Source organism: Pseudonocardia petroleophila, from assembly GCF_014235185.1.
Classification (GTDB): Bacteria; Actinomycetota; Actinomycetes; order Mycobacteriales; family Pseudonocardiaceae; genus Pseudonocardia; species Pseudonocardia petroleophila.
On sequence record NZ_CP060131.1, the window covers coordinates 683,901 to 738,213 of the forward strand.

General features: G+C 74.9%; 62 protein-coding genes and 1 pseudogene (2 of these 63 only partly in view). 21 read left to right on the forward strand and 42 right to left on the reverse strand.

From position 1 onward, the window contains the following. On the reverse strand, positions 1-137 hold the start of the coding sequence (locus tag H6H00_RS03320; protein WP_185719902.1) for a ferritin-like fold-containing protein. The gene continues 526 nt to the left of window position 1, outside the view; 137 of the gene's 663 nt are visible here — the first part of the coding sequence; its start codon is at positions 135-137; its stop codon lies off the left edge, out of view. 252 nt (positions 138-389) lie between these two features. Between H6H00_RS03320 and H6H00_RS03325 the strand changes: the two genes are divergently transcribed. The 3 genes from H6H00_RS03325 (at position 390) to H6H00_RS03335 (ending at position 4,374) form a co-directional block, all read left to right on the forward strand. Further along, the gene (locus H6H00_RS03325) at positions 390-2,192 is read left to right on the forward strand and encodes a DEAD/DEAH box helicase (protein WP_185719903.1); all 1,803 of its coding nucleotides are present in this window, start codon (positions 390-392) and stop codon (positions 2,190-2,192) included. A gap of 103 nt (positions 2,193-2,295) precedes the next feature. Beyond that, on the forward strand, positions 2,296-3,555 hold the full coding sequence (locus tag H6H00_RS03330) for an Rv3212 family protein (protein WP_185719904.1): 1,260 nt from the start codon (positions 2,296-2,298) through the stop codon (positions 3,553-3,555). A 9-nt stretch (positions 3,556-3,564) separates the two neighbouring features. Continuing rightward, positions 3,565-4,374, forward strand: a complete 810-nt coding sequence (locus H6H00_RS03335; RefSeq protein ID WP_185719905.1) for an oxygenase MpaB family protein — start codon at positions 3,565-3,567, stop codon at positions 4,372-4,374. On the opposite strand, the gene H6H00_RS03340 is transcribed toward H6H00_RS03335, so the two are convergent. The 5 genes from H6H00_RS03340 to H6H00_RS03360 are packed head-to-tail and all read right to left on the reverse strand — an operon-like array spanning position 4,337 to position 7,078. Next, on the reverse strand, positions 4,337-4,603 hold the full coding sequence (locus H6H00_RS03340; protein WP_185719906.1) for a hypothetical protein: 267 nt from the start codon (positions 4,601-4,603) through the stop codon (positions 4,337-4,339). The genes H6H00_RS03335 and H6H00_RS03340 overlap by 38 nt on opposite strands. Then, positions 4,600-5,436 (reverse strand): RecB family exonuclease, encoded by an 837-nt coding sequence (locus tag H6H00_RS03345; protein WP_185719907.1) that lies wholly within the window; start codon positions 5,434-5,436, stop codon positions 4,600-4,602. Before H6H00_RS03345 ends, H6H00_RS03340 begins: the two co-directional genes overlap by 4 nt. A gap of 17 nt (positions 5,437-5,453) precedes the next feature. Further along, positions 5,454-6,332, reverse strand: a complete 879-nt coding sequence (locus tag H6H00_RS03350) for a PHP domain-containing protein (protein WP_185719908.1) — start codon at positions 6,330-6,332, stop codon at positions 5,454-5,456. A gap of 14 nt (positions 6,333-6,346) precedes the next feature. Next, complete coding sequence (locus H6H00_RS03355) at positions 6,347-6,916, reverse strand: PH domain-containing protein (protein ID WP_185719909.1); 570 nt, start codon at positions 6,914-6,916, stop codon at positions 6,347-6,349. 3 nt (positions 6,917-6,919) lie between these two features. Then, a complete protein-coding gene (locus tag H6H00_RS03360) occupies positions 6,920-7,078 on the reverse strand; it encodes a hypothetical protein (RefSeq protein ID WP_185719910.1) in 159 nt (52 codons plus the stop codon). 105 nt (positions 7,079-7,183) lie between these two features. Here H6H00_RS03360 and H6H00_RS03365 point away from each other — a divergent pair, with 105 nt between their 5' ends. After that, on the forward strand, positions 7,184-7,579 hold the full coding sequence (locus H6H00_RS03365; RefSeq protein WP_185719911.1) for an NUDIX hydrolase: 396 nt from the start codon (positions 7,184-7,186) through the stop codon (positions 7,577-7,579). Positions 7,580-7,583: 4 nt separating this feature from the next. Here H6H00_RS03365 and H6H00_RS03370 read toward each other — a convergent pair whose 3' ends face one another. Further along, positions 7,584-8,087: a MaoC family dehydratase gene (locus tag H6H00_RS03370; protein ID WP_185722128.1), complete on the reverse strand. Its 504-nt coding sequence runs from the start codon at positions 8,085-8,087 to the stop codon at positions 7,584-7,586. 264 nt (positions 8,088-8,351) lie between these two features. Here H6H00_RS03370 and corA point away from each other — a divergent pair, with 264 nt between their 5' ends. Next, positions 8,352-9,419 carry a magnesium/cobalt transporter CorA gene (gene corA / locus H6H00_RS03375; RefSeq protein ID WP_379540075.1) on the forward strand — a complete coding sequence of 356 codons (1,068 nt, stop codon included), beginning with the start codon at positions 8,352-8,354 and terminating at the stop codon, positions 9,417-9,419. Between the two features lie 51 nt (positions 9,420-9,470). Further along, positions 9,471-10,466, forward strand: a complete 996-nt coding sequence (locus H6H00_RS03380) for a DUF5914 domain-containing protein (RefSeq protein WP_185719913.1) — start codon at positions 9,471-9,473, stop codon at positions 10,464-10,466. Between the two features lie 9 nt (positions 10,467-10,475). Here H6H00_RS03380 and H6H00_RS03385 read toward each other — a convergent pair whose 3' ends face one another. The 3 genes from H6H00_RS03385 to H6H00_RS03395 form a co-directional block, all read right to left on the reverse strand. After that, a complete protein-coding gene (locus tag H6H00_RS03385; RefSeq protein ID WP_255425553.1) occupies positions 10,476-11,267 on the reverse strand; it encodes a class I SAM-dependent methyltransferase in 792 nt (263 codons plus the stop codon). Between the two features lie 106 nt (positions 11,268-11,373). Further along, the gene (locus H6H00_RS03390) at positions 11,374-11,898 is read right to left on the reverse strand and encodes a YflT domain-containing protein (protein WP_185719914.1); all 525 of its coding nucleotides are present in this window, start codon (positions 11,896-11,898) and stop codon (positions 11,374-11,376) included. 92 nt (positions 11,899-11,990) lie between these two features. Continuing rightward, positions 11,991-13,184, reverse strand: coding sequence for an acyl-CoA dehydrogenase family protein (locus H6H00_RS03395; protein WP_185719915.1), 1,194 nt, complete (start codon positions 13,182-13,184; stop codon positions 11,991-11,993). Positions 13,185-13,319: 135 nt separating this feature from the next. Between H6H00_RS03395 and H6H00_RS03400 the strand changes: the two genes are divergently transcribed. After that, a complete protein-coding gene (locus H6H00_RS03400; protein WP_185719916.1) occupies positions 13,320-13,730 on the forward strand; it encodes an SAM-dependent methyltransferase in 411 nt (136 codons plus the stop codon). Positions 13,731-13,732: 2 nt separating this feature from the next. Here H6H00_RS03400 and H6H00_RS03405 read toward each other — a convergent pair whose 3' ends face one another. The 3 genes from H6H00_RS03405 to H6H00_RS03415 form a co-directional block, all read right to left on the reverse strand. Continuing rightward, positions 13,733-14,692 (reverse strand): HpcH/HpaI aldolase/citrate lyase family protein, encoded by a 960-nt coding sequence (locus H6H00_RS03405; RefSeq protein WP_185719917.1) that lies wholly within the window; start codon positions 14,690-14,692, stop codon positions 13,733-13,735. Between the two features lie 88 nt (positions 14,693-14,780). Then, positions 14,781-15,350 (reverse strand): TetR/AcrR family transcriptional regulator, encoded by a 570-nt coding sequence (locus tag H6H00_RS03410; protein ID WP_185719918.1) that lies wholly within the window; start codon positions 15,348-15,350, stop codon positions 14,781-14,783. Between the two features lie 68 nt (positions 15,351-15,418). Then, positions 15,419-16,279: a PhzF family phenazine biosynthesis protein gene (locus tag H6H00_RS03415; protein ID WP_185719919.1), complete on the reverse strand. Its 861-nt coding sequence runs from the start codon at positions 16,277-16,279 to the stop codon at positions 15,419-15,421. Between the two features lie 39 nt (positions 16,280-16,318). Here H6H00_RS03415 and H6H00_RS03420 point away from each other — a divergent pair, with 39 nt between their 5' ends. Then, positions 16,319-17,584, forward strand: a complete 1,266-nt coding sequence (locus H6H00_RS03420; protein ID WP_185719920.1) for a magnesium transporter MgtE N-terminal domain-containing protein — start codon at positions 16,319-16,321, stop codon at positions 17,582-17,584. Continuing rightward, a complete protein-coding gene (locus tag H6H00_RS03425; RefSeq protein ID WP_185719921.1) occupies positions 17,577-18,074 on the forward strand; it encodes a DUF1003 domain-containing protein in 498 nt (165 codons plus the stop codon). Before H6H00_RS03420 ends, H6H00_RS03425 begins: the two co-directional genes overlap by 8 nt. 46 nt (positions 18,075-18,120) lie before the next feature. Here H6H00_RS03425 and H6H00_RS03430 read toward each other — a convergent pair whose 3' ends face one another. The 4 genes and pseudogenes from H6H00_RS03430 to H6H00_RS03445 form a co-directional block, all read right to left on the reverse strand. Continuing rightward, a complete protein-coding gene (locus H6H00_RS03430; protein WP_185719922.1) occupies positions 18,121-19,257 on the reverse strand; it encodes a hypothetical protein in 1,137 nt (378 codons plus the stop codon). A 671-nt stretch (positions 19,258-19,928) separates the two neighbouring features. Continuing rightward, a pseudogene (locus tag H6H00_RS32115) lies at positions 19,929-20,309 on the reverse strand (C40 family peptidase); the annotation flags it as partial. Positions 20,310-20,584: 275 nt separating this feature from the next. After that, complete coding sequence (locus H6H00_RS03440; protein WP_185719923.1) at positions 20,585-21,526, reverse strand: glycoside hydrolase 5 family protein; 942 nt, start codon at positions 21,524-21,526, stop codon at positions 20,585-20,587. A gap of 580 nt (positions 21,527-22,106) precedes the next feature. Further along, positions 22,107-22,535: a MarR family winged helix-turn-helix transcriptional regulator gene (locus H6H00_RS03445; RefSeq protein WP_185722130.1), complete on the reverse strand. Its 429-nt coding sequence runs from the start codon at positions 22,533-22,535 to the stop codon at positions 22,107-22,109. A 99-nt stretch (positions 22,536-22,634) separates the two neighbouring features. Between H6H00_RS03445 and H6H00_RS03450 the strand changes: the two genes are divergently transcribed. After that, positions 22,635-23,783, forward strand: coding sequence for an Mrp/NBP35 family ATP-binding protein (locus tag H6H00_RS03450; RefSeq protein ID WP_185719924.1), 1,149 nt, complete (start codon positions 22,635-22,637; stop codon positions 23,781-23,783). A gap of 49 nt (positions 23,784-23,832) precedes the next feature. Here H6H00_RS03450 and H6H00_RS03455 read toward each other — a convergent pair whose 3' ends face one another. Beyond that, positions 23,833-25,080: an aspartate aminotransferase family protein gene (locus H6H00_RS03455; protein WP_185719925.1), complete on the reverse strand. Its 1,248-nt coding sequence runs from the start codon at positions 25,078-25,080 to the stop codon at positions 23,833-23,835. Between the two features lie 71 nt (positions 25,081-25,151). Further along, on the reverse strand, positions 25,152-25,361 hold the full coding sequence (locus tag H6H00_RS03460) for a hypothetical protein (RefSeq protein WP_185719926.1): 210 nt from the start codon (positions 25,359-25,361) through the stop codon (positions 25,152-25,154). 35 nt (positions 25,362-25,396) lie between these two features. Here H6H00_RS03460 and H6H00_RS03465 point away from each other — a divergent pair, with 35 nt between their 5' ends. Continuing rightward, positions 25,397-26,008 (forward strand): hypothetical protein, encoded by a 612-nt coding sequence (locus tag H6H00_RS03465; protein ID WP_185719927.1) that lies wholly within the window; start codon positions 25,397-25,399, stop codon positions 26,006-26,008. Here H6H00_RS03465 and H6H00_RS03470 read toward each other — a convergent pair. From H6H00_RS03470 to H6H00_RS03480, 3 genes are read right to left on the reverse strand one after another with little or no spacing between them, the layout of a single operon-like run. Continuing rightward, complete coding sequence (locus tag H6H00_RS03470; protein WP_185719928.1) at positions 25,971-26,669, reverse strand: GntR family transcriptional regulator; 699 nt, start codon at positions 26,667-26,669, stop codon at positions 25,971-25,973. The two genes, H6H00_RS03465 and H6H00_RS03470, sit on opposite strands and share 38 nt — an antisense overlap. Before the next feature lie 2 nt (positions 26,670-26,671). Beyond that, positions 26,672-27,379: a maleate cis-trans isomerase family protein gene (locus tag H6H00_RS03475; RefSeq protein WP_185719929.1), complete on the reverse strand. Its 708-nt coding sequence runs from the start codon at positions 27,377-27,379 to the stop codon at positions 26,672-26,674. After that, positions 27,376-27,870 (reverse strand): DUF3830 family protein, encoded by a 495-nt coding sequence (locus H6H00_RS03480; RefSeq protein WP_221775778.1) that lies wholly within the window; start codon positions 27,868-27,870, stop codon positions 27,376-27,378. Before H6H00_RS03480 ends, H6H00_RS03475 begins: the two co-directional genes overlap by 4 nt. Positions 27,871-28,115: 245 nt before the next feature. On the opposite strand from H6H00_RS03480, the gene H6H00_RS03485 reads away from it, so the two are divergent. After that, positions 28,116-28,934, forward strand: coding sequence for a D-2-hydroxyacid dehydrogenase (locus H6H00_RS03485; protein WP_379540076.1), 819 nt, complete (start codon positions 28,116-28,118; stop codon positions 28,932-28,934). After that, positions 28,931-30,334 (forward strand): amidase, encoded by a 1,404-nt coding sequence (locus H6H00_RS03490; protein WP_185719930.1) that lies wholly within the window; start codon positions 28,931-28,933, stop codon positions 30,332-30,334. The genes H6H00_RS03485 and H6H00_RS03490 overlap by 4 nt, the downstream gene beginning before the upstream one ends. Positions 30,335-30,341: 7 nt before the next feature. On the opposite strand, the gene tatB is transcribed toward H6H00_RS03490, so the two are convergent. The 4 genes from tatB to sigE all read right to left on the reverse strand — a co-directional run bounded on the left by tatB (position 30,342) and on the right by sigE (position 33,745). Beyond that, on the reverse strand, positions 30,342-30,782 hold the full coding sequence (tatB, locus tag H6H00_RS03495; RefSeq protein WP_185719931.1) for a Sec-independent protein translocase protein TatB: 441 nt from the start codon (positions 30,780-30,782) through the stop codon (positions 30,342-30,344). 27 nt (positions 30,783-30,809) lie between these two features. Next, the gene (locus H6H00_RS03500) at positions 30,810-32,351 is read right to left on the reverse strand and encodes a S1C family serine protease (protein WP_185719932.1); all 1,542 of its coding nucleotides are present in this window, start codon (positions 32,349-32,351) and stop codon (positions 30,810-30,812) included. Between the two features lie 105 nt (positions 32,352-32,456). After that, positions 32,457-33,113, reverse strand: coding sequence for an anti-sigma factor (locus H6H00_RS03505; RefSeq protein WP_185719933.1), 657 nt, complete (start codon positions 33,111-33,113; stop codon positions 32,457-32,459). Next, a complete protein-coding gene (gene sigE, locus H6H00_RS03510) occupies positions 33,110-33,745 on the reverse strand; it encodes an RNA polymerase sigma factor SigE (RefSeq protein WP_185719934.1) in 636 nt (211 codons plus the stop codon). The genes H6H00_RS03505 and sigE overlap by 4 nt, the downstream gene beginning before the upstream one ends. Before the next feature lie 217 nt (positions 33,746-33,962). Between sigE and H6H00_RS03515 the strand changes: the two genes are divergently transcribed. Together H6H00_RS03515 and H6H00_RS03520 are read left to right on the forward strand one after the other, a co-directional pair. Further along, on the forward strand, positions 33,963-34,610 hold the full coding sequence (locus tag H6H00_RS03515; RefSeq protein WP_185719935.1) for an O-methyltransferase: 648 nt from the start codon (positions 33,963-33,965) through the stop codon (positions 34,608-34,610). A 96-nt stretch (positions 34,611-34,706) separates the two neighbouring features. Beyond that, positions 34,707-35,162 (forward strand): DUF6918 family protein, encoded by a 456-nt coding sequence (locus tag H6H00_RS03520; protein WP_185719936.1) that lies wholly within the window; start codon positions 34,707-34,709, stop codon positions 35,160-35,162. Between the two features lie 54 nt (positions 35,163-35,216). Here the strand turns inward: H6H00_RS03520 and glgC are convergent, their stop codons facing one another. Continuing rightward, positions 35,217-36,476, reverse strand: coding sequence for a glucose-1-phosphate adenylyltransferase (gene glgC / locus H6H00_RS03525; RefSeq protein WP_185719937.1), 1,260 nt, complete (start codon positions 36,474-36,476; stop codon positions 35,217-35,219). Positions 36,477-36,589: 113 nt separating this feature from the next. Between glgC and glgA the strand changes: the two genes are divergently transcribed. After that, positions 36,590-37,750 carry a glycogen synthase gene (gene glgA / locus H6H00_RS03530; protein WP_185719938.1) on the forward strand — a complete coding sequence of 387 codons (1,161 nt, stop codon included), beginning with the start codon at positions 36,590-36,592 and terminating at the stop codon, positions 37,748-37,750. 78 nt (positions 37,751-37,828) lie between these two features. On the opposite strand, the gene H6H00_RS03535 is transcribed toward glgA, so the two are convergent. The 9 genes from H6H00_RS03535 to dapE form a co-directional block, all read right to left on the reverse strand. Then, the gene (locus H6H00_RS03535; RefSeq protein WP_084211001.1) at positions 37,829-37,996 is read right to left on the reverse strand and encodes a DUF3117 domain-containing protein; all 168 of its coding nucleotides are present in this window, start codon (positions 37,994-37,996) and stop codon (positions 37,829-37,831) included. Positions 37,997-38,111: 115 nt separating this feature from the next. Further along, positions 38,112-38,699, reverse strand: a complete 588-nt coding sequence (locus H6H00_RS03540; protein WP_185719939.1) for a DNA-3-methyladenine glycosylase I — start codon at positions 38,697-38,699, stop codon at positions 38,112-38,114. Next, the gene (locus H6H00_RS03545) at positions 38,692-39,177 is read right to left on the reverse strand and encodes an SRPBCC family protein (RefSeq protein ID WP_185719940.1); all 486 of its coding nucleotides are present in this window, start codon (positions 39,175-39,177) and stop codon (positions 38,692-38,694) included. Before H6H00_RS03545 ends, H6H00_RS03540 begins: the two co-directional genes overlap by 8 nt. Then, on the reverse strand, positions 39,174-39,539 hold the full coding sequence (locus tag H6H00_RS03550) for a DivIVA domain-containing protein (RefSeq protein ID WP_185719941.1): 366 nt from the start codon (positions 39,537-39,539) through the stop codon (positions 39,174-39,176). Before H6H00_RS03550 ends, H6H00_RS03545 begins: the two co-directional genes overlap by 4 nt. Continuing rightward, a complete protein-coding gene (locus H6H00_RS03555) occupies positions 39,524-40,483 on the reverse strand; it encodes a glucosyl-3-phosphoglycerate synthase (protein ID WP_185719942.1) in 960 nt (319 codons plus the stop codon). Before H6H00_RS03555 ends, H6H00_RS03550 begins: the two co-directional genes overlap by 16 nt. A 7-nt stretch (positions 40,484-40,490) precedes the next feature. Continuing rightward, entirely contained in the window at positions 40,491-41,303 is an 813-nt protein-coding gene (gene folP, locus H6H00_RS03560) for a dihydropteroate synthase (RefSeq protein WP_185722133.1), read from the reverse strand. Positions 41,304-41,347: 44 nt separating this feature from the next. Further along, positions 41,348-41,908 carry an LOG family protein gene (locus H6H00_RS03565; protein WP_185719943.1) on the reverse strand — a complete coding sequence of 187 codons (561 nt, stop codon included), beginning with the start codon at positions 41,906-41,908 and terminating at the stop codon, positions 41,348-41,350. Continuing rightward, positions 41,908-42,672: an LOG family protein gene (locus tag H6H00_RS03570; RefSeq protein ID WP_185719944.1), complete on the reverse strand. Its 765-nt coding sequence runs from the start codon at positions 42,670-42,672 to the stop codon at positions 41,908-41,910. Before H6H00_RS03570 ends, H6H00_RS03565 begins: the two co-directional genes overlap by 1 nt. 37 nt (positions 42,673-42,709) lie before the next feature. Beyond that, the gene (gene dapE, locus H6H00_RS03575; RefSeq protein ID WP_255425555.1) at positions 42,710-43,771 is read right to left on the reverse strand and encodes a succinyl-diaminopimelate desuccinylase; all 1,062 of its coding nucleotides are present in this window, start codon (positions 43,769-43,771) and stop codon (positions 42,710-42,712) included. A gap of 905 nt (positions 43,772-44,676) precedes the next feature. On the opposite strand from dapE, the gene H6H00_RS03580 reads away from it, so the two are divergent. From H6H00_RS03580 to H6H00_RS03590, 3 genes are read left to right on the forward strand one after another with little or no spacing between them, the layout of a single operon-like run. Next, positions 44,677-45,174, forward strand: coding sequence for a helix-turn-helix domain-containing protein (locus tag H6H00_RS03580; protein ID WP_185719946.1), 498 nt, complete (start codon positions 44,677-44,679; stop codon positions 45,172-45,174). A 25-nt stretch (positions 45,175-45,199) separates the two neighbouring features. Then, entirely contained in the window at positions 45,200-46,141 is a 942-nt protein-coding gene (gene dapD / locus H6H00_RS03585; RefSeq protein WP_185719947.1) for a 2,3,4,5-tetrahydropyridine-2,6-dicarboxylate N-succinyltransferase, read from the forward strand. An 11-nt stretch (positions 46,142-46,152) separates the two neighbouring features. Further along, positions 46,153-47,106: a CHAD domain-containing protein gene (locus H6H00_RS03590; RefSeq protein ID WP_255425556.1), complete on the forward strand. Its 954-nt coding sequence runs from the start codon at positions 46,153-46,155 to the stop codon at positions 47,104-47,106. Here H6H00_RS03590 and H6H00_RS03595 read toward each other — a convergent pair. Genes H6H00_RS03595 through fdxA form a run of 3 tightly spaced genes read right to left on the reverse strand, consistent with a single transcriptional unit; the run spans position 47,103 to position 49,712 of the window. Further along, on the reverse strand, positions 47,103-48,293 hold the full coding sequence (locus H6H00_RS03595; protein ID WP_185719948.1) for an MFS transporter: 1,191 nt from the start codon (positions 48,291-48,293) through the stop codon (positions 47,103-47,105). The two genes, H6H00_RS03590 and H6H00_RS03595, sit on opposite strands and share 4 nt — an antisense overlap. A gap of 13 nt (positions 48,294-48,306) precedes the next feature. Next, positions 48,307-49,389, reverse strand: coding sequence for a succinyldiaminopimelate transaminase (gene dapC, locus H6H00_RS03600; protein ID WP_304633051.1), 1,083 nt, complete (start codon positions 49,387-49,389; stop codon positions 48,307-48,309). Then, complete coding sequence (gene fdxA / locus H6H00_RS03605) at positions 49,386-49,712, reverse strand: ferredoxin (protein WP_185719949.1); 327 nt, start codon at positions 49,710-49,712, stop codon at positions 49,386-49,388. The genes dapC and fdxA overlap by 4 nt, the downstream gene beginning before the upstream one ends. 104 nt (positions 49,713-49,816) lie before the next feature. Between fdxA and H6H00_RS03610 the strand changes: the two genes are divergently transcribed. Further along, entirely contained in the window at positions 49,817-50,779 is a 963-nt protein-coding gene (locus H6H00_RS03610) for a GNAT family N-acetyltransferase (protein WP_255425557.1), read from the forward strand. Between the two features lie 3 nt (positions 50,780-50,782). On the opposite strand, the gene H6H00_RS03615 is transcribed toward H6H00_RS03610, so the two are convergent. From H6H00_RS03615 to mshB, 3 genes are read right to left on the reverse strand one after another with little or no spacing between them, the layout of a single operon-like run. Beyond that, positions 50,783-51,556, reverse strand: a complete 774-nt coding sequence (locus H6H00_RS03615) for a hypothetical protein (RefSeq protein WP_255425558.1) — start codon at positions 51,554-51,556, stop codon at positions 50,783-50,785. Next, positions 51,549-51,962, reverse strand: a complete 414-nt coding sequence (locus tag H6H00_RS03620; protein ID WP_255425559.1) for a hypothetical protein — start codon at positions 51,960-51,962, stop codon at positions 51,549-51,551. Before H6H00_RS03620 ends, H6H00_RS03615 begins: the two co-directional genes overlap by 8 nt. Continuing rightward, positions 51,959-52,819: an N-acetyl-1-D-myo-inositol-2-amino-2-deoxy-alpha-D-glucopyranoside deacetylase gene (mshB, locus tag H6H00_RS03625; RefSeq protein WP_255425560.1), complete on the reverse strand. Its 861-nt coding sequence runs from the start codon at positions 52,817-52,819 to the stop codon at positions 51,959-51,961. Before mshB ends, H6H00_RS03620 begins: the two co-directional genes overlap by 4 nt. Before the next feature lie 174 nt (positions 52,820-52,993). On the opposite strand from mshB, the gene H6H00_RS03630 reads away from it, so the two are divergent. Further along, positions 52,994-54,313, forward strand: partial view of a peptide ABC transporter substrate-binding protein gene (locus H6H00_RS03630; protein ID WP_185719950.1) — the 5' portion only. 330 nt of this gene lie beyond the right edge of the window; the window shows 1,320 of its 1,650 coding nt (coding positions 1-1,320); the start codon lies at positions 52,994-52,996; its stop codon lies off the right edge, out of view.

Here is a 54,313-nt window from a genome sequence, read left to right on the forward strand (position 1 = left end):
GCGCGCCCGCTCAGCGTCGGCGCGTGCCGGGCGTCCTCGGCGAGCCGGTCGAACGCGGACAGCTCGCCGTACGCGAGCACCCCCAGCAGGTCGATCGTGGCCCGACCGGCGGCGGTGCCGCCGTCGACCGCCGTCACCACGGGAGGAGGCCTGGTCTGCGCATGCGGGAAAGCCTAGAGGGCGGCCGGGCCGGTCGGGGCGGCACACGTCACGGTGGCACCGGCACGCCGGACTGCCGCGTCCGGCGACCCACGGGGTAGGATGCGACCCAGCGCAGCACCCGTACGGGGTGCGCGCCTACCCGCGGCCCGCATCCGACGACGGTCAGGCCGCAACGACCTGGTGCGTGCAGCGCCTCGTCGGCTCTCCCACGGACGGTCCACGCGCCGGTGGTCGACGAGCCGGCCCCGGGCTCCTGTGCGCGGAGAGAGGCGATCACCCTGTCCGTCGAGACCGATAACTCCACCCCCGCGATCATCCCCGACCCCGAGGACGCCGCGCAGGCGAAGCCGCTCACCGGCGACGCCCCCGTCCGACCCGAGTCCCCCACCTTCGCCGCGCTCGGCGTGCGCCCCGAGATCGTGCAGGCGCTGGCCGAGGCCGGCATCGTGCACACCTTCGCCATCCAGGAGCTGACGCTGCCGCTGGCGCTGGCCGGCGAGGACGTCATCGGCCAGGCCCGTACCGGCATGGGCAAGACGCTCGGCTTCGGCGTGCCGCTGCTGCAGCGCGTCACCCCGCCGTCGGAGCAGCCCGCCGGCACGCTCGACGGCGAGGCGGCCGACCGCACCCGCGACGTCCCGCAGGCCCTCGTCGTCGTCCCCACCCGCGAGCTGTGCGTGCAGGTGGCGGCCGACCTGGCCGACGCCGGCAAGCACCTCGGCATCCGCGTCACCGCGATCTACGGCGGGCGCGCCTACGAGCCGCAGCTCGCCGCCCTGCGCAAGGGCGTCGACGTCGTCGTCGGCACCCCGGGCCGCCTGCTCGACCTCGCCGAGCAGCGCCACCTCGTGCTCGGCCGCGTCAAGGCCCTCGTCCTCGACGAGGCCGACGAGATGCTCGACCTGGGCTTCCTGCCCGACGTCGAGCGCATCCTGCGGATGCTCCCCGAGGAGCGCCACACGATGCTGTTCTCGGCCACGATGCCCGGCCCGATCATCGCGCTGAGCCGCGCGTTCCTGAACCGGCCCACGCACATCCGCGCGGAGGAGGCCGACCAGGGCTCCACGCACGAGAACACCACGCAGCTGGTCTACCGCGCGCACGCGATGGACAAGGTCGAGCTGCTCACCCGCGTGCTGCAGGCCGAGGGCCGCGGGCTCACGATGATCTTCGCCCGCACGAAGCGCACGGTGCAGCGCGTGGCCGACGACCTCGCCGACCGCGGGTTCGCCGCCGCGGCGGTGCACGGCGACCTGGGCCAGGGCGCCCGCGAGCAGGCGCTGCGCGCGTTCCGCTCCGGCAAGGTCGACGTGCTGGTCGCCACCGACGTCGCCGCCCGCGGCATCGACGTCTCCGACGTCACGCACGTCATCAACTACCAGTGCCCCGAGGACTCCAAGACCTACGTCCACCGGATCGGCCGCACCGGCCGCGCCGGCAAGACGGGTGTCGCGGTCACGCTGGTGGACTGGGACGAGCTGCACAAGTGGAAGACGATCAGCGACGACCTGGGCCTCGACAAGCCCGAGGCGCCGGAGACGTACTCCACCTCGCCGCACCTGTTCACCGACCTCTCGATCCCCACCACCGCGAAGGGCCGCCTGCCGCACTCGCAGCGCACCCGGGCCGGGCTGGAGGCCGAGTACGTCGACACCGAGGGCGACCAGGGCGGCGGCCGCCGTCGCGACCGCGACCGCGGCCCCAAGCGCACCGAGGACGTCGTGCTGCCCGAGCGCAGGCCGCGCCGGTCGCGGTCGCGCACCCGCAGCCGCGGGGGCGTCACGCTGGAGGGCGGCGAGCAGTCCCCCGCCGCCGAGGCCCCGACGACCGGGTCCGCCCCGGCCGCCGAGCCCACCGCCGCACCCGCCACCGGGCCCGAGACCACCGGTCCGCGCGCCGAGGGCGAGGACGGCCGTCCGCGCCGCCGTCGCCGCCGGGGCGGCCGGGGCCGCAGCGCCGGCTCGGACGGGCCGCGGTCCGACGACTCCCGGTCCGACGACTCCCCGTCCGAGAACGCCGCCGCCAGCTGATCCCGCCCCGCGCCGGATCGACGCCCCGCGCAGCCGTGCGGGGCGTCGACCGGGCGCCGCGGGCAGGGCGGTGAACGGTCCCGCACCGAGAGGACGCCGCTCGATGTTCCGCGCGCCGCCGCCCGAACGACGCAGCCGCCGCGACCTCGTCGCGGCGGCCGTCGTCGTGGTGGCCGTGCTCGCGCTGGTCGTCGCCGTCTCGGCCACCAGCGACATCGCCGGCACCACCGACCGCACCGCCGCCGTCCCGATCGGGGCGCCGCCGCCGGCGTCCGGGGCTCCGGTGGCGTTCGCGCAGGCCTGGGAGGCCGCCAGCCCCGGCACGCCCGTCCCCGTCGTGGCCGGCCCGGCCGTCGTCACCGCCGACGGGTCGACGGTCTCCGGCCGCGACGCCCGCACCGGCGGGGAGCGCTGGAGCTACGCCCGCGACCTGCCGCTGTGCACCGTCGGCGCCGGCTTCCCGGGCGTCGCCGAGGGGCGGGTGCTGGCCGTCTACGCCAACGAGGCGCCCGCCGACGCCGGTGCCGGCGCCTACTGCTCCGAGCTGACGATGCTGCAGGGCGACACCGGCGCGCGCGCCGGCGCCCGCAACCCCGACGCCCGGCCGGGCACGCGGCTGCTCGCGGACCAGACCTACGTGCTCGCGACCGGAACCGACCACCTCGAGGTGTGGCGCTCCGACCTGGTCCGGACCCTGGAGTACGGGGTCGTGCCGGCGCAGGAGCAGGTCGGCCGCCAGCCCCGGGCCGGCTGCACCCACGGCTCCACCGCTCTGGGCGGGCGCCGGGTCGCGGTGCTCGAGCGCTGCCCGGACGAGGCCACCGACCGGCTCACCGTGCTCGCCGCCGACGGCGCGGACGGCGCCGAGAAGCCGGAGGAGCGGTTCTCGGTGCTGCTCCCCGGCTCCGGGGCCGCGGTCGTCGCCGTGTCCGAGGAGCAGGTGGCGGTGGCGCTCCCCGATCCCGCCCGGCTCGTCGTCTACGACGGCGCGGGCGTGCAGCTGTCGGTGAGCGAGGTCGACGCGACGGTCACCGACCCGCCCGGCGGCGTCGTCCCCACCTCCGTCGACGACACGCACCGCTACTGGTTCACCGGCTCCTCGGTCGCCGCGCTCGACGCCGAGCAGCTCGCGCTGCTGTGGACGTTCCCGGACGCGCTCGGCGCGCCCGTCCGCTACGGGATCGAGCTGCTCGTCCCCGTCGAGGGCGGGCTCCGGGTGCTCGACGCCGACCGGGGCACCCCCGGGCGGTTCCTGCCCGTCGACCGGCCCGACCCCCGCGCCCCGGTCACCCTCGCCGTCGTCGGTGACGTGCTGCTGGAGCAGCGCGGCGACCGAGTGGCCGCACTGGTGCCGACTCCTTAACCTCGGAGGGTGAGCACCGGCTACTTCCCGCCCGGCAGCGCGACCCGCCGGGTGATCGGCGACCCGGCCGCCCTGATCGGCGGGTTCAGCGCACTGTTCCTGCAGGCCCTGCACCCGCGGGCGATGGCGGGGATCGACCAGCACTCGTCGTTCCCCGACGACTTCTGGCCCCGCCTGGAGCGCACCGCCGAGTACGTCACGACGCTCGCGTTCGCCGACACCGCGACGGCCGACCGCGCCGCGGCCCGGGTCCGCGGGATCCACCGCCGCGTCCGCGGCACCGACCCGGTCACCGGGCGGGAGTACTCCGCCGACGACCCCGACCTGCTGCGCTGGGTGCACGTCACCGAGGTCAGCTCGTTCTCCGCGGCGGTGCGCAGGCTCGGTCTGATCGACGCGGCCGAGGAGGACCGGTTCCTGGCCGAGCAGGTGCGGGCGGGAGCGCTGCTGGGGGCGGTCGACCTGCCGGCGAGCCGCGCCGAGGTCGACGCCTACTTCGCCGCGGTGCGCCCCGAGCTGGTGGCCAGCCCGATCGCGCGGCGGGCCGCGCGGCGGCTCGCGCTGGCCCCGATCCCGCGGCGGATCCCGGTCGGGCTGCCCGTCGGGCCCCTCGGCGAGATGGCGGCGTCCCTGGCGCTGGCCCGGCCCGCGTGGAGCGCGGTCGCGGCCGTCGCGATCGGGCTGCTGCCGGCGTGGGCGAAGCGGCTCTACGGCATCCCGCGCGTCCCGGAGATCGCCACCACGGCCGGGCTGGGCGCCCTGCGCGGGGCCTTCCTGGGCGTCAGGCGAGCCACAGGGCGGCCAGCACCGCCGCGCTGATCAGCAGCACGACGAGCGCGGCCCCGACACCGCGGCCGTCGCGGGCGCGGTCGGCGCGCACCTGCGCCACGACGGCGGCCACCGCCGCGACGCCGTGCCAGGCCAGGAAGTCCCCCGCCGGGCCGGGCGACCCGGTCCGCGTCGACACCACCCAGGCGACGCCCAGGGCCACCGCGAGCACGACCAGCCCGCCCGCGAACACCCCGGAGACCCTCCGCAGGGCGCTCACGGCGCCAGCCCGTCCCACGACGCCGGCTCCGGGGCCGCCGCCCGCCCCTCGGGGCAGTGCCGGCGCACCCCGCAGGTGGCGCAGCCGGGCGAGGTCCGGGGCGGGAACAGCGCCTCGGGATCGCCCCCGTCGGCCAGCGCGTCGGTGGCGTCGGCCAGCTCCGCCGCGGTCCCCTCGGCGCGGCGGACCGCGGCCCGCAGCGTCGCGGCGTCGTGCTCGAACGCGTGCACCTCGCCGGTCGGCAGGTGGTGCAGCTCCACGCGGGTGCACGGCCGGCGCAGCGTCCGGGAGGTGGCGACCGCGTAGAGCGCGAGCGCCTCGGAGTCGCGCGCGTCCTCGGCGGACAGGCGGCGGCGCCCGGTCTTGTAGTCGACGACGACGGCCTCGCCGCCGCGGGCGTCGATGCGGTCGACCCGGCCCTCGGCGACGATCCGCTCCGTCGACACCGACACCCACTGCTCGACGGCCAGCGGCTCGGTCCCGTCGGACAGCCCCGCCGGGTCGGCGACGTAGGCGGCCACCCAGCCCCGGGCCCGCTCGCGGTACCGGTCCTGCTGGGCGAGGTCGCGGAAGCCCTCGCCGCTCCAGTTCCGGTCGACCAGCGCCGCCGCGGCGTCGGGGGTGCGGCGGTCGGGCGACAGCGCGTAGTACGCCCGCAGCGCGAGGTGCACGACCGCCCCGAGCGTGCTGGTGGCCCGGCCCCCGCCGCGCGGGGCGCGGTCGAGGTAGCCCAGGCGGTAGCGGCGCGGGCAGTCGCGCCAGGTGCCCAGCCGCGCGGGCGTGACCTTCACCAGCCGGGGGGCGACGAAGTCGAAGCCCAGCTGTCCGTCCACCGCGCCCACGGTAGCGGTCAGCCGGTGACGACCTCGATGCCGCCCGCGGCCCGCTCCACGAGCGCGTCGAGCGCGTCGGCCGAGGTGGTCTCGGCCGCGATCGGGGTGGTCTTGTTGGTGCCGTGGTAGTCGCTCGACCCCGTGGTGACCAGGCCGTGCTCGGCGGCGAGGTCGCGCAGCAGCGCCCGGTCCTCCGGGCTGTGGTCGGGGTGGTCGACCTCGACGCCGCCCAGACCCGCCGCCGCCAGCTCGACCAGCACCGACGGCTCGATCACCCGGCCCCGCTTGCGCGCCAGCGGGTGCGCGAACACCGCCACACCCCCGGCCTCCCGCACCATCTCGACCGCCGTGCGGACGGGCGTGTCGCGCTTGGGCACGTAGAACGGGCTGCCCGTGTAGAGCAGCTCCGCGAACGCCTCGTTCACGCTCCCGACGACACCCGCGGCGACCAGTGCCCTGGCCAGGTGCGGGCGGCCCGCGCTGGCCCCGTCGGGCAGGTAGGCGAAGACGGTCTCGACGTCGACCGGGTAGCCGGCGTCGGCCATCTTCCCGATCATCCCGACGAGCCGGTGGTGGCGCGCCTCGCGCAGCCGCTCCTGCTCGTCCACGATCGCCCGGTGCGTGGGGTCGAACAGGTAGCCGAGCAGGTGGACCGACACCTCGTCGTCGTCGCGGCCCGTCTCGCTGACGCAGGAGAACTCCGCGCCCCGCACCAGGCGCATCCCGGCCGGGAGCGCCGCGACGGCCTCGTCCCAGCCGCCCGTCGTGTCGTGGTCGGTGATCGCGAGGACGTCGACGCCCGCGGCGGCGGCCGTGGCCACCAGCTCCGCGGGTGCGTCGGTGCCGTCGGAGGCGGTGGTGTGGGCGTGCAGGTCGATGCGCGGAGAGCGGGGCACGTCCCCAGTGAACCTCAGCGGCGCCAGCGCGGCCGCGCCAGCATCCCCGTGGCGCGGGTCTTGCCCTTCTCCCCGAACACCAGCTCGGAGAGCGCCTCGTAGATCTCCTCGGGGCGCGGCATGTAGTCGATCCGGTTGAGCGCCTGGATCTGCCCCGCCGACTCGACGATCATCGTGCCGTAGCCGAACATGCGGCCGCCCAGCGTGCGCTGGAACGTGAGGTCGGTGACCTTGCTCAGCGGCATCATCTTGACGTTGTGGACGATGATCCCCTCGGCGAGCATCACGCGCTTGTCGGTGATCACGATGCGCTCGATCCACCACAGGATCGTCAGCACGGTGAACCGCAGCACGGCGACGAGGCCGAGGTAGAACGTGACGTTGTCGGCGACGACCGCCCCGAACGACGGCTCGCCGGAGGCGGGGGTGTTCGGCTCGATCCACAGCTGGACGATCACCAGCAGGAGCAGGAACAGCGCCGTCTCGGCGAGGTGCCTCATCATCACGGCCCAGTGCTGGCGCACACGGATGACCCGCCGCTCCGTCGGGAGCAGGTACTCGTCGATCTCGCGGGGGGCGAGCACGGCCTACACGAGCTCGGTGAAGAACGTGACGAGCGAGTTCGCGGCGTTGGTGAGGATGTTGCCGATGTTCTGCACCGACTGGGCCGCACTGCCCGGCTGAGTGACCACGAAGAAGATCAGCAACGCGAGCGCGAGCAGTCCGACGATCTTCCTGACGTTCACCCGTACCACCGTTCCGAGCCGAAGTGGGGACTGTCCCTGTCCTGATTTCTACAGCACCCGCGCAAGTCAGGGTATCCGGCACGCGGGCCAGTACGGTGCTCGTTCGTGACCGAACGTAACGATCTGATTGCCTGTGTGGGGGGTCTGGCCTACGACGACGCGGGGCGGCTGCTGCTGATCCGCCGCGGAAACGAGCCGGGTCGCGGGCTGTGGTCGGTGCCCGGCGGGCGCGTCGAGGCCGGTGAGGACGACGCGGCCGCCCTGGTGCGCGAGATGCGCGAGGAGACCGGCCTCGACGTGGCCCCCGGTCGCCTGATCGGCCGAGTGACCCGCGGGCCGTACCGGATCTCCGACTACGCCTGCACGGTGCTCGGCGGCGCCGTGGCGGCCGGCGACGACGCGCTCGACGCCCGGTGGTGCTCCGCCGCCGACCTCGCCGCGCTCCCCCTCGTCGACGAGCTCGTGGAGACGCTCGCGACGTGGGGGGCGCTGCCCCGCTGAACGATCAGACCTGCGGGGTGGGTCGACCGGCCTGCTCGCCGCCGCGGGCGTCGCCGTAGGACCGCTTCGGGATCATCACCTTGCGCCGGAACGTGCACACGACGGTGCCGTCCTGCTTGTACCCGCGCGTCTCGACGTAGACGACGCCGCGGTCGTCCTTCGACTTCGACGGCGTCTTCTCCAGCACCTCGGTCTCTCCGTAGATGGTGTCGCCGTGGAACGTCGGCTTCGTGTGCTTGAGCGACTCCACCTCCAGGTTGGCGATCGCCTTGCCCGACACGTCCGGCACCGACATCCCCAGCAGCAGCGAGTAGATGTAGTTGCCCACCACCACGTTCTTGCCGAACTCGGTGGTCTCCTCCGCGAAGTGCGCGTCCAGGTGCAGCGGGTGGTGGTTCATCGTGATCAGACAGAAGAGGTGGTCGTCGTACTCGGTGACCGTCTTCCCGGGCCAGTGCTTGTAGACCGCACCGACCTCGAACTCCTCGTAGTACCGCCCGAACTGCAACGTCAACGCCTCCTCAGCCGATGGACTGCCCGAAGGAGTAATCTAGTCAACGGCCCGCCGCCGGGCGGAGTCGTGATCGACACAGGACCTGTGACATTGGTTTGGGAGGTGAGCGCGGTGCCGACGGCACCCGGTTGTAGTAGTCGCCGCGCCTCCGACCGAGCCCGCCGCTAGCGGGTTCCTCCGGGTCCGGGGCGCGTGTTCCGTGCGTTCCGAGCTTCCTGGAGGTACCCCGTGCCGCCGTTGTCCTCGATCCGCCCCGCCATCCGGGCGGCGTCGCGCATCACCACCCGTGTCTCCGAGCCGCTGCTGCCCAAGCTGCGGGTCCCCGTCTCCGCCTACGTCGTCGACTGCGCCGTGTACGTCGACGGCGAGCGCCTGCCCGGCCGCTGGACCCACGACGGCGCCCTCGCCGAGGTGCGCCGCCGCGAGGAGGGGTTCGTCTGGATCGGGCTGCACGAGCCCGACGAGGAGCAGATCACCAGCATCGCCGACGTGTTCGGGCTGCACGAGCTCGCCGTCGAGGACGCCGTGCACGCCCACCAGCGCCCCAAGCTGGAGCGCTACGAGGACATGCTGTTCATGGTCCTCAAGACCGTCTGCTACATCGGCAACGGGCAGCCCACCGCCGAGCACGAGATCGTCGAGACCGGCGAGGTCATGGTGTTCGTCGGTCCCGACTTCGCGATCACCGTCCGGCACGGCAAGCACTCCTCCCTGCGCGACGTCCGGTCCCGGCTCGAGGCCGACCCCGAGCAGCTGGCCCTGGGCCCGGCGGCCGTGCTGCACGCCATCGCCGACCGCGTCGTCGACACCTACCTCGAGGTCACCGAGGCCATCGAGGACGACATCGACGAGCTGGAGGCGCAGGTCTTCACCCCGCGCTCGACGATGGACGCCGAGCAGATCTACGTCATGAAGCGCGAGGTGCTGGAGCTGCGGCGCGCGGTCGTCCCGCTGTCGACGCCGCTGCGCAAGCTCACCGAGGGCTACAGCGCGCTGATCCCGCACGACGTGCGCTCCTACTTCCGCGACGTCGACGACCACCTCGTCACCGTCGTGGAGCGCGTCGCGGGCTTCAACGAGCTCCTGACCACGCTCGTCGACGCCTCGCTGGCGAAGATCACGATGCAGCAGAACAACGACATGCGGAAGATCACCGCGTACGCCGCCCTGATCACGGTGCCCACGATGATCGCGGGGATCTACGGCATGAACTTCGAGTACATGCCGGAGCTGTCGCAGCCGCTCGGCTATCCGGCCGTGCTGCTGTCGATCGTCCTGATCTGCGGTTTCCTGTTCCGCCAGTTCCGGCGCAACCACTGGTTGTGACGCTCGTGGGTCGACGCGCCGCGTCCCGACCACGGCCCTAGCCTGGGGCGCGTGAACGAGCACCGTTCCGATCGCCCCGTCAACCCGCTGCGCCTGCTCCGCCGCCCGGCGTGGGCCGACCAGTCCCCGACCTGGGCCGACGCCAAGCCGGGGATCATCCGGGCCGCGCTGGCCCGGGCGCGGGCCCGGCCGTCGGGGGGCTGGTTCGTGGTGGCCGGGAGCCGGGAGGTCCGGGCCGGGACGACGTTCGGCCGGGTCGTGGCCGGGCGCGAGGTGATCCTGTGGCGCTCCGCCGACGGGACCCTGCACGCGGGCCCCGGCGCCTGCCCGCACCTGGGCGCGGCGCTGTGCGACACCCCCGTGCACGACGGGCGGGTCGTCTGCCGCTGGCACGGGCTCGCGCTGGGCCCCGAGGGGCGCCCGGGCTGGCGCACCTTCCCCGCCCACGACGACGGGGTGCTCGCCTGGGTCCGGCTGGAGGCGGCGGGCGAGGCCGTCACCGAGGCCCCCGTGCTCGGCCCGCGGCCCGACCCGGCCCGCAGCCTGCCGGCGGTCGCCACGGTGATCGGGCGCTGCGAGCCGGAGGACGTGCTGGCCAACCGCCTCGACCCGTGGCACGGCGCGTGGTTCCACCCGTACTCGTTCGCGAACCTGCGGGTGCTCTCGGCGCCCCCGGTCGACTGCCCGCCCGCCGAGGACCGCTTCCTCGTCGAGGTCACCTTCACCCTCGGGCGCCGCCTCGGCGTGCCGGTGAAGGCCGAGTTCACCTGCCCGGACCCCCGCACGATCACCATGGAGATCGTCGACGGCGAGGGCAGCGGGTCGGTCGTCGAGACCCACGCGACGCCGCTGCGCCCCGGCCCCGACGGCCGCCCCCGCACCGCGGTGATCGAGGCCGTCGTGGCCCACTCCGACCGGCCCGGGTTCGAGCACTCGCGCCGGGTGGCGGCCGTGGTCCGCCCGCTGGTCGCGGCCGCCGCGAGGCGGCTGTGGCGCGACGACCTCGACTACGCCGAGCGCCGCTACGACCTGCGTTCCCGCCGCTGACCGGCCCGCCTACTTCGTGAGGTCGAGCCCCTCGGGCGGGGTGGGGGCGTCCGGGTCGGTGCCGGCCGGGACGCCCGGGCTGCGGCCGAGGAAGGTGTGCACGATGTGCTGCTGCCAGCCGGGCATCGTCTGCACGCGGACGTCCTCGAACCCCACCGCCGTCATGCGGCCGGTGAAGGCCTCGACGCCGTCGAAGTCGAGGACGCTGCGCCACAGGTAGCGGTAGAGGTCGGCCGAGCCGGTGCGCATCCGGCCCATCGGGATGATCACGCCCCAGCAGACCGCCGTCCAGACGGCGCGGCTGCGGGCGGAGTCGCGCACCGAGTACTCGTGCACGGCCAGCGGCGCGCCGGGCCGCAGCAGCTCGCGGTAGCGGCGCAGCGCGGCGTTGCGGTCGGTGAGGTTGCGCAGCAGGTAGGCGGCGAGGATGCCGTCGTAGGGCCCGGCGAACTTCACCGGGTCGAGCTCCTCGGCGTTGGCGTGCACGAACCGCACGTTCGACGGCCAGGTCTTGCGGGTGGCCTGCGCCAGCATCTCCGCCGAGGCGTCGACGGCGGTGATCTGGGCCTGCGGGGCCGCGTCGAGCAGGGCGGCGGTGGACGCGCCCGTGCCGCAGCCGAGGTCGAGCAGCCGCAGGCCGTTGCCCCCGCCGGCCAGGCCCATCCGCTTGGCGGAGAGCCGCAGGTGCTCGTGGTAGCCGGGGTTCGAGCCGACCAGCTTGTCGTAGGTGCGCGCGTGCACGTCGAACGACCGCGAGACGTTGCCGGCGTCGATGCGTCCGGGCTGCTGCTTGGGGCTCACGGGACCGATCCTCCCGCACCGGTGGCGACCGGGCGCACCGGTGCGTCGCTCGTGCACCGACCGGGTGGCGCGGACCGCCCCCGGGGCGACCGGGGGCGGATCCGGCTCAGCTCTGCTGGGCCGGGCCCATCGCCAGCTTGGCGAGGAGCTCGCGGGCCTTCTCGGCGTTGCGGGGCTGGCAGAGCACGTCGTAGCGGCCGGCGACCATCTGGCTCGCCGAGGTGAAGTCGCGCCGGCCGCGGGTGGCGCCGTAGCCGACGGCCGCGAAGACCAGCCCGAACACGATGCCGCTCGCCAGGCCGACCAGGATCGGGCCGAAGGTGCCGCCGTCGGTGCCGCTGAACAGGCTCAGCAGCAGCCCGACGAACAGACCGAACCAGGCCCCCGACGCCGCGCCGGACATCAGCACCCGGCCCCACGTCAGCCGGCCGATCACGCGCTCCACCAGCATCAGGTCGACGCCGACGATCGTCACGTCGCGGACCGGGAAGTCGGAGTCGGCCAGGTGGTCGACGGCTCGCTGCGCCTCCTCGTAGGTGGCGTACGAGCCGACCGGCCAGCCGGTGGGCGGGGTCGGCAGGTTGGGCAGGCCGGGCGCGGTGCGCGCGGGCCCGCCGAACGGTGTGCTCATTTCGGGCCTCCGTGGGTGGTGTGTCTGCTTCTACAACGCCTCGGCCTGCACCGTAGTGCCGCAGACGGCACGGATCACACCCGGATCGAGACCTACCGGAGCTTGTACTCCTTCAGCAGACCGCGGCTGATGATCGTCTTCTGGATCTCCGACGTGCCCTCGCCGATGAGCAGGAACGGGGCCTCGCGCATGAGGCGCTCGATCTCGTACTCCTTGGAGTAGCCGTAGCCGCCGTGGATGCGGAACGACTCCTGCGTGACCTCGGCGCAGTACTCGCTGGCGATCAGCTTCGCCATGCCCGACTCGACGTCGAACCGCTCGCCGGAGTCCTTCAGGCGCGCGGCGTTGACCATCATCAGGTGCGCGGCCTCGACCTTGGTGGCCATCTCGGCGAGCTTGAACGCGATCGCCTGGTGCTGGGCGATCGGCTTGCCGAACGTGGAGCGCTGCTGCGCGTACTCGACGGCCAGCTCGAACGCGCGGATCGAGATGCCGCAGGCGCGGGCGGCGACGTTGACCCGGCCCACCTCGACGCCGTCCATCATCTGGGCGAAGCCGCCGCCGCGCTTGCCGCCGAGGATCCGGTCGGCGGGCACCCGGTGGCCCTTGAACACCATCTCTGTGGTGTCGACGCCCTTGTAGCCCATCTTGTCGATCTTGCCGGGGATGATCAGGCCCGGGGCGACCTCGCCGTAGCCGACGGGCTTCTCCACCAGGAAGCAGGTGAGGTTCTGGTACGGCTTGGGCTGGCCCTCGTCGGTCTTGACCAGCACCGCGGTGAGCGTGGACGTGCCGCCGTTGGTCAGCCACATCTTGGCGCCGTCGATGACGAAGTCGTCGCCGTCCTGCACGGCCTTGGTCTTGATCGCCGCGACGTCGGAGCCGAGGTCGGGCTCGGACATCGAGAAGGAGCCGCGGGTCTCCCCCAGCGCCATCTGCGGCAGGTACTTCTGCTTCTGCTCGTCGGTGCCGTGGTGGGAGATCATGTGCGCCACGATGAAGTGCGTGTTGATCACGCCGGAGACGCTCATCCAGCCGCGCGCGATCTGCTCCACGACCAGCGCGTAGGTCAGCAGCGACTCGCCGAGCCCGCCGAACTCCTCGGGGATGGTGAGCCCGAACAGGCCCATCTCCTTCATCCCGTCGACGATGTCCTGCGGGTAGGCGTCGGCGTGCTCCAGTGCCGTGGCGTGCGGGATGATCTCCTTGTCCACGAACGTCTTGACCGTGGACAGGATCTCCTGCTGGATCTCGGTGAGACCTGCGGTCTGGGCGAGCCTGGCCATGGGTCATTCCTCCGGACGGACGATCGGCCGCCGGGGTGCGTCCCGGCGCTGGGTACTGGTTGGTAAGTATCCCGTCCGGCGCGGCCACCGCGCGCGACGGACCCTGTGAAGCTCCCCACCTCCTACGGTGGCCCGATGACCCCGCTCTCGCCGCGGCTCGCGACGATCGTCGACGCGCTGCCGCTGACCCCGGGGATGCGGGTGCTGGAGATCGGTTGCGGGCCCGGCGCGGCGGCGCGGGCCGTGGCGGACCGGCTGACCACGGGGCACGTCGTCGCGATCGACCGCTCGGCCGCCGCGGTGGCCGCCGCCCGCCGCGCCTGCGCCGGGGAGATCGCGGCCGGGCGGCTCGACGTGCGGCTGGCCGCGATCGAGGACTTCGTCCGGGAACCGGACGAGCCCCCGTTCGACCTCGTGTTCGCGGTGCGGGTGGGCGTGCTGGACGGCCGGCACCCGGGGACGGCGGCCCGGGCCCGGATCACGGCCGCGCTCGCGCCGGGCGGACGGGTGTTCGTCGACGGCCGGGAGGTCCGCCCGCCCGGGTGAGGTCAGCTCTCCGGCGGGGTCCACCTGTCGGTGCGCTCCATGCCCGCGGCCCGGCCCTTGCCCGAGATCACCAGGGCCATCTTGCGGCTGGCCTCGTCGATCATCTCGTCGCCGATCATCGCCGCGCCGCGCTTGCCGCCCGCCTCGGAGGTGAAGTACTCGTAGGCGTCGAGGATGTTCTCGGCGTGGTCGTAGTCGCTCTGCAGCGGGCTGTAGGTCTCGTTGGCCGCGTCGATCTGGCCGGGGTGCAGCACCCACTTGCCGTCGAAGCCGAGCGCGGCGGAGCGGCCGGCGACGCGGCGGTAGCCGTCGACGTCCTTGATCTGCAGGTACGGCCCGTCGATGGCCTGCTTGTCGTAGGCCCGCGCCGCCATGAGGATGCTCATGAGGATGTGGTGGTAGGCGTCGCCCACGTCGTAGCCGGGGGGCTGCTCGCCCACGACGAGGCTCTTCATGTTGATGCTGGCCATGAAGTCGGCCGGGCCGAAGATGATGGTCTCCACGCGCGGCGAGGCGGCGGCGATGGCGTTGATGTTGGTCAGGCCCAGCGCGTTCTCGATCTGCGCCTCGATGCCGATCTTCCCGATCTCGTAGCCCATGGACTTCTCGATCTGGGTGAGCAGCAGGTCCAGCGCCACGACCTGCTCGGCCGTCTGCACCTTCGGCAGCATGATCGCGTCGAGGTTCGCGCCCGCACCCTCGACGACCTCGGTGACGTCGCGGTAGGTCCACTCGGTGGTCCAGTCGTTCACGCGGACGACCCGGATCTTGTCCTCCCAGCCGCCCTCGTTGAGCGCCGAGACGATGGTCTTGCGGGCGCCGGGCTTGGCCAGCGGCGCGCACGCGTCCTCGAGGTCGAGGAAGACCTGGTCGGCCGGCAGCGTCCGAGCCTTGTCGATGAACTTCTGACTCGACCCCGGCACGGCCAGGCACGAGCGGCGGGGGCGGATCTGGTTCGTCATCTTCTGGAGGCTCCTCGTCGACGTCGGCGGGTGGAAGTGGATGCTGGCACGGAGTGCCGCTGCGCGACCCCCCGGGGTGATGGGCTTCTCACCCGCCCGGGCGCAGCATCCCGGACAGCAGGTCGTCGAACATGCGGTGCAGCTCAGCGGGAGCGGGCACCGGCCGCCCGTCGACCGCGGTGACGAACTGCAGCCCCTCCATGAACGCCAGCACCTGCCGGGCGTGCCGGTCGGGATCGGTCGACCCCGCGGCCGCGAGCACCGCGCGGGACCGGGCGTTCAGCGCGTCGCTCTCGGCGTCGAACCGCAGGCGCAGCTCCGGGCGGCGGGTCGACTCCAGGGCGAGCTCGTAGCGGGCGATCGCCCGGCTCCGGTCCTCGACGAGCACCCGGCGGAACGCGGCGGCCATCGTCGCGGCCAGGTTGCCGCCGGTCGCCGCCTGCTCGATCCCGGCGTGCGCGGCGAGGTCGAGCTCGGCCATCCGCGCGAGCGCCAGCTCCAGCAGGGCGGCGCGGCTGCGCGCGAGGTTGGAGGTCGACCCGGGCGGGAGCCCCGCCCGCTCGTCGACGGCGCGGTGGGTCAGCGCCCGGCTCCCCGACTCGGCGAGCACCGCGATCGCGGCGTCCCCGAGGCGTCTGCCCCGCGGCGTCAGCTCCATCGGGATCCCCTGCTGTGCACCGCGAGATGGTCGCCCACCCGTCCGGCCCCGGCACCGCCGGGGGCGCGCTACGGCAGGGCCACCAGCTCGCCGCGGGCCACCGCCGTCACCGTGCCCCACACCGACGTGCGGACGGCCGCCCCGGCGTCGGCGTGCACCAGCACCCCGAGCGTCGACGGGCGGCCGATCTCCGCGCCCTGGGCCACCGTGAAGCCGGTCTGCCCGTCGGCGGCCAGCACGCCGCGGTCGACGAGGAACACCGCCAGCGCGACGGCCGCGGACCCGGTGGCCGGATCCTCGGAGACACCCACGTCGGGGGCGAACATCCGCACGTGCGCGGCCGACGCGGCGGCGTCGACCGACACCACCGTCAGCCCGACGAGCCCCTCGGTGAGCGCGCGGACCGCCGCCGGGTCCGGCTGCGCCCTGGCCACCGCGTCCGGCGCCACGACGAGGAACGCGTACGGCACCCCGGCGCCCGCCACCCCGGCCGGGACGGCGGCGTCCACGTCGGACGGGGAGAGGCCGACCGCGGCGGCCAGCGCGGCGCCGTCGAGCGCGGGGCCGATCTCCGGCGCGCCGCCGGTGACCTGCGCGCCGTGGTCGTCGACCCGCACCGGGAGCAGCCCGGCCCCGCACTCCTGCACGACGTCGCCGATGGAGATCAGCCCGTCACGGGCCAGCACCCACGCCGCCCCGACGCTGGGGTGCCCGGCGAAGGGCAGCTCGCGACCGGGCGTGAAGATCCGCACCCGGTAGTCGGCGTCGCCGGTGGGCGGCAGCGGGAACACCGTCTCCGACAGGTGGAACTCCCCCGCTATCGCCTGCATCTGCTCCGTGGTGAGGTCCAGGCCGCCGTGCACCACCGCGAGCGGGTTGCCCGCGTAGGCGCGGTCGGTGAACACGTCGACGATGTCGTAGCGCAGCACGGCCGGACCCTACGGCCGCGGGACCCTAGGCTGCGCGTCATGGCCTCCTCCGACCGCGTCTTCGTCGCACGCCTGGTCGGCCTGTCGGTGTTCGGCCCCGACGGCGAGCGGATCGGGCGGGTGCGCGACGCCGTCGTCACCGTGCGGGTCGACGCGAGCCCGCCGCGGGTGCTCGGGCTCGTCGTCGAGATGGTGACGCGGCGGCGGATCTTCGTGCCGATGCTGCGCGTCACCTCGATCGACCCCAGCGCGGTCACGCTGGCCACCGGCTCGGTGAGCCTGCGCGGGTTCGCCCAGCGCCCCAACGAGACGCTCGTGGTGGGCCAGCTGCTCGACGCGCCCGTCACGATCGTCGAGGGCGACGTGGCCGCGGTGGTCGTCGACGCCGCGATCGAGCCCACCCGCTCGCGCGACTGGGTGATCAGCCGGCTCGCGGTGCGGGCCCGGCGGCACGGCTTCACCCGGCGCGGCCACGTGCGGGAGCTGCCGTGGAGCGCGGTCACCGGGCTGTCGCTCACCGACCGGCAGGGCACCGCGGGCCTGCTCGCGGTGTTCGAGACGATGCGCGCCGCCGACGTCGCGGCCGCCCTGTCCGAGCTGCCGGCCAAGCGCCAGCACGAGGTCGTGGACTCCCTCGACGACGAGCGCCTCGCCGACGTGTTCGAGGAGATGTCCGACGCCGACCAGCGCGCCCTGCTCGCCCACCTCGACTCCGAGCGCGCCGCCGACGTGCTGGAGGCGATGAGCCCCGACGACGCCGCCGACCTGCTCGGCGACCTGCCCACCGCCGAGTCCGAGGCGCTGCTCGCCCTGATGCAGCCGGGCGAGTCGGCCCCCGTGCGGCGGCTGATGACCTACTCGTCGAACACGGCGGGCGGGCTGATGACCCCGGAGCCGGTGATCCTGCGCCCGGACGCCACCGTGGCCGAGGCGCTCGCCCGGATCCGCAACCCCGACCTGCCCGTCGCGCTGGCGAGCATGGTGTTCGTCTGCCGCCCGCCCGCCGAGACGCCCACCGGGCGCTACCTCGGCTGCGCCCACGTGCAGCGGCTGCTCCGGGAGGCGCCGTACGAGCTGGTGGCGGGCGTCGTCGACAGCGAGCTGGCCCGGCTGTCCCCGGACGCCACGCTCGGCGAGATCGCCCGGTACTTCGCGGCGTACAACCTGGTCGCCGGGCCCGTCGTCGACGACGAGGACCACCTGCTCGGCGCCGTCACCGTCGACGACGTGCTCGACCACCTGCTGCCGCCGGACTGGCGCGACCGGTTCACCGACGAGGCGCCGACGGAGGCCGCAGATGCCTGACGCCCCACGCCGGCGGCTGGACCGCCCCGGCCGCCGACCCTTCGAGCTCGACCCGGACGGCTTCGCCAAGTTCTCCGAGCGTATCGCCCGGTTCCTGGGCACCGGCCGCTTCCTCGCCATCCAGACCGTCATCGTGATCATCTGGATCGCGCTCAACCTGACCGCGGTGTCGCTGCGCTGGGACCCCTACCCGTTCATCCTGCTCAACCTGGCCTTCTCCACCCAGGCCGCCTATGCGGCGCCGCTGATCCTGCTGGCCCAGAACCGGCAGGACGACCGCGACCGGGTGGCGCTCGACGAGGACCGCACCCGCGCCGAGCGCACCAAGGCCGACACCGAGTACCTCGCCCGCGAGCTGGCCGCCCTGCGCCTCGCCGTCGGCGAGATGGCGACCCGGGACTACCTGCGCGGGGAGCTGGACAAGCTGGGCGACCGGCTCGCGGGCGACGCGGGCCGGACCAGACCACCGGGCGACCGACGGGCCTGGTGACCACCGTCCCGGGCCGGTCACGACCGGCACGGCGATGCGGTCCCCGCTACGGCGCGACCGGCTCGGTCTCCGCGACGTACGCGCCTCCGTCCGCCGACCACATCTCCACCAGCAGCGCCGACGTCGTGGAGGCCCGCCGGGACACCGCGGCCGCGGCCCCGAGAGCACGCGCCGGGCCGACCCGCAGCCGCTGCACCGTGCCGTCCGGGAGCACGACGGTCAGCGCACGGTCCGGGTTCCCGGCGGCCAGGAACCCGGCGGCCGCCGGGTGCCCGGGTCCGATCACCAGCACGGCCGCCGAGCCCGGAGCGGCCGGCAGCACCCCCTGCGCGGCGTCCGGGGGAACCGCCGGGCGGCCGTCGGTCCCCACCGTGACCGGGGACAGCGGCGCCAGCGGCGCGGAGAGGAGCGCGGCCGCCACCGGAACTGATGTCGGTGCCTGCGCGGTCGGAGAGGGTGTGGGCGGCACGGACCCCGGCGTCGGCACCGGATCGGCACCGGACACCGGAGCCGACCCCGTCGACGGCACCGGATCCGACGGCTCCACCGGATCGGAGCCGGGCGACGGCGCCGGATCCGGCGCGGCATCGGGACGTGCCACCGGATCGGACCCGGACGACGGAGCCGGCCCGGCATCGGGAGGCGCCACCGGGGCGGGCCCGGACGGGGCCACCGGATCGGGCCCGGCCACCGGAGCCCCCGCCGGATCGGGCCCGGACGGGGCCGGCGCGTCCGGCACCGCCACCGGGACCGGGCCGGTCGTCGGCACGGGCACCTCGAGACCGACCGCGCCGGGATCGGGGACCGCGATCCACGGGAGGGCGTCCGGGACGGTGCCGTCGACGATCCCGGCGACCGGAGGGCCGACCGGCCCGCCGGGTCCGGTGCCGGCCGGCGGCCCCGGCACGACGGGCACCTTCCCGATCGCGGCTGCCGATCCCGCGCCCGGACCGGGCTCCGCCGCCCACCCACCGGCCACCGCCATCACCGCGCTGCCCGCGGCGACGAGCCCGAGCAGGGTCGAGACGAGCAGCCTGCGCCTGCGGGCGGCCCGCTTCCCGGCGACGCGGACGACCACGTGCCCGGCCGGGACGTCCACGAGCTGGACCGTGCCGCCGGGCGTGACCTGCCAGCACCGCACCGGTCGCGCCACGCACCACTGCACCGGGCTCGGCGCCGGCACCCACCGCACAACGATCGCGGGCGGGCGGCGGACGAGCTCCCCACCCGGTCGACCGGGACCCTGACCTCCCGCCCGCTCTCCGGGCCGGGTGCGGGACGCCGGGCTCACGGGCCGGACGGCGGCGGGTCGGCCACGGCCGTCGTCGGTGCCACCACGGCGGTCGCGGAGGCGGGGGTGCCCGGCGCGGCGGCCACCCGGGCCTGCGGCGCGGAGGATGCAGCGGCACTCGAGGACGGCGCCGCCGCGGGGACCGGCGCGGCGGCGGGCTGGGGGGTGCGCGAGGTCGGGGCCGGGGCGGGCGCCGGGGCCGGAGCGGGGGCGGGTGCCCGGGTCGGGACGGGCGTCGGCGTCGGCGGGACCGTGGACGGCGAGCCGGTCGGGCCGGTGGTGGCGGCGGGCACCGCCGGGGAGGGCACCGCAGCGACCGGCACCGCCGCGGCGGGTGGCACCGCAGCGACGGGCGGCACCGCAGCGACGGGCGGCACCGCCACGACCGGCCCGGTGACGACCACGCCGCCGCCCGGCCCCGGGACCGCGACCGTCACCGGGACGGTCACGGGGACCGGTGCGGCAGGGGCCGCGAAGTCATCACCGGCCGGCGGGGCGACCGGGCCGAGGCGCGGCGCGGTGACCTCCCCGAGGAGTCCGTCGCGCAGCGATCCGGGCAGCGCGGCGGGCCGCGTCGCACCGAGGTAGTCGTCCCCGCGGTAGCGCACCGAGGCCACCTGGACCGGCCTGCCCCGACGCGGCGCGTTGACCATCCGCCCGTCGCCCAGGTAGAGCCCGACGTGGTGGACGCGGTCGGGCGTCCCGTAGAAGACCAGGTCACCGGGCAGCAGCGGCGATCCCGCCGGCACGTGCGGTCCGGCGTTCCACTGGGTCTGGGCCGTGCGCGGCAACCGGATCCCGGCCGCAGCGTAGGCGGCGGTGGTGAGGCCGGAGCAGTCGAAGCCGCCCTCCCCGGCGGCCGGACCGTCACCGCCCCACAGGTAGGGCACACCGATCTGGGCGAGGGCGTGGTCGATGGCGATCCGCACGCGCTCGTCGGGGGCGTCGGTCGTGTAGACGACCGGCTGCGCGGGGTCCGCGGACGGGGCGTCCGGCGCCCGCGAGCCGACGAGCAGGGGTGCAGCCGGCAGGTCGCCGGTCTCCGCGGACGGAGCCGTCGGGACCGGTGCCGCGACGGACCCCGCCGCGGTCGCCGTGGCCCCGGCGGCGGACGCCGCTCCGCCCGGGGCCGGGCACAGCGCGGCGACCACCAGGAGCGCCATCCAGCCGACGCGGTCGCGGGTCCTCGACTCCGCGGCCGGACCGGGCGCGCGCCGGCTCATCGGGCGTACGACCGCAGGACGTCCTGCGTCGCGGGGTCGGCGTCGAGGTTGCCCAGGTCGCAGCCGCTCCCGCCGGGCTGCCACGCCCAGCCGAACGCCCCGACGTAGCCCACGTCCGTGGCGGTGTAGGCGGCCGCCTTGTCCGCGAAGCGGGCGGCGCGGGACTCGAAGCCGGCGCAGCCGGGCCCGGCGTCGATCCCGAACTCGCCGACGATCACCGGCTTGCCCGCCGCGCCGGCTCGGACGCCGGGCCCGTGGTTGGACTCGACCTCGTCCATGTCGTACTCGTGCATCGAGGCGATGTCGACGCCCGGCGACTCGTGCACGTCGCGGAAGTTGTCCTCGCCGTCGAGCCAGTACGGGGCCACCGTGCCGGAGGAGAACAGCCGGTCCGGGTCGATGCGGTCGGCGACCGCACCCATGTCGTCGAAGAACCGCCGCAGCGCTCCGCCCTCGTAGGCGGGCTCGTTGAAGAACTCGAACCACGCGATGGCGTTCTCGCCGCGGTAGCGCTCCAGCAGCGTGGTCATGTGCCGCTGGTACCCGGCGCGCTCCTCGGGATCGGCGAACCAGCCCGCGTCCTTGTCGTTCTCCCCGCACCCGCCGATCGCGTCGTCGAGGGTGATGGTCAGGTAGACGTCGTGCGCCGTCGCGGACGCGACGGCGGCGTCGAGCCGGGCGATGTCCCAGCCGTCGTAGAAGAACAGGCGGACGGCGCCGTGGCCGTCGTGACGCATGCCGGCGAACCAGGCGTCGACGTCCTGCGCGGTCATCTCCTCGTCGCCGTCGCCGCAGTCGCCGGACCAGACGAAGGAGTTGTAGCCGAGGAACCACCACGGCACCCCGTCGCGCATGATCCGGTCGCCCTGCACCGTGATCGGCCGCATGTCGCCGGGCGCGGCGGGGGGCCCGGGCAGCGCGGCGCCCGGGAGCGTCACCGGGGACGGTGCCGACGACCGGGTCGACGGGAGCGGGTCCGACGGGAGCGGGTCCGTCGGCGCTGTCGGGTCCGTCGGGTCCGTCGGCACCGGTCGGGTGGTCGGGACCGTCGCGGACGGGGGCGCCACGGGGACCGCGGGCCGGACCGGGGCCACCGTGACCGGTGCGGGGGTCCCGGTCGGCGGCGGGGTGGCCGCCCCGGGGAGCACCGCCACGGACGCCGTCGGCGGCACCGGCAGGCCGGGCACGGGCACGGCCGCATCGATCGTCCCGTCCGGGGGGGAGCGGGCACTCCGCGACGACCGCGCACCCCGGGGTCCGCGCCCCCGCCCGCAGGGTGGTCGGCGTGACCGCGGGCGAGGCGCAGGCGAGGGTGGCGGCGATCCCGGCGACCAGCAGCGCGCGGCTCACGGTCGTGGTGCGGCGCATGGTTCGTTCCCCCCGGATCGTGGAGGGGCCGATGCGGACGATCAGCCCGCCGCACACGGTGCCCGCCGCCCGGCGACGGCAGCAGCCGTGTCTGGGGTGGGTCGGAACCCCCCGTTTGGAGGTGCGGCGTTCCGCGGCCGCGCCGGGACGTCAGCCGTCGAGCAGGCGGCTGATCCGCTCCAGGGCGCACAGGTCGTCGACGTCGAGGCGGGCGACGAAGTGCCGCAGCACGCCCGCGAGGTGCGTGCGCGAGGCCACCCGCAGCCGCTGGAAGCCCTCGTCGGTGAGCTCCGCGGCCACACCGCGGCCGTCGCCCTCGACGCGGCTGCGCGCGACGAGCCCGATGCGCTCCATCCGGTCGACGAGCCGCGTCACCCCCGAGCGCGACAGCAGCACGGCGTCGGCCAGCTCGGTCATCCGCAGCCGGCGCCCGGGGGCCTCGGCCAGCTGCACCAGCACGTCGTAGGCGGCCAGGGACAGGTCCTGCTCGGCGACGAGCTCCGACTCCAGGGCCCGCGTGATCGTCGCGTGCGCCCGCAGGAACGCCCGCCACGCCGCCAGCTGGTCCACCGACGGCATGACGCGCGGCGCCGCGGTGTCGGGCACGTCACGGGGGGGCACGTCGAGGGATGGTACGGACCGGCGGGCGGGTCGCGGCGGTCCACGTAGCATGGCGGCGTGTCCACCTCCACTGAGACCAGCACGATCGAGCAGGCCGTCCGCGCTGCTCTGGCCACCGTCGAGGACCCGGAGATCCACAAGCCGATCACCGACCTCGGGATGGTCAAGAGCGTGTCGGTGTCCGCGGACGGGCTCGCGCACATCGGCGTGTACCTCACCGTGGCCGGCTGCCCCATGAAGGACACCATCACCCGGCGGGTCACCACCGCCGTCGCGGCGGTCACCGGGGTCCGCGAGGTCGCGGTCGAGCTCGACGTCATGAACGACGAGCAGCGCACCGAGCTGCGCCGGGGCCTGCGCGGCGACGCGGCGGAGCCCGTCATCCCGTTCGCGCAGCCCGGGTCGCTGACCCGCGTGTACTGCGTGGCGTCGGGCAAGGGCGGCGTCGGCAAGTCCTCGGTCACCGTCAACCTGGCCGCGTCGATGGCCGCCCGCGGCCTGTCCGTGGGCGTGGTCGACGCCGACATCTACGGGCACTCGATCCCGCGGATGCTGGGCACCACCACGCTGCCCACCAAGGTCGACGACATGATCATGCCGCCGCAGGCGCACGACGTGAAGGTCATCTCGATCGGGATGTTCACGCCGGGCAACGAGGCCGTCGTGTGGCGCGGCCCGATGCTGCACCGCGCGCTGCAGCAGTTCCTCGCCGACGTGTTCTGGGGCGACCTCGACATCCTGCTGCTCGACCTGCCCCCGGGCACCGGCGACATCGCGATCTCCACCGCGCAGCTCATCCCCAACGCCGAGCTGCTCGTCGTCACCACGCCGCAGCAGGCCGCGGCGGAGGTCGCCGAGCGCGCCGGGTCGATCGCGCTGCAGACCAAGCAGCGCATCGCGGGCGTCGTCGAGAACATGTCGTGGATGGAGCTGCCCGACGGCTCGCGCATGGAGGTCTTCGGGTCCGGCGGCGGGCAGACCGTGGCCGACTCGCTCACCCGCGCGATCGGCGCCCCGGTGCCGCTGCTCGGCCAGATCCCGCTGGAGACGGCGCTGCGCGAGTGCGGCGACGCCGGCACCCCGATCGTGCTGACGCACCCGGAGAGCGCGAGCGCACAGGCCCTGAAGAAGGTGGCCGACAAGCTGACCACCCGGGCCCGGGGACTCGCCGGGATGAGCCTGAACCTGACGCCGGTGAGTCGGTAGACCGTGCGCGGGAACGGCGGCTCCGGCCGCCGTTCCCGCGCACGACCGGTCAGGCGCGCACGGCCTCCGACCACAGGGCCACGCCCTCGTCGACCTGCTCCGCCGTGACGATCAGCGGCGGGATCATGCGGACGACGTTGCCGAACGGGCCGCAGGTCAGCAGCAGCAGGCCGCGCTCGGCCGCGGCCGCGTGCGCCCGGCTCGCCGCCGCCGCGTCGGGTGCGCCCTCGGGCGTGAGGAACTCGTTGCCGACCATCAGGCCCAGGCCGCGGACGTCGGCGATGCCGGGGTGCTCGACGGCGACCTTCCGCAGCCCGTCGAGCAGCCGCAGGCCCTGCTCCCCCGCGTTGGCGACGAGGTTCTCCTCCTGGATGACCTCGAGGGTGGCCAGCGCGGCCGCGCAGGAGACCGCGTTGCCGCCGTAGGTGCCGCCCTGCGAGCCGGGCAGCGCCTTGCTCATGATCGCCTCGGGGGCCGCGATCGCCGACAGCGGGAAGCCCGAGGCCAGCCCCTTCGCGGTGATGAGGATGTCGGGCGTGAGGCCGTCGGTGTGCTGGTGGCCCCAGAACGCACCCGTGCGGCCGTAGCCGGTCTGCACCTCGTCGGCGATGAGCAGGATGCCGTGGGCGTCGGCGCGCTCCCGCAGGCCCCGCAGGAACGCGGGCGGCGTGGGCACGTAGCCGCCCTCGCCGAGCACGGGCTCGATGAGGAACGCCGCGACGTCGCGCGCGGGCGCGGCCGTGACCAGGATCCGGTCGAGCTCCTTGAGGCAGAACGCGACCGCCTCCTCCTCGGTCCAGCCGTAGCGGAACGCGTAGGGGAACGGCGCGAAGGCGACCCCGCCCATCATCGGGCCGATGCCGGCGCGGATCTTCCCGCCCGACGTCGTGAGCGCGGCGGCGCCCATCGTCCGGCCGTGGAAGCCGCCGTCGAAGGCGATGACGGTCTGGCGGCCGGTGGCGTGCCGGGCGAGGCGCACCGACGCCTCGACGGCCTCGCTGCCGGAGTTGAGGAAGAACACGCGGTCGATGCCGGCGGGCAGGACGTCGCCGAGGCGCTCGGTGAGCCGCAGCAGCGGCTGGTGCATGACCGTCGTGTACTGGCCGTGGATCAGCGTCGCGACCTGCTCCTGCGCGGCCGCGACCACCTTCGGGTGGCAGTGCCCGGTGCTGGTGACGCCGATGCCGGCGGTGAAGTCGAGGTGGCGGCGGCCGTCGGTGTCGTACAGGTAGGCGCCCTCGCCGCGCGCGACCTGCACGGGGGTCGCCTGCTGGAGGACGGGGGACAGCCTGGCCATGAGCACTCCTGGTGTTGTCGGATTGTCGACAACGTCGAGGAAAGCACACGGGTCCGCCCCGGGACAAGGCGTCAGGCGCGGAAGAACCCCGCGAGGACCGGCGCGAGGACCTCCTGGTCCACCCCGTGGTCCTCGCCCTCGACCAGACCGACCCGCGCCCCCGGCACCGCCGCGGCGGCCGCGGCGACGCCGTCGCGGAAGAAGTCGGGGCCCGACTCCTCGCTGGAGCAGTGCGCTCTTACGAGAGCACTGCTCTTGACGCAGCACCCCGTCCCGCGCACGATGTGAGCACTGCTCTCGATTCTCGGAGGATCCCGTGCCGCACCGTTCCGACACCGCAGGCGCGGTCGCCCTCGCGGCGGCCGGCGCCCTGTTCGTCCTTTACCCGGCCGTCCGGCCGTACGGCGACCTCGACCCGGCCACGGCGGCGGCCGCGTTCGCCTCGCCCGCCTGGCTCGTCGCCCACCTCGCCGCGGTGGCGGCGTTCCTGCTCACCGGGTTCGGCCTCGTCGCACTGACGCGGGGACGTCGCGGCCTGCGCGTCGCGACGGCCCTGTGGTGGACCGCAGCCGGGGCGACCATCGCCTACTACGGCGCCGAGACGTTCGCGCTGCACGCGCTCGGCGGGCTCGTCACCGACCCGCAGCGGCTCGCCGCGCTCGCGGAGGCCGTCCGGATGGGCCCGGTGCAGGTGACGCTGTTCGGCGCCGGGCTGGCCGGGCTGGCCGTGTCGGCCGTGCTGGTCGCGGTCGCCCTGGGCCGCGACGCCGTGCCGTTCGCCGCGGGCATGGTCCTGTTCCTGCCGCAGTTCTTCGCCCCGCCCGGTCTGCGGATCGCGCACGGCGTCCTGCTCGGCGTCGGCTGCGCGGTGCTGGCGGTGCGGCTCGCGACTAGGCCGGCAGTGAGGGAGCCTGCGCCGGCCGCGTGACCGCGACCGGGGTCAGCAGGCGGGTCACGGCGTCGGCCATGTGCGCCTCCAGGGCGGCGGTGAGGCGGTCGCGGTCACCCGCCCGCACGGCCTCGCACAGCTCGCGGTGCTCGGCGAGCAGCCCGTCCGACGGCGGGGCGGTCTGCTGGAGCGCGGCGAGGCACATGCGGGTCTCGACCAGCAGGCCGTCGGCCATCCGCCGCAGCCGCGGGCTCCCCGACGCCGCGACGAGCTCGGCGTGGAAGGCGTGGTCGGCGTCGGCGATCGCCGCCGGGTCACCCCCGGCCACGGCGGCGGCCATGGCGGCCAGCGCGTCGTCGAGGCGGTCGGCGGCCCCGGCGCGGTCGCCGTCGAGCAGCAGCAGGCCCGCGGCCCGCTCGACCGACGCCCTGGCGTGGTAGATGTCGCGGACGTCGGCGGCGTCGAGGTCGCGGACGAACAGCCCGCGGTGCCGCTCGCTGCGCAGCAGTCCCTCGGCGACCAGCCGCTGCATCGCCTCGCGCAGCGGCCCGCGGCTCACCCCGAGCTTCGCGGCCAGCTCCACCTCGCCGAGCTGGGTTCCGGGCGGGAACGTGCCGCGCATGATCGCGGTGCGGATGCGGTCGGCCACGATCGCCGCGGTGGAGCGGCGCTCGACCGGCTCCAGATCGGTCAGGTCCATCGTCACCTCCCGAACAGCCGGCCCAGTCCCGGACGCGGGCCCCCCGCGCCGGCCAGCCGCAGCCCCTGCCAGATGCTCACCTGGTTGGCCGTGAGCACCGGCTTGCCGACGCGCGCGTCGAGGGCGTCGAGCAGGTCGACGGTGTGCAGCGCGGTGTCGGGCAGCAGCAGCGCCTGCGCGTCGGCGTGGTCGGCCGCCTCGGCGAACGCGAGCACGTCCTCGGCGGGCAGGGTGCCGACCTCCGCCGCGGTGACGATCCCGCGGGCGGACAGCCGCACCACCGTGACGCCGGCCCGGGCGAGGAACGCGACGAACCGCTCCGCGACGTCGTCGGGGTAGGTCGCCCCGACCGCGACGCGGGTGATCCCGAGGTGCGCGCACGCGTCGGCGAACGCGAACGACGTGCTCGACGCCGGGACGCCCGCGGCCGCGCCCAGCGCCTCGACCTGCGCGGCGGCCCCGTCCCAGCCGAAGACGAAGCTGCCGGACGTGCAGGCCCAGACGATCGAGTCGAGCGGCCCGGGGAGCGCCCGGGCCCCCGCCGCGAGGACGTCGTCGCCGCCGATGTCGAGCAGCGCGTCGACGCGGTGGGCGTCCTCGCGCATCTCGGTGTGCACGAGCGGCAGGCGGGGGCCGTCGAGCAGCCGCTCGGCCCGCGGGTAGTCGTCCTCGGCGGAGAAGCCGGGGTACAGGATGCCGACGGTCGTCATGCGCGCTCGTAGACCAGTCGCTCGCCGACGCTGCCGGAGCGCCACACGTCGTGGCAGGCCTCGGCCATCGCGTCGAGGCCGTCGACGATCGCGCCGAACACGTTGCCCGGCACCCAGCCGACGTCGCCGTTGATGAGCAGGTTGTTGCGGCCGTAGAAGATCGCGAGGTCGATGCCGCCCGCCTCGCTGTCGATGCCCTGGTCGGCCTTGAACGCCTCGTCGAGGACGCCGCCGGAGAAGTCGAAGTAGCACAGGTCCCCCGGGATCGGGGTGACGGTGGTGTTCTCGTGGCCGATCCGCGGGCCGAACCGCGGGACGATCGTGTACACCTCGTTGCGCGCGTACTTGGCGTGCTGGGCCGGGCCGGCGAGCGGGCCGTCGGCCGTGGCCTCCCACACCGCGGCGACGGTGCGCGGGGCCTGCTTCTCGAGCAGTTCGGCCACGCACGAGACGCCGCGGCGTTCGAGACGGACGCGCAGGAGCTTGGACAACGGAGATCACCTCGGGTCGGACGCGGAGATTGTTGACAATCATACGAACGCTTCCTAGCGTGTCAATCACCGCCGCCCGCCCCGTCGAGAGGATCATGCACGTGCCCGTTTCCGCAGATCAGGGGCACGATCCCGTCATCACGATCCTGCACTCGGCCGACCGTCCGAAGCACCTCGACGGCCCGAACGTCCGGTTCGTCACCGACGAGACGCTGACGGCCGCGCTCCCCGGCACCGAGATCCTGCTGGTCTGGGACTTCATGTCGACGGCCGTGCGCGACGCGTTCCCGGCCGCCGACTCCCTGCGCTGGGTGCACACCGCGAGCGCGGGCGTCGACCGGCTGACCTTCCCCGCCCTGCTCGACTCCGACGTCGTGCTGACCAACTCGCGAGGGGTGTTCGACACCCCGATCGCCGAGTACGTCACCGGGCTGGTCATCGCGATGGCCAAGGACCTGGCGGGCACGCTCGACGCGCAGGCGAAGGGCGAGTGGCGGCACCGGGAGAGCGAGCGGGTCGGCGGGCGCACCGCCGTCGTCGTCGGCAGCGGGCCGATCGGGCGCGCCACCGCGGCGATGCTGGCCGCGGTCGGCATGCGCGTCGAGCTGGTCGGGCGGCGCGCGGGCGAGGGCGTGCACCCGATCGACGAGCTGCCCGGGCTGCTGCCGCGCGCGGAGTGGCTGGTGCTGGCCGCACCGCTCACCGACACCACCCGCGGGATGCTGAACGCCACGACGCTGGGGCTGCTGCCGCCGCGGGCCCGCGTGATCAACGTCGGCCGCGGCGCGCTCGTCGTGCAGGACGACCTGGTCGCCGCGCTGCGCGACGGCACCGTCGCCGGGGCCGCCCTCGACGTGTTCGAGAAGGAGCCCCTGCCCGCCGACTCCCCGCTGTGGGGCCTGCCGGGCGTCATCGTCTCCCCGCACATGTCGGGTGACATCCTCGGCTGGCGCGACGAGCTGGAGACCCTGTTCGTCGACAACCTCACCCGCTACCGGGCGGGTGAGCCGCTGGCCAACGTCGTGGACAAGACGCTGGGCTTCGTGACGGGAAGTGCTCGATGACCTCCGCCGACCTCACCGCCGTCGAGCTGCTCGAGGCGTACCGCACGGGAGAGCTCTCCCCCGTCGAGGCCACCCGCGACGCGCTCGACCGCATCGAGACCTACGACCCCGTGGTCAACGCGTTCTGCCTCGTCCAGGCCGACGAGGCGCAGGCCGCGGCGAAGGAGTCCGAGGCGCGCTGGCACCGCGGCGAGCCCGAGGGCGCCCTCGACGGCGTCCCGACCTCGATCAAGGACCTGCTGCTCACCGCGGGACGACCCACCCTGCGCGGCTCGCACACGATCGACCCGGCCGGGCCGTGGGACGTCGACGCCCCCGCGGTCGCCCGGCTGCGCGAGCACAACGCCGTGGTCCTCGGCCGCACCACCACCCCCGAGATGGGCTGGAAGGGCGTCACCGACTCGCCGCTGACCGGCGTCACCCGCAACCCGTGGAACCCGGCGCTCACCGCGGGCGGGTCGAGCGGGGGCAGCGCCGCGGCCGTCGCGCTCGGGATGGGTGCGCTCAGCCTCGGCACCGACGGCGGCGGCTCGGTCCGCATCCCGGCCGCCTTCACCGGCACCACCACGATCAAGCCGACCTACGGCCGCGTGCCGAACTGGCCGGCGAGCCCGTACGGGACGCTCGCGCACGTCGGCCCGATGACGCGCAGCGTGGCCGACGCGGCGCTGCTGCTCGACGTGGTCTCCGGCTTCGACCCCCGCGATCCCTGGGCCCTGGCCGCCGGTCCGTCCGCCGTCGACGCCGTCGCGCGGGCCCAGGTCGCCGGGCTGCGCGTCGCGTCCAGCGCCACCCTGGGCTACGTCGACGTCGACCCGGAGGTGGCGGCGGCGTTCGAGTCGGCCGTCGACGTGTTCGCGACGCTCGGCGCGCTGGTCACCGAGGTCGACCCCGGCTTCACCGACCCCGTGGACGCGTTCGAGACGCTGTGGTTCTCCGGCGCGGCGAAGTCGATCGAGCACCTGGGCCCGGAGCAGCGCGCGCGGATGGACCCGGCGCTGGTGGCGATCGCCGAGCAGGGCGCGCGGGCGAGCGCGATCGACTACCTGACCGCGATGGCCGTGCGCAACGACCTCGGGAAGGCGATGGGCGAGTTCCACACCCGCCACTCCCTGCTGCTCACCCCGGCGCTGCCGATCCCGCCGTTCGACGCGGGCGTGGAGGTGCCGGCGGGGTGGCCGCGGGAGCGCTGGACGTCGTGGACGCCGTTCACCTACCCGTTCAACATGACCCAGCAGCCGGCCGCGACCGTGCCCTGCGGGTTCACCCGCACCGGCCTGCCGATCGGCCTGCAGATCGTCGGGCCGCGCCACGCCGACGCCGCCGTGCTCGCCGCCGCGTACGCGTTCCAGTCGACGACCGACTGGCACCTGCGGCGGCCGCGGCCGCCGGTCGGCTAGGGCCGGATCAGGTCGCGTCCGGGTCGATCGGGGGGCGCTCGTTCTTCGCGAGCGCCTCCGGCGCGGGCCCGGTGGCCGGGTGGCGCTGCGGGGTGCCGCCGCCGCCGTTCTCCTTCGACAGGTACGGCGAGCCGTTGCCGGTGCCGTTCCGCGGGGCGAAGCCGTTGGGCTTCTCGGCGGGGCCGTCGTCGAACAGGGCGCGGGTGGCCGCGGTCTTCGGGTTGAAGTTGCGCAGCCCGCGCAGCTCCTCCAGCGGCTTGCGCAGCTCGTCGAACTCGGGGCCGAGCTCGCCCTTGAGCTGGTCGCGGGCCCCGGTGGCGTACTCCTTGACCTGCCGGATCGCGCCGCCCAGCCAGGCCGCTGCCGCGGGGAGCCGTTCGGGACCGAGGATGAACAGCCCGGCCACGACCAACACCATGATCTCGCCCCAGCCGACGCTGTCGAACATGGGGCCGATCCTACCCGCGGCCCCGGATCAGTCCGACGTCAGCACCACCGAGACCGTCAGCGGACGGCCTTCCCGGATCAGCCCGACGGCCACGGTCGCGCCCGGTTCGAACTCCCGGACCGCGACCTCCAGCTCGTCGGCGCCCGCGATGCTCCGCTCGCCGAGGGTGACGATCACGTCACCCTCGAGGATGCCGCCCGCGGCGGCCGCGCCGCCCTGCTGGACGTTCTGCACCTGCGCACCCGCCGAGGTGTCGTCCTCCACCGAGCGCGCGTTGACGCCCAGCTCGGCGTGCTTCACGACCCCGGTGCGGATGAGCTCCTCGGCGATCACCCTGGCGTCGTCGATGGGGATGGCGAACCCCAGGCCGATCGACCCGCCCTCACCGCCGCCGATGCTGCTGATCGCCGTGTTGATCCCGACGACGGCACCCGTCGCGTCGACCAGCGGCCCGCCCGAGTTGCCCGGGTTGATCGCGGCGTCGGTCTGGATGGCGTCGATGACCGCGTTGACGTTGCCGCCGCCCTCGAGCCGCACGGGCCGGTCCAGCGCGCTGACGATGCCCTCGGTGACCGTGCCGGCGAGCCCCAGCGGCGAGCCGACGGCGATCACGGCGTCGCCGACGGCGAGCGCGGACGACGTGCCGATCTGGGCGACCACGGGGTTGGTGACGCCGACCCGGATCACCGCGAGGTCGGTCTTCGGGTCGCGCCCCACGATGGCCGCCCGGGTGCGCGTGCCGTCGCTGAAGACGGTCTCGATCGACGCGCCCTCGACCTCCGCGGCCGGGGCGACGACGTGGTTGTTGGTGAGCACGAAGCCGCTGCCGTCGATGACGACGCCGGAGCCGGTGCCGCCCTCCTCCCCGACCCGCACCTCGATCGAGACGACGGCGGGCACGACCCGCTGGGCGATGTCGGCGACCGAGCCGGGCGGGCGCGCGGTGGCCGGCTGGACCGAGGCGAGCGTGGCCCCGGGCTCGGTGAGCGAGCTGGCGCCCTCCGCGGTGAACCGGCCGACGAGCCCGCCGACCGCCCCGACCGCCAGCGCGACGACGGCGAGCAGCGCGAGGGCGCGGGGCTGCACGCGGCGGCCGAACAGCACCTCGCGCAGGCTCAGCCGGGCCCCTTCGCCGGTGGGCGCGGCAGCGGGGGCGGCGGGGTCGACGGCGGGCGGGCCGAGCGCCACGCCGCTGGCGGGGTCGCGCCACGGATCGTCCTCGGCGCCGGCCCACAGGGGGTCGTCGGCGCCGGGGCCGGGGGCCGCGTCGCCGGGCGGGCGCTGCAGGGCGTCGCCACCGGCCGCGGGACGGCCGAAGGCCGCGGCGAGCGCGGGCGGGGCGGCGGTCGCGAGCGGCGGGGCGGCGGACCGGGCGGCGGGTGTGGCGAAGCCCGAGGTGAGCCCGGCCGGGCGACCGAACACCGACTCCGCCGAGGCGTCGACGGCGGGGCGGTCCAGTGGCCGGGGTTCCAGCCGTGGCGGGCCGGCCCCGTCGACGTCGCCGTCCTCCGGCTCGGGCGCCGGCCGCCCCGGCTGCCGGGCGGCGTCGCTGGTCGCGCGGTCTGTCATCGGCGGCGGGGACTCCTGGGACGGCGGGCGGGACGGGCCGTGGTCAGCCTGCCGCAGCCGGGGTGAAGTCCGCGTACCGGGCCCCGGGAGGGTCGGTGCCGCGCGTCAGCGCAGGCCGTGGCGCAGGAACGTGCGCGGGGCGCGCAGGCCGCCGAGCCGGGCGTCGTCGCCCGCGGCCGAGGCGTCGAGGCCCAGGCGGGCGGGCACGGCGCCGGACGGGCCGAGCACCGACCCGCCGAGGACGCCGCGGTCGGTCGTGGGGGCCGGGACGGCCGGGAGGGCGGCGGCCCCGAAGGCGAGGGCGCCGATCGCGATGCCCGACGCCGCGGCGACACCCGCGCCGAGCCGCAGGCGCCGCCCGGGGCGGAACCCGTGCGGCGCCGGCGCGGTGCGACCGGGTGCCGGGTGGGGCCGGGCGGCGGGGGCGGGGTCGGCGCGCAGCACCGAGACCAGCTGTCCCTCGGTGCTGACGGCCAGGCCGGCGGGCGCGTCGGGGAGGTCGGTGTCCTGCGGGATCGCGCGCAGCGCGGACAGCAGCGACGACGGCAGGGACGGACAGGAGGCCCCGCGCAGGGCGGTGCGGGCCTGGCGCTGGGCCACGACCTCCGCCGCGCAGTCGGGGCAGGCGGCCACGTGCTGCACGGCACGGGCGTGCGGGCGCCGGGCGAGCTCGTCGTCGACGAAGGCCACGACGGCGTCCGACGTGAGGTGCGTCTGACCCCAGTCGGACGTGTTCACCGTGAACAGTCGACGTTCGCTCATGCCCCGACCTCCTCCTGCCTGCCCGCGGTGTGCCCCGCCGCAGCCCGGTCGCGCTCGATCGCGGCCCGCAGCGCGGCCCGGCCGCGGTGGATCCTGCTCCGCACCGTACCCAGCTTCACGCCGAGCGTGGCGCCGATCTCCTCGTAGGACAGCCCCTCCACGTCGCAGAGCACGACCGCGGCGCGGAACTCGGGGGGCAGCTCGTCGAGCGCGGACTGCAGCGCCGGGTCGAGGTGGGTGTCGGAGAACACCTGCTCGGGCTCCGGTCCGCGGCCGGGGATGCGCTCGGAGTCGTCGGGCAGCGCCTCCATGCGGATGCGCGCGCGGCGGCGGACCATGTCGAGGAACAGGTTGGTGGTGATCCGGTGCAGCCAGCCCTCGAACGTGCCGGGCCGGTACGACGCGAGGTTGCGGAACACCCTGACGAACGTCTCCTGGGTGAGGTCCTCCGCGTCGTGGGGGTTGCCGGTGAGGCGGTACGCGAGGCGGTAGACCCGGTCCGCGTGCTCGCGCACGACCTCGTCCCACGTCGGCGGGGTCCACGGGGCACCCTCGCCGGGCAGCACCGTCCCACCGGGCAGCACCGCTCCGGTGTGCTGCGGGGCTGTGGCGGTGGCCAGGCCGTCGGTCATGATCTTCTCGAACCCTCTCGGCGCGGGTCGTGCTGCTCGTGCCAACGTCCTCAGGGGCCGGGGAGTTCCCCGATCTGCGGTGCACCGGCCGACGACCCCGGCCGATCTGGACACCACGGTGCCCCACCTCTGTGAACGAGGGGTGAGAAGCGACTGAGAGGAACCTGTGAAGGTGCAGCGCCCGGTCGTGGGAACGACCACACAGTAACCTCCTCCCATGACCGTCCGGCCGGACGACGGCTACCCGTGGGCCGTCCGCGACTACGTCGAGGGGTACCTCACCGAGGACGACGTCGTCCGCGACGCGCGGGCCCGCGGCGACGCGCTCGGCTGCGCCCCGATCGGCCCCGGCTGCGGGGTCGGCCTGCGCTTCCTCGCGGCCGCGATCGGCGCTCGCGCGGTCGTCGAGATCGGCACCGGGGCGGGCGTCAGCGGGCTGTGGCTGCTCGGCGGGATGGCCGTCGACGGCGTCCTCACCTCGATCGACGTCGACCCGGAGGCGCAGCGCGTCGCCCGGTCGGCGTTCGTCGCGGCCGGGTACGCCCCCGGACGGCTGCGGCTGATCAACGGCATGGGCCTGGAGGTCCTGCCACGGCTCACCGACGGCGGGTACGACCTGGTGTTCGTCGACGCCGCCGCCGTCGACTACCCGCGCTACCTCGACGAGGCCGTGCGGCTGCTGCGCCCCGGCGGCGTCGTCGCGCTGGCCGGGGTGCTCACCGGTGGGGTCACCGACCCGGCCGCCGCCGACGCGCCGAGCGTCGCGCTGCGCGAGGTCGCCCGCCAGGTGCGGGAGGACGAGCGGCTGGTCCCGGTCCTGCTGCCGCTGGGCGACGGGCTGCTGGCCGCCGTGGTCGCCACCTGATCACGGTCCCCCGCCCGTGTGACGGAGTGGATCTTGCATTACCGTCCTGCCCGGCCGAGATGCCTCGGTGAGTGGATCAGAAAGGACGACACACCCGTGACGCAGACCCTCAACGCCATCCTGCTGGACCCGACCCGGCGCCCCACCGTCGTGACGGACCTCCAGACGCTGGTCGACCAGGAGGTCTCGGACTCCGGCGGTGTCTCCGGCGCCGTCATCAAGACCGGGTACGCCACGGTCAAGAAGGTCAAGCCGGGCATCGTGACCCACGCGGTCGACAAGATGCTGCCCGACTTCGCCACCGCGCTGGAGCCGTTCTACGCCGACTACCGCGCGAGCGCGGGCACCGACTTCGGCGCCTACCTCTCGGCCCGTCCGGCCGAGGCCGCCAACGCGCTGCTGTCGGTCAGCGACCGGCGCGCCGAGGGCAGCAGCTCCGACGCCGTCAAGAAGGTCTACTCGAAGCTGCGCCCGCAGGGCCAGAAGAACGTCGAGGAGGCGCTGCCCCGCCTGGGCCGCCTGATCGACCAGCACGCGAGCACCGCGGTCTGATTCTCCTCGTGCGCGGGGACAGCGGCACCGGCCGCGGTCCCCGCGCACGGGTGTCTAGAGCGCCGTCAGGCCTTTGCCGAGCACCACGACCCCGCCGGGGCTGACGGTGTAGCGGGCCCGGTCGGTGGCCAGGTCGACGCCGACCAGCGCGCCGTCGGGGATGCTGACGTTCTTGTCGAGGATCGCGCCGCGCACCACGGCCCCGCGCCCGATCCGGACCCCGGGCAGGATCACCGAGTCCGACACCTCCGCCCCCGCGTGCACGAGGACGTTGGGGCTGATCACCGAGCGGCGCACGATCGCCCCGGAGATGATCGTGCCGGAGCCGACGATCGAGTCCTGCGCGATGCCGCCCTCCACGAACTTCGCCGGCGGCAGCGGCGCGGTGGCCGTGCGGATGGGCCAGCGGTCGTTGTAGAGGTTGAAGATCGGGTGCACCGACCACAGGTCGTTGTGCGCCTCGTAGTAGGCGTCGATCGTGCCGACGTCGCGCCAGTAGCCCGAGTCGCGGTCGGTGGCGCCGGGCACCACGTTCTCCGCGAAGTCGTAGACCGCGGCCTGTCCCTCGTCGACCAGGCGCGGGATGATGTCGCCGCCCATGTCGTGGTCGGAGTCGCCGTCCTCGGCGTCGGCCTTGAGCGCCTCGAGCAGCACCTCGGTGGTGAAGACGTAGTTGCCCATCGACGCGAAGGTGACGTCGGGGTCGTCGGGCACCGACGGCGGGTCGGACGGCTTCTCCAGGAACTCGATGATCTTCCCGGACTCGTCGGAGTTGATGACGCCGAACGCCTTCGCCTCCGCCCGCGGCACCCGGATGCCGGCGACGGTGACGCCCGCGCCGCTCTCGATGTGCTGGGTGATCATCTGGCTCGGGTCCATGCGGTACACGTGGTCGGCGCCGAAGACCGCGATGTAGTCCGGCCGCTCGTCGTAGACGAGGTTGAGGCTCTGGAAGATCGCGTCGGCGCTGCCGGTGTACCAGCGGCGGCCGAGGCGCTGCTGCGCCGGCACCGTGGTGATGTACTGCCCGAGGACGCTCGAGAGGCGCCAGGTCGTGGAGATGTGCCGGTCGAGGCTGTGCGACTTGTACTGCGTCAGCACGCAGATGCGGTGCAGGCCCGCGTTGACCAGGTTGGACAGCACGAAGTCGATCAGGCGGTAGTTGCCGCCGAACGGGACCGCCGGCTTCGCGCGGTCGGCCGTGAGCGGCCACAGGCGCTTGCCCTCGCCACCGGCCAGGACGATGCCCAGCACGTTGGCCGGCAGGCCACGGGGCGACGCGGCCGTGAGCCGAGCGCCCGTCACAGCAGCCATCCCCGCAGCATCACGTCGGTGAGCCTAGTGGCCCGGGACCGTGCCCGGCCACATCTGGATCCGTGCGCAGGACGACAGCCCGCGGAGCCCTCCGGGCGGCTACGGTGCACGGCGTGCGCATCGGACTGCTCACCCGTGAATACCCTCCCGACGTCTACGGGGGGGCCGGGGTCCATGTCGAGCACCTGGTGCCGGCTCTGCGGGCCCTGATCGACGTCGATGTCCACTGCTTCGGGGAACCCCGTCCGGACGCCGTCCACACCCGGGCGCACCGGGCACCCGGGGCGCTCGCCGGGGCGAACCCCGCGCTGCAGACCCTCGGCGTCGACCTGTCGATGGTCGCCGCGCTCGACGGCGTCGACATCGCGCACTCGCACACCTGGTACGCCAACATGGCCGGGCACCTCGCGAAGATCCTGCACGGCGCCCCGCACGTCGTCACCGCCCACTCGTTGGAGCCCCGCCGGCCGTGGAAGGCCGAGCAGCTCGGCGGCGGCTACCGGCTGTCCTCCTGGGTGGAGCGCACGTCCTACGAGTACGCCGACGCGGTGATCGCGGTCAGCGCGGGCATGCGCACCGACGTCCTGGACTGCTACCCGGCGCTGGACCCGGCGCGCGTGCACGTGGTGCACAACGGCATCGACACCGCCTTCTACCACCCCGACGAGCGGCGCGACGCCGTCCGCGCCGCGGGCGTCGACCCCGACCGGCCCAGCGTCGTGTTCGTCGGCCGGATCACGCGGCAGAAGGGTCTCGGGCACCTCGTCGCCGCCGCGCACCGCATCGACCCGGCGGCCCAGATCGTGCTCTGCGCCGGCGCGCCCGACACCCCGGAGATCGCCGAGGAGACCGAGAAGGCCGTCGCCGAGCTCGCCGCGGCGCGCGGCGACGTGGTGTGGGTCCGCCGGATGCTGCCCACCGCGGAGATCCGGCAGCTGCTGTCGGCGGCCACGGTGTTCGTCTGCCCCTCGGTGTACGAGCCGCTGGGCATCGTCAACCTCGAGGCGATGGCGTGCGGCACGGCCGTCGTCGCGTCCGACGTGGGCGGCATCCCCGAGGTCGTCGACGACGGGGTGACCGGCTCGCTGGTGCACTACGACCAGCACGCCGAGGACGCGTTCCGCACCGGGATCGCCGACGCCGTCAACGCCCTGCTCGCCGACCCGGCCCGCGCCGCCGCGATGGGCGCCGCCGGGCGGGCGCGCGCCGAGCGCGAGTTCGCGTGGGAGCAGGCCGCGGCCCGGACCGTGGAGATCTACCGGTCCCTGCTCTGAGCGTTCCTGCCCTGGAACGACCAACGGCACCCCCACGCAGCCTCGCGTGCGGGTGCCGTGTCGGTCCGGCCGTCCGGATCAGCCGGATGCGGCCTTGAGGGCGTCGCCGAGGTCGCTGGCCTCTTCGGCCGACATCTCCACGACCAGGCGGCCACCGCCCTCCAGCGGGACGCGCATGACAATGCCGCGTCCCTCCTTGGTCACCTCCAGGGGACCGTCACCGGTACGGGGCTTCATCGCCGCCATGTCCTGCTCCCTCCGTCATCGTGTCTGCAGGGCGCCGCTGCGCCGGGGAGAGCGCAGGACGGGATGCTGGGGAACATCTTTCCTCATCGGAGGGACAGGGCCGCAACCGGAGCGATCAATCCGCCCGAGGTTCACGCTGCGGAGCGGATCTCCAACACTCCGCGACGTGGTCGTCGACCAGTCCGGCGGCCTGCATCAGCGCGTAGCAGGTGGTCGGTCCGACGAACCGGAACCCGCGCCGCTTGAGCTCCTTCGCCATCGCGACGGACTCCGGGCTGGTCGCCGGGACGTCCGCGAACGTGGCCGGGCGGACGTGCTCGGCGGGGGCGAAGGACCACAGGAGGTCGTCGAGCGGGGTGTCGAGGTCGAGCACCGCGCGGGCGTTGCCGATCGTCGCCTCGATCTTGGAGCGGTTGCGGACGATGCCGGCGTCGGCGAGCAGGCGCGCCACGTCGTCGTCACCGAACCGCGCGACCCGCTCCGGGACGAAGTCCCCGAACGCCGCGCGGAACGCCGGGCGCTTGCGCAGGACGACGATCCAGGACAGCCCGGACTGGAAGCCCTCCAGGCTCAGCCGCTCGAACATCGCGGTGACGCCGCGCAGTGGCCGCCCCCACTCCTCGTCGTGGTACCGGGTGTACTCGGGCTCGGACCCGGCCCACGCGCAGCGGACCCTGGCGTCGGCGACCCCGTCGTCAGGCACCCCGGCGGTGCTCCCGCTCGCGCCGCCACTCGCCCTCACACTGCCGCGCCATCTTCCGCAGCGACATCTCGACGCCCGCGCGGAAGGCCGGGCGCACCAGCGGCCAGCCCGCCCGGCCGAGCGGTCCCAGCGGGAGGTCGAGCAGCTCGGTCCACAGGAAGCGCGCGCGCTCGGGGCCCAGCTCGACGACCTCGAACACGCCGTCGCCCTGCACGACCTTGCCGGTGTGCCGCACGACGCAGCGCTTCGGAGGGTCCCACTCCACGATGTCCATCGTGTCGGCGACGCCGAGCGGCCCGATCCCGGTGACCGCCCGCAGAGAGGCGCCGAGCTCGCGGCCGTCGCCCCCGCCGACGACCTCGACGCGGGTGCCGAGCATCCAGTCGCCCTGGCCCGGCCAGTCGGTGACGGTGCGCCACACCGCCTCCGCGGGCGCGTTGACGTCGACGGGGACGGTCAGTTCGACCCTGTTGCTCATGACGCCGATCCTCCCAGGCCGCGGTCGTCGCCGCTCGGGCTCGGCTGCCGCGCCCGGGCGTCCTCCAGCTCGGCGACGCGACCGAGCAGGCCGTCGCGCTCGGCGCCGATGCGGTCGAGCTCCTCGGCCAGCCGGTCGAGCACCCAGTCGACCTCGGTCATCCGGTAGCCGCGCACGGCCTGCGGGAAGCGCAGCTCGCGCACGTGCTCCCCGGCGATCTCCCCCGACGGCAGGCGGGTGGGCGTGGCGTCGGGGGCGAGCGGCGCCAGCTCCTCGCCGCGGCCGAACACGAACGCGGCCACCCCGAAGAACGCCGCCGCGACGAGCACGACGACGAACAGGTAGATCAGCGCGGTCCCCACCCCGAGATGGAACCACGGGGCCCCGACACCGCGGCCATCGGCGGGCGTTCCGCGACGGGCGCGTCGGACGTCGACGGGAACCACTCGCCGCCGACCTGGACGAACTGCGTCAGCTCGCCGCCGGGGTCGGGCAGGCCGCAGCGCGAGAGCGCGGCCGCCACGATCTGCCGCGACATGACGCCGAGCTGCAGCAGCGACCGGTTGCGGTGCTTGCGGACGCCGAGGTTGACCTGGGCGAGCGCGTCGAGTCCGAGGCGGGAGTGCGTGTCGAGCAGCAGCCCGATCTCCACGCCGTACCCCGTGGCGAACGGGACGGACTCCAGCAGCGCGCGGGTCGCCGCGTACTCGCCGCCGAGGGGCTGCACGATCCCGGACAGCTCGGGCCTCAGCGCGGCCAGCAGCGGGCGCGCCACCAGCTCGGTCACCCGGCCCCCTCCGGTGTCGGCCTGCGTGGTCTCCATCCGCAGCGGGCGTCGGTAGAAGCCCTTCACCAGCGCGACCCCCCGCTCGGCCAGCAGCGGGCCGAGCAGGGCGGGCACGAACGCGGCGTCGAAGTCGACGAGGTCGGAGTCGAGGAAGCAGACCACGTCGCCGTCGGTGGCGGCGAGCGAGCGCCACAGCACCTCGCCCTTGCCCGGCAGCGGCTCCAGCTCCGGCAGGACGTCGGCGCGGTGCACGACGCGGGCCCCGGCCGCGGCGGCGCGCTCCACGGTGCGGTCGGTCGACCCGGAGTCGACGACGACCAGCTCGTCGACCAGCGGGGCGGCGCCCGTCGTGAGCGGCAGGATGGCGGCGACGATCGCGCCGACCGTCTCTTCCTCGTCGAGCGCGGGCAGCACGACCGACACGCGGCGACCGGCCTTCGCGGCCACCAGCTCGTCGACCGTCCACGCCGGCTCCTGCCAGGTGCGGCGGGCGAACCAGGCCTCGGCGGTGGGCTGCATGCTTCTCCTACGCGAGGGCGCGCACGGTGCGCACCGGCGGGCGGGTGCCCGCGATGGCCGCGACCATGTCCACCGTACGTCGGGTCGCGGCGACCTCGTGGGCGCGGAACACCCGGCACCCGGCCGCGGCGGCGAGGGTGGTGGCGGCGAGGGTGCCCTCCAGCCGCTCGTGCAGCTCCACGCCGAGCGCCTCGCCGACGAAGTCCTTGTTGGACAGGGCCATCAGCACGGGCCAGCCGGTGGCCACCAGCTCGTCGACGCGGCGCAGCAGCGTCAGGCCGTGGAAGGTGTTCTTGCCGAAGTCGTGGGTGGGGTCGATGAGGATCCCTTCGCGCGGCACCCCCCGCGCGACGAGGTCCTCGGCCTGCCCGACGACGTCGGCGAGGACGTCGGCCACCACGTCGGCGTAGCGCACCCGGTGCGGGCGGCGGCGCGGCACCGCTCCCCCGGTGTGGGAGCAGACGATCCCGGCCCCGGTGCCCGCCGCGACCTCGCCGAGGGTCGGGTCGGCGCCGGCCCAGGTGTCGTTGAGCAGGTCGGCCCCCTCGGCGACGGCGAGCTTGCCGACCTCGCCGCGCCAGGTGTCGACGCTGATCACCACGTCGGGGTGGCGGTCGCGGACGGCCGCGACGAACGGGATCACGCGGCGGATCTCCTCCGCGGCGTCCACCTCGTCGCCCGGCCCGGCCTTGACGCCGCCGATGTCGACGATGTCGGCCCCCTCGGCGACCGCCGCGTCGACCTTGGCCATCGCGGCGTCGTCGGAGAACGTGGCTCCGCGGTCGTAGAAGGAGTCGGGCGTGCGGTTGACGATCGCCATCACCAGCGCCCGGTCCTGGGCGGGCTCGCGGGTGCCGAAGCGGATCACACGGTCGATGGTGGCACGGGCACGCCCGCCCCGCAGGCGTCCAGCGCGGCCGCGACGTCGGTGGTGACGACGAGCCGGGCGATCGCGTCGGGCGTGACGAAGCCGCGCTCGCCGAGGCCGCGGACCCAGTCGAGCAGGCCCGTCCAGTGGCCGTCGGGGTCGAGCAGGACGACGGGCTTGCCGTGCATGCCGAGGTAGCCCGACGTCCACACCTCGAACAGCTCCTCGCAGGTGCCGAGCCCGCCGGGCAGGGCGAGGAACGCGTCGGCACGGGCCTCCATGAGGGCCTTGCGCTCACGCATGGTCTCGGTGACCAGCAGCTCGTCGGAGTCGAGGTCGGCCCACTCGCGCTCGACCATCGACCGCGGGATGACGCCGGTCGTGCGGGCCCCGCCGGCCCGGGCGGCCGTGGCGACCGCACCCATCATCGAGCGCAGCCCGCCCCCGGAGACGAGCTCCCAGCCGCGCGCGGCGATCTCCCGGCCGACGTCGGCGGCCAGTGCGGGGTAGTGCTCCGGGATGGTCTCGATGGACGCGCAGTACACGCACACCTTCACTAGTGCGCGTCCTCCCACGCCTTGTAGGCCTCGTGCACCACCCGCACGGCGTCGTCGACGTCGTCGGTGAGGTGCAGCAGCTTGATGTCCTTCTCGCCGACCTTGCCGTTCTCCAGCACGGTCTTGGCGATCCAGTCGTAGAGCCCGCCCCAGTAGTCGGTGCCCAGCAGCACGACCGGGAACTTGGTGACCTTCTTCGTCTGCACCAGCGTCAGCGCCTCGAACAGCTCGTCGAGGGTGCCGAAACCGCCGGGCAGGCAGACGAACGCCTGCGAGTACTTCACGAACATCGTCTTGCGGGCGAAGAAGTAGCGGAAGTTGATGCCGAGGTCGACCCAGTCGTTGAGTCCCTGCTCGAAGGGCAGCTCGATGCCCAGCCCGACGCTGAGCCCGCCCGCCTCCGAGCACCCCTTGTTGGCGGCCTCCATCGCGCCCGGCCCGCCACCGGTGATCACCGCGTAGCCCGCCTCGGCGAGCGCGGTGCCCAGCGCGCGGCCCTGGGCGTACTCGATGTGGTCGCGCGGGGTGCGGGCCGAGCCGAAGACCGTGACGGCGCGGGGCAGCTCGGCGAGCATCCCGAAGCCCTCGACGAACTCGGCCTGGATCCGCATGACGCGCCACGGGTCGGTGTGGACCCAGTCGCTCGGACCGCGCGAGTCGAGCAGGCGCTGGTCGGTGGTGGTGGGCTCGTACCGCCGCTCGCCGCGCAGCACGACGGGGCCCCTCTGCTTCTCCTCGGGGCGCTGGTCCCCACGGCCTGTCATGTCCGTCAGGGTAGTGAGGCGCTCCCACCGGGCTGCGTCAGGACAGGAAGCGGCGGAGCACCCCGACCGCCTCGGTGATCTGGCGGGTGTCGACGTTCTCCTCGCGGGTGTGCGCGAGGTTCGGGTCGCCGGGGCCGTAGTTGAGCGCGGGGATGCCGAGCGCGGCGAAGCGCGAGACGTCGGTCCAGCCGTACTTCGCGCTCGGCGCGGCGCCGGTGGCGGCGATGAACTCCGCGGCGGCCGGGACCGTCAGCCCGGGCAGCGCCCCCGGGGACAGGTCGGTGATCACCAGCTCGAACCCGTCGAACACCTCGCGGACGTGCTTCTCCGCCGCCGCGGCGTCGCGGTCGGGGGCGAAGCGGAAGTTGACGGTGACGACGCACGCGTCCGGCACGACGTTGCCCGCGACCCCGCCCGCGATCCGGACGGCCTGCAGCCCCTCGCGGTAGACGCAGCCGTCGATGTCGACGTCGCGGGCGGTGTAGGCGGCGAGGCGCTGCAGCACCGGGGTGGCGTTGTGGATGGCGTTGTCGCCCAGCCACGACCGGGCCGAGTGCGCGCGGCGCCCGGTGGTGGAGATCTCCGCGCGGAGCGTGCCCTGGCACCCCGCCTCGACGCCGACGTTCGTGGGCTCGCCGAGGATCGCGAGGTCGGCGACGAGCCAGTCCCGGTGCTCGCGCTCGATCCGACCCAGCCCGTTCCGCTCGGCCTCCACCTCCTCACAGTCGTAGAACACGAAGGTGAGGTCGTGCCGCGGCGTCGGGAGCGTGCCTGCGAGGTGCAGGAAGGCGGCGTCGCCCGCCTTCATGTCCGAGGTGCCGCAGCCGTAGAGCAGGTGGCCGTCGCGGTGGCTCGGCAGGTTGTCGGCGATCGGGACGGTGTCGAGGTGCCCGGCCAGCAGCACCCGGTCCCCCCGGCCGAGGTGCGTGCGCGCGAGCACGGCGTCCCCGGTGCGCAGCACCTCCAGGTGCGGCGCCTGCTCCCGCAGCGCCGCCTCCACCGCATCGGCGAGCCCACCCTCGTCGCCGGAGACGCTGGGCACGTCGACGAGCGCGGCACACAGGTCGACGGGTGAGGCGGTGAGGTCGAGGCGGGTCACGACCGGCGACGCTACAGAACGCCCCCCACCCCGCCGCCCCGGCGCGGTGGACACGGCTCGGCCGCCCCCGGCCGGCGGCCGCGACGCGGCGGATGCGACCCGGCCGGCACGGCCGCCACGCCGGTCCGGACACCACCGCCCACGGAAGACACACGACGGGCGGGCGGACAGCGAGCCGACGCGCGACGGGCCGAGCGCCGCGGGCCGGCGCGAGCAGCGACGCAGTGGGCGGAGGCACCGGACTTCGCCGCGGTCGACCGCATGGGTCGGCCGACGCCGGCCGGGACGCGACCGGCACGGGACAGGTCGGCGGCACCGGACCGGACGGACGGACGGACGGACGGACGGACGGACGGACGGACGGACGGACGGAACGAGGGTGTCGGAGCACCTCCGCTTTGCTCTGCTTACCCATACGCAACGGACTCGGCGACCGGTGCGTATGGGTAAGCAGAGCAAAGCGTCCATGCCGAGACACCCGTGCGCCGGCAACGTCGGCCCGGTCAGCCCGCCCGCCATCCGGGCCACCTCGCCAGCCGGGCCACCTCGCCAGCCGGGCCACCACGCCAGCCCGATCGCCGCGCCCGCCGGGTCAGCTCGCCTGCCCCATCGACCCGCCAGCCGGATCGCCCGGCCCGCGGGGTCGCCCGGCCCGCCGGATCACCCCCGGGCCCCACCGGCCCCGATCCGCCGTCGATCGGTAGCCACCCGTTCGCCCGCCGCGCATCCGGTTCCCCGCACCCGTTCACCCGAGGCGACCCCCGCGCCGGACGCCGGCTCCCGTGGGGCAGCGCTCCCCCGAGTTGTCCACAAGGAGGGTCGACAGGACCGGGAGCGGGGCGGTTGTCCACAGGTCGGGCGGCGGGGGGTTGTCGGTCGGCCGTGGGGTGCGGACCATCGGCGTCATGGTCTGGGGCCCCGACGACTTCCATCCGATCGGGCTCGTGCGGGCCGCCCGCAGGCGGGCCGACTGCTCGCAGCGCGAGCTCGCCGAGCGGGCGGGGCTGTCGCCGTCGACGGTCGGGCGGATCGAGGCGGGGAGCCTCGCGCCGAGCATCGGCACCCTGACGCGGCTGCTCGCCGTGGCCGACCTCGCCCTCGTCGCGATCGACCCGGACGGGCACGTCGTCCGGCCGATGCTCGACCACCGCGACGACCTGCGCGACGGTGCCGACCGCCGTTACCCCGCCCACCTCGACACGGTCCTGGACCCCCGCCCCGGCGAGTGGTGGGGCGACCGGTACGGCCTGAGCCGGCCGCCGGAGACCTTCCGCCGCGACCGACGCAGGCGCGACGCGCAGCGCGCGCGATCGGTGTGGGAGGTCCGGGTCGCCCAGCAGCGCCACCGGCCGCCGCCCCCCACCGCCCGCGAGTGGCAGCGCCGACACCCCGACCTCTGGTGATCACCCGCGGGATAGCGTCTGCGCCGTGAGCACCGCACCGCGCCGCGAGGGCGCTTCCGGCACCGGCCTGGCCACCGTCACCGACGACGACGCGGGCACGGTCCTCGACACCTGGTACCCCGCCCCCGCCCTCGGTCCCGACGCCACCGACGTCGCCACCGACCTCGAGCCCATGGCCGGGGTCGACGACGCCCGCGGGGTGCGCACCGTCGTCGTCCGCACCGTGATCGACTCGCTCGCCGACCCGCCCGTCGACGCCTCCGACGTCTACCTGCGCCTGCACCTGCTCAGCCACCGGCTGGTCGCGCCGCACGAGGTCAACCTCGACGGCCAGTTCGGGCTGCTCGCCAACGTCGTGTGGACCGACCGCGGCCCGTGCGCGGTGCCCGGCTTCGAGCTGGCCCGGATGCGGATGCGCGCCCGCCGCCCGGTCACCGTCTACGGCGTCGACAAGTTCCCGCGGATGGTCGACTACGTGGTCCCGACCGGCGTCCGCATCGCCGACGCCGACCGGGTCCGCCTGGGCGCGCACCTGGCCGAGGGCACCACCGTCATGCACGAGGGGTTCGTCAACTTCAACGCGGGCACCCTCGGCTCGTCGATGGTGGAGGGCCGGATCTCCGCGGGCGTGGTCGTCGGCGACGGGTCCGACGTCGGCGGCGGCGCCTCGATCATGGGGACGCTGTCCGGCGGCGGCAAGGAGGTCGTCTCCATCGGGCGGCGCTGCCTGCTCGGCGCGAACGCGGGCATCGGCATCTCCCTCGGCGACGACTGCGTCGTGGAGGCCGGTCTGTACGTCACCGCGGGCACCAAGGTCACGCTGCCCGACGGCTCCACGGCGGCCGCGCGCACGCTGTCCGGCCAGGACGGCCTGCTCTTCCGGCGCAACTCGGTGTCCGGCGCCGTCGAGGTCCTCCCCCGCACGGGCGAGGGCATCGCGCTCAACTCGGCCCTGCACGCGAACTAGGCTCTCCCGCCGTGCCCACCGCCGCTCCCCGCCGCTCCCGTCCGATGTCGATCGAGGCGTTCGACCTGCCCGCCCCGCTCACGGCGGCGCCGTCGGACGCCCCGCCGCACCACGTCCGCGCCGCCCTCGACCTGCGCCTGCGCGCCCTGCTGAAGCACGACCCGGGCACCCGCACCGGCGAGGACATCGAGGACCTGCACCAGATGCGGGTGTCGGTGCGGCGGATGCGGGCCGCGCTCAAGGCCGCCCGTCCGCTGCTCGACCCGGCATGGGGCGACGGGCTGCGCGCCGAGCTGGGCTGGCTCGGCGGTGCGCTCGGGCCCGTCCGCGACCTCGACGTCATGCTGCTGCGCCTGCGCGGGGAGGTCGCCGCGCTGCCCGCCGCCGAGCAGGACGCCGGGCAGGTGCTCGTCGCCGCGCTGGAGGCCGAGCACGTCGCGGCCCGGGCCGAGATGCTCACGGCGCTCGACGCGCCGCGCTACCTCGCGCTGGTGGAGCGCATCGCCGACGCGATCCGGCTGCCGCTGCCGACGCCGTCGGCGACGCAGGCCCAGCCCGAGCTGATCGACCTCATCCGCGCCGAGGCCGCCAGGATGGCGAAGGCGGTGCGCAGGGCCGGGGAGGACCCGCCCGACGAGGTGCTGCACGCCCTGCGCATCCACGGCAAGCGGGTGCGCTACACCGGCGAGCTCGTGCAGCCCGCGTTCCGCGGCACCCCGACCGGCAAGGCGATCAAGGAGCTGCTCGGGGCCACCGAGGAGCTGCAGGAGGTGCTGGGCGACCACCAGGACGCGTGCGTCGCCGAGACCCGCATCCGCGAGCTCCTCGACGGGCTCGGCGACGAGCCCGACGCCTACGTCGTGTTCGTCGCGGGCCGGCTGGTGGAACGCGAGCGCACCCGGGCCGAGGCCAAGCGCGCCGAGTGGTGGCCGGCGTGGGAGAAGGTCGCGGCGGTCGATCTCTAGCCGTCGTCACCGCGGGGCCGGTCGCCGATCCTCACGATCGCGAAGGCCTGCAGCGCCCCGGCCGCGAGCAGCACCGCGATCGCGGCCGGGTACCGGCCCGTCACGTCCAGCAGCACGCCCATCAGCAGCGGGGCGAGGCCGGCCGCTGTGTAGCCGACGCCCAGGGCGAACCCGCTGGTGGCGGCGCTCGCCGCGCCGTCCGGGGTGCGCCACGCGATCACCGTGAGCCCCAGCGGGAACCCCGCGCCGACGCCGATGCCCATCAGCACGACCCAGATCCACGGGCCGAGCAGCGGGGGCATCGGCAGGACCGCCGCCCCGATGGTGCCGAGCAGCCCGCAGGCCAGCGTCAGCATCGCCCAGAACCGCCAGCGGCGGCGCCGCTCGGCGAGGGCGGGAGCGAGCAGCGCGGCCGGGATCTGGGTCACGCTCCACACCGCGAGGAGCAGTCCGGCCTGCGTCGGGCTCCAGCCCTGGCCCTCGTAATAGGGCGCGAGCCAGGTCAGCCAGCCGTAGAACATGACCGAGGTGCCGGCCTGGTAGCAGGCCGTGAGCCGGGTGAACGGGTCGCGCCACGGCAGCAGCGTGCGGTCACCGCTGCGCCGGGGTACCGGGACGCGCCGCGCGATCGGCGTCCAGACCGCGACGGCGAGCACCGCGGGCACCGCCCACACCGCCAGCGAGAACGACCAGCCGCCCAGCGCCACCGACAGCGGTACGGCGACGGCACTGGCGACGGTGGCCCCGACCATCATCGAGACGACGTACCCGCCGGTCGCCACCCCGGCGCGCTCCGCCAGGTGCTCCTTGACGACCCCGGAGATCAGCACGCCGGCCAGCCCGATCCCCGCGCCGACGACCAGGCTGCCGCCGATCAGCGCCCACAGCTGCGGGATCCCGCGCAGCACCCCGCCCAGCGCGACCAGCCCCACCGCCCCGCCGAGCGCGCGCTCCCGGCCGAACCGGGCGCCGACCGCGGGCCCGGCGAACGACCCGGCGCCCATCATCAGCACGGCCCCGGCCTGCACCAGCCCGGCGACCCCCGCGGACGTGCCCAGCTCGGCGCGCACGGTCTCGAGCAGTGGCGGGTATCCGGCCAGCGACGCGCGGAGGTTCGCGGCCAGCGCGAGCAGGCCGAGGAGGACCACCCACGGCCGCACCGCCGCGGGTCGGGTCACGGTGCTCATCGGGTCACGGTGCTCATGGCGCGAGCCTGGCCACCGCAGCGTCGATCCGCTCGTCGGTCGCGGTGAGCGCCACGCGCACGTGCTGCGCCCCCGCCGGTCCGTAGAACTCCCCCGGTGCCACCAGGACACCGTGACCCGCGAACTCGCGCACCGTCGACCGGGAGGGCTGTCCGGCGGTGGCCCAGAGGTAGAGCCCGGCCGCGGAGTGGTCGACGCGCAGGCCCGCCTTCTCCAGCGCGACGCGCAGCCGGCCGCGCCGCGCCGCGTACACGGCGGCCTGGGCGGTGACGTGCGCGTCGTCGGACGCGGCGGCCTCCATCGCGGCCTGCACCGGTCGCGGCACGATCATGCCGGCGTGCTTGCGCACCTCGAGCAGGCCCGCGACCAGCGACGGGTCACCGGTGACGAACCCGGCGCGGTACCCGGCGAGCCCGGAGGACTTCGACATCGAGTGCACGGCGAGCAGGCCCTCGTGCGAGCCGCCGCAGACGTCGGGGTGCAGGACCGACGACGCCCCGTCGGACAGGGACAGGTAGCACTCGTCGGACGCGACGACGGCGCCGCGCTCCCGCGCCCAGGCCACGACCTTGCGCAGGTGCTCGGGCGGGAGCACCTGACCGGTGGGGTTGGACGGCGAGTTCACCCACACCAGTCCGACCCGCGCCGGGCCGAGGGCGGTGAGCCCGTCGGACCGCACGGGCGTGGCGCCGGCGATCCGGGCGCCGACCTCGTAGGTCGGGTAGGACAGCTCCGGGATGACGACGGTGTCGCCCGCCCCGAGGCCGAGCAGCGTCGGCAGCCACGCGACCAGCTCCTTGGAGCCGATCGTCGGCAGGACCGCCACCGGGTCGACGGCGACGCCGAAGCGGCGCAGCAGGGACCCGGCGACCGCCGCCCGCAGCGACTCGGGCCCGTGCGTCGTCGGGTACCCGGGCTCGTCGGCGGCCGGGCCGGACAGCGCCGCCCGCACCACGGGCGCGATCGGGTCGACCGGGGTGCCGACGGAGAGGTCGACGATGCCGTCGGGGTGCGCGGCCGCGAGGGCCTTGTCCCCGGCGAGGGAGTCCCAGGGGAAGTCGGGCAGCTGCCCTATCACTCGTCGTGCTCTTGCGGGGGCAGGCTCTTGGCCGGCTCGACGTCCATCTCGGTCTTGCCGACCTTCGACGCGCCGCCGGGGCTGCCCAGGTCGTCGAAGAAGTCGACGTTGGCCTTGGTGTAGGCGGTCCACTGCTCGGGGACGTCGTCCTCGTAGTAGATGGCCTCGACCGGGCAGACCGGCTCGCAGGCACCGCAGTCGACGCACTCGTCGGGGTGGATGTACATCATCCGCCCGCCCTCGTAGATGCAGTCCACCGGGCACTCTTCGATACACGCCTTGTCGAGGAGGTCGACGCAGGGCTCGGCGATCACGTAGGTCACGGGGGTCCTCCGGTCGGGCAGGTCAGGGCGTGAACAGTATGTATCGGAAGGGGACGTCGCACCCAGCCGGGGCGGTGTGACGCGCGTCGTCGGAGGATAGCCGAGTGGATCTCCTCGACTCGCTCGCCGGACGCCGGGTGTCCCTGCGCCACCGCGTCGGCGACCGCGACGGCCGCCCCCTGTTCAGCGACGCCGTCGGCGAGCTCACGACGGGTCCCGACGCCGTCACCGTCGCGACGCGTCGCGGGCCGGTGCAGGTCGCGCGGGCCGCGGTCGTGGCCGTGCGCGCGGTCCCGCCCGCCCCGCCCCGCCGGGCGTCCTGGGGTGCGGTGGCGCACCTGGAGGAGCTGTGCGCCGACGCCTGGCCGAGCCCCGCCGACGAGCGCCTCGGCGCGTGGCGGCTCCGCGCCGCGGGCGGGTACACCGCGCGGGCCAACGCGGCGCTGGCCCTGGGCGACCCCGGCGTGCCGCTGCCCGCCGCGCTGGACGCGGTGCGCGCGTTCGCCGCGGCGCACGGCATCCCGCCGCGCGTCACCGTGCCGACGGGGTCGCCGTGGGACACCGCGGTGTCCGGGGCGGGCTGGGTGCTCGACGTCGGGCACCCGGCGGGCGCGGAGGTCGCGGTGCTCGTCACCGAGCTGGCGGGGGTCACCGCGGCCGACGGACCGTGGACGATCACGACCCCCGACCGCCCCGACGACGACTGGTGGGCCCTGGGCCTGCGCGGCGGCCGGCCCAGCCCCGTGCAGCGCCACGTCCTCGACCCGGACGACGGCTCCACCGCTTTCGTGCTCGCACGCGACGCCGCGGGCGCCGCGGTGGGACAGGTCCGGGCCACCGTGGTGCAGGACCACCTGCACCTGTCCTGGCTGGAGGTCGTGCCCGCCGCGCGCCGCCGGGGGCTGGGCGCGGCGCTCGTGGCCGCCGCGGCGGGGTGGGCGCGGACCCGCGGCGCCCGCTTCGGCGTGCTGCAGGTGGCGCTGCACAACACCGGGGCCCGCGCGCTCTACGCGGGCACCGGCTGGACCGAGCACCACCGCTACCGCTACCTCGTGCCCCCCGCCTGAGGGTCAGGCGACCTTCAGGCGCTTCTCCGCCTCGCGGGCCGCGCGCTTGAGGCCGGACCACTCCCCCAGGTACTTCCCGACGGCGCCGACCACCGGGAGGTTGCTCAGCGCGGAGTGGAACCAGTTGCCGTGCGGGTGCTTGTCGAGCTCGGCCTCGACGGCGAACAGCGCCCGGCCCAGCCGCCACACGGCCGACCCGATGCGCTGCAGCGTCGGGCGGGTGTCGGGCTCGGCGAGGTCGCCGGTGAGCTCGGCGGCGCGGTCGTCGGCCGCCCGGTCCGCCGCCGCGTCCGGCCGGTCGACGGTGAGCTCGCGCCGGAACAGCACCGCCCCCAGCAGCCCGATGAGCTCGTCCTCGTCGTGGACGCCGTGCTCGCCCGCGATCGCGACCAGCACGAGCCCCTGCCCGGCCGCGCCGAGCGCCGACGACACCGGGAGCCGCTTCGCGAGGACCCCGCCGATGCCGGGGATCGCCGCGATCAGCGTGGTGAACCGGCCGACGCGGCGCACCCACCAGCGCGACCGCTCGGCCGGCTGCATCGACGCCCACGCCGCCGTGCCGGGGACCTCGACGGAGGCGAGGAAGTCGAGCACCTTCTCCCGCACGCTGCGCTCGTGGTCCGGGCCCTGCTCCTCCGTGACGCGCGCCCGCAGGCCGAACGGGTCGGTGTCGCGCAGCCCGGCCAGCACCGGACGCGTGGCCCGGACGAACGGGCGCAGCGCCGCCACCACCGCGGCGTCGCTGATCGGCCCGTCCGACGTCTTCTGCTCACCCACGGAACTCCCCGTTCACCACGCGCTGCAGGGCCCACAGGCCCGCAGCCAGTCCACCGAGCACCAGTGCGCCGGACTGCCAGTTGAGCGGCACCAGCACGTCGCCGCCCGGGCCCGCCACGGCCAGCACCCCCACCACCACGAACCACGCGAGGACCGGGGCACCGGCGACGCCGGGCCGGTCGTCGATCTCGCCGGCGCGCAGCACCAGCCACGGTAGGATCAGCACCGTCAGCACCGCGCCCATCGGCACCGGGACGCCGCCGGTGTAGATCTGGGCGAACGCGACGCCGAACGCGCCGAGCAGCACCCCGTCGACGACGAGCAGGACCAGCGCCAGCACCGTGACCGCGCGCGACTCCGGCCGCGGCGCGATCTCGTGGGCGACGACCTCCCCCGGCGCGGTCACGACCCGTCCCCGAACAGGCCGCCCGCCGGACCGGAGAACTCCTCCACGTCCAGCAGCGGCTGCGCCACCCCGTTGCTCATCGCGAGCGCCACCACACCACCCTGCTCCCACACCGAGATCTGCGTGGCGTGCGCCCGCATCGCGGCGATCCTCGCCCCCCGCACCCCGGACACGTCCACCCGGGTGGTCACCTCGGCGTCGGGGACGCTCGGCAGCTCGTCGGGCGCGGGGATCCGGAAGGGCACGCCGGGGGTGCCGGCCAGCTCCGCGAGCCCGGCGTCGAGCGTGGAGCGGGCGATCACCGTGAAGAACAGCCGGGCCGGGACCCGGGCCACCGCCGCCACCGTGACCTCGTGCGCGCGGACGTGGTCGGGGTGGCCGTAGCCGCCGTCGGGGCCGTAGGTGACGACGACGTGCGGCCGGACCTCGGCCAGCACCGCGGCGAGCGCGTCGACCTGCTCGTCGAACGCCTGCGGCGCCGCGAAGGCCCGCGGGTGCAGGACCTCGGGTGTGGCGGCGCGCACACCGTGCCCGGCGAGCGCCATGCCCGAATCACGCCATCTGCCCGTTCCGCCCAGGAAGCGGTGGTCGGTGACGCCGAGCGCCGCGCAGGCCCCGGAGAGCTCCCCGATGCGGTAGCCGCCGAGCTGGTCGGCCGCCTCGGCGGCCAGTCCGCGCAGCGACTCGGGGATCACCTCGCCCTGCTCGCCGAGCGTGCACGTCACCAGCGTGACCGCCGTGTCGGGATCCGCGGCGAGGGTCGCGAGGGTGCCCCCGGTGGCGAGCGTCTCGTCGTCGGGATGGGCGTGCACGAACACGATCCGGCGCCCCCCGCGGGCCGTGGTGGAACGGGTCACGGGACCGAGCGTAGGCGGTCCGCGCAGCTCACCGGCCCCGGCCGAGCGGCGCGCGGCGCGCAACCGATTTGTTATCGTCCCTCGCCGTGACTGCGGTTACTGTGCGGTCACTTGCCCGGCTCGCGGTCGAGGAGCGCCACCCGTTCCCGCCGCGCCTGTCAGATTTGGAAGCACATGCGATCACGTCGAGTTGCAGCCTCACTCGCCGTCGGTGTCTCCGTCGCGCTGTTCGCCAGCGCGTGCGGGGGCGGCGGTGGCGACTCCGCAGGCGGCGCAGGTGGCGACGGAGCCGCCACCACCATCAGCGTCTACAGCACCGAGCCGGAGAACCCGCTCGTGCCGAGCAACACCAACGAGGTCGGCGGCGGGCGCGTCATCGACGCGCTCTTCAGCTACCTCGTCGGCTACGAGGCCGAGGACGCCGCGCCGTACAACGACGTCGCGGAGTCCATCGAGACCACGGACTCGCAGAACTACACCATCACGCTGAAGGACTGGACGTTCCACGACGGCACCCCCGTCACGTCCTCCTCCTTCGTCGACGCCTGGAACTTCGCGGCGTACGGGCCCAACGCCCAGCAGAACTCGTCGTTCTTCAGCCAGATCCAGGGCTTCGCGGACGTGAACCCGACCGACCCCGACGGCGAGTCCGGCCCGGCGGAGGCCCCGGCCCCCGCGGCCGAGACCATGTCCGGCCTGCAGGTCGTCGACGACAAGACGTTCACCGTCGCGCTGACCGCGCCCTTCTCGGTGTTCCCGACGACGCTGGGCTACTCGGCGTTCGCCCCGCTGCCCGAGTCGTTCTTCACCGACCAGGCCGCCTTCGAGGCCGCGCCGATCGGCAACGGCCCGTTCCGCTACGTCGACCGCCAGCCCGGTGCCAACATCACCGTCGAGACGTGGGCCGACTTCCCCGGTGAGCGCAAGCCGCAGGTCGGCGGCGTGGAGTTCCGCTCCTACGCCTCGCCCGAGGCCGGCTACGCCGACCTGGTCGCCGGCAACCTCGACTACATGGAGCAGCTGCCGCCGTCGGCGCTGGTCGGCCGGCTCTTCGAGCAGGACCTCGCCGGTCGCAACTCGAACACGACCTACCTCGGGATGAACACGATCGCGTTCCCGATCTACGACCCGAAGTACGCCGACCCGCGCGTGCGCGTGGCCCTGTCGATGGCGATCGACCGCCAGGCCGTCAGCGACCAGGTCTACGACGGTCTGCGCGACCCGGCCGCCGGCATCGTCCCGCCCGGCCTCGACGGCTACGTCGACGGCCAGTGCGGCGAGAACTGCACGTACAACCCGGACCGCGCCAAGCAGCTGCTCGCCGAGGCCGGCTTCACCGGGCCGATCGAGCTCACGTCCAACGCCGACGGCGCGGGCAACCAGGAGGTCTTCCAGGCCTTCTGCATCTCGATCACCAACGCCACCGGGCTCGAGTGCAACTTCGTGCCCGTGCCGACGTTCGCGGAGTTCCGCACCACGATCAACGCCCGCGAG

What these genes read in the sequence shown, in the direction of transcription:
- H6H00_RS03330 (WP_185719904.1), top strand. Translation starts at nt 2,296, where the DNA reads ATGTTCCGCGCGCCGCCGCCCGAACGACGCAGCCGCCGCGACCTCGTC.
- H6H00_RS03390 (WP_185719914.1), bottom strand. Translation starts at nt 11,898, where the DNA reads ATGAGCACACCGTTCGGCGGGCCCGCGCGCACCGCGCCCGGCCTGCCC.
- H6H00_RS03395 (WP_185719915.1), bottom strand. Translation starts at nt 13,184, where the DNA reads ATGGCCAGGCTCGCCCAGACCGCAGGTCTCACCGAGATCCAGCAGGAG.
- H6H00_RS03400 (WP_185719916.1), top strand. Translation starts at nt 13,320, where the DNA reads ATGACCCCGCTCTCGCCGCGGCTCGCGACGATCGTCGACGCGCTGCCG.
- H6H00_RS03405 (WP_185719917.1), bottom strand. Translation starts at nt 14,692, where the DNA reads ATGACGAACCAGATCCGCCCCCGCCGCTCGTGCCTGGCCGTGCCGGGG.
- H6H00_RS03410 (WP_185719918.1), bottom strand. Translation starts at nt 15,350, where the DNA reads ATGGAGCTGACGCCGCGGGGCAGACGCCTCGGGGACGCCGCGATCGCG.
- H6H00_RS03420 (WP_185719920.1), top strand. Translation starts at nt 16,319, where the DNA reads ATGGCCTCCTCCGACCGCGTCTTCGTCGCACGCCTGGTCGGCCTGTCG.
- H6H00_RS03425 (WP_185719921.1), top strand. Translation starts at nt 17,577, where the DNA reads ATGCCTGACGCCCCACGCCGGCGGCTGGACCGCCCCGGCCGCCGACCC.
- H6H00_RS03445 (WP_185722130.1), bottom strand. Translation starts at nt 22,535, where the DNA reads ATGCCGTCGGTGGACCAGCTGGCGGCGTGGCGGGCGTTCCTGCGGGCG.
- H6H00_RS03455 (WP_185719925.1), bottom strand. Translation starts at nt 25,080, where the DNA reads ATGGCCAGGCTGTCCCCCGTCCTCCAGCAGGCGACCCCCGTGCAGGTC.
- H6H00_RS03470 (WP_185719928.1), bottom strand. Translation starts at nt 26,669, where the DNA reads ATGGACCTGACCGATCTGGAGCCGGTCGAGCGCCGCTCCACCGCGGCG.
- H6H00_RS03475 (WP_185719929.1), bottom strand. Translation starts at nt 27,379, where the DNA reads ATGACGACCGTCGGCATCCTGTACCCCGGCTTCTCCGCCGAGGACGAC.
- H6H00_RS03490 (WP_185719930.1), top strand. Translation starts at nt 28,931, where the DNA reads ATGACCTCCGCCGACCTCACCGCCGTCGAGCTGCTCGAGGCGTACCGC.
- tatB (WP_185719931.1), bottom strand. Translation starts at nt 30,782, where the DNA reads ATGTTCGACAGCGTCGGCTGGGGCGAGATCATGGTGTTGGTCGTGGCC.
- H6H00_RS03500 (WP_185719932.1), bottom strand. Translation starts at nt 32,351, where the DNA reads ATGACAGACCGCGCGACCAGCGACGCCGCCCGGCAGCCGGGGCGGCCG.
- H6H00_RS03505 (WP_185719933.1), bottom strand. Translation starts at nt 33,113, where the DNA reads ATGAGCGAACGTCGACTGTTCACGGTGAACACGTCCGACTGGGGTCAG.
- sigE (WP_185719934.1), bottom strand. Translation starts at nt 33,745, where the DNA reads ATGACCGACGGCCTGGCCACCGCCACAGCCCCGCAGCACACCGGAGCG.
- H6H00_RS03515 (WP_185719935.1), top strand. Translation starts at nt 33,963, where the DNA reads ATGACCGTCCGGCCGGACGACGGCTACCCGTGGGCCGTCCGCGACTAC.
- glgC (WP_185719937.1), bottom strand. Translation starts at nt 36,476, where the DNA reads ATGGCTGCTGTGACGGGCGCTCGGCTCACGGCCGCGTCGCCCCGTGGC.
- H6H00_RS03535 (WP_084211001.1), bottom strand. Translation starts at nt 37,996, where the DNA reads ATGGCGGCGATGAAGCCCCGTACCGGTGACGGTCCCCTGGAGGTGACC.
- H6H00_RS03545 (WP_185719940.1), bottom strand. Translation starts at nt 39,177, where the DNA reads ATGAGCAACAGGGTCGAACTGACCGTCCCCGTCGACGTCAACGCGCCC.
- H6H00_RS03555 (WP_185719942.1), bottom strand. Translation starts at nt 40,483, where the DNA reads ATGCAGCCCACCGCCGAGGCCTGGTTCGCCCGCCGCACCTGGCAGGAG.
- folP (WP_185722133.1), bottom strand. Translation starts at nt 41,303, where the DNA reads ATGGCGATCGTCAACCGCACGCCCGACTCCTTCTACGACCGCGGAGCC.
- H6H00_RS03570 (WP_185719944.1), bottom strand. Translation starts at nt 42,672, where the DNA reads ATGACAGGCCGTGGGGACCAGCGCCCCGAGGAGAAGCAGAGGGGCCCC.
- H6H00_RS03580 (WP_185719946.1), top strand. Translation starts at nt 44,677, where the DNA reads ATGGTCTGGGGCCCCGACGACTTCCATCCGATCGGGCTCGTGCGGGCC.
- H6H00_RS03595 (WP_185719948.1), bottom strand. Translation starts at nt 48,293, where the DNA reads ATGAGCACCGTGACCCGACCCGCGGCGGTGCGGCCGTGGGTGGTCCTC.